The sequence below is a fragment of the Staphylococcus caeli genome (assembly GCF_900097965.1).
Lineage (GTDB): Bacteria > Bacillota > Bacilli > Staphylococcales > Staphylococcaceae > Staphylococcus > Staphylococcus caeli.
The window spans coordinates 1-57,671 of sequence record NZ_FMPG01000004.1; the positions used below are offsets into that span (position 1 = coordinate 1).

General features: G+C 34.2%; 57 protein-coding genes (1 of these 57 running past the window's edge). 39 read left to right on the forward strand and 18 right to left on the reverse strand.

From position 1 onward, the window contains the following. Window positions 1-68: 68 nt before the first annotated feature. Together BJS11_RS06100 and BJS11_RS06105 are read left to right on the forward strand one after the other, a co-directional pair. A complete protein-coding gene (locus BJS11_RS06100; RefSeq protein ID WP_245167083.1) occupies window positions 69-521 on the forward strand; it encodes a phosphate-starvation-inducible protein PsiE in 453 nt (150 codons plus the stop codon). Window positions 522-610: 89 nt separating this feature from the next. Then, window positions 611-1,138: a GNAT family N-acetyltransferase gene (locus tag BJS11_RS06105; protein ID WP_069994987.1), complete on the forward strand. Its 528-nt coding sequence runs from the start codon at window positions 611-613 to the stop codon at window positions 1,136-1,138. 341 nt (window positions 1,139-1,479) lie between these two features. On the opposite strand, the gene BJS11_RS06110 is transcribed toward BJS11_RS06105, so the two are convergent. Then, window positions 1,480-1,746 carry a zinc ribbon domain-containing protein gene (locus BJS11_RS06110; protein WP_042363035.1) on the reverse strand — a complete coding sequence of 89 codons (267 nt, stop codon included), beginning with the start codon at window positions 1,744-1,746 and terminating at the stop codon, window positions 1,480-1,482. Between the two features lie 194 nt (window positions 1,747-1,940). Between BJS11_RS06110 and BJS11_RS06115 the strand changes: the two genes are divergently transcribed. The 7 genes from BJS11_RS06115 (at window position 1,941) to BJS11_RS06145 (ending at window position 8,905) form a co-directional block, all read left to right on the forward strand. Next, window positions 1,941-2,966 (forward strand): hemolysin family protein, encoded by a 1,026-nt coding sequence (locus BJS11_RS06115; RefSeq protein ID WP_069994986.1) that lies wholly within the window; start codon window positions 1,941-1,943, stop codon window positions 2,964-2,966. Between the two features lie 39 nt (window positions 2,967-3,005). Beyond that, entirely contained in the window at window positions 3,006-4,073 is a 1,068-nt protein-coding gene (locus tag BJS11_RS06120; RefSeq protein ID WP_069994985.1) for an NAD(P)H-dependent flavin oxidoreductase, read from the forward strand. Between the two features lie 189 nt (window positions 4,074-4,262). Further along, the gene (locus BJS11_RS06125; protein WP_069994984.1) at window positions 4,263-5,111 is read left to right on the forward strand and encodes a DUF72 domain-containing protein; all 849 of its coding nucleotides are present in this window, start codon (window positions 4,263-4,265) and stop codon (window positions 5,109-5,111) included. 11 nt (window positions 5,112-5,122) lie between these two features. Further along, window positions 5,123-5,947, forward strand: a complete 825-nt coding sequence (locus BJS11_RS06130) for a sulfite exporter TauE/SafE family protein (RefSeq protein WP_069994983.1) — start codon at window positions 5,123-5,125, stop codon at window positions 5,945-5,947. Window positions 5,948-5,969: 22 nt separating this feature from the next. Next, window positions 5,970-7,289 carry a bifunctional metallophosphatase/5'-nucleotidase gene (locus BJS11_RS06135; protein ID WP_069994982.1) on the forward strand — a complete coding sequence of 440 codons (1,320 nt, stop codon included), beginning with the start codon at window positions 5,970-5,972 and terminating at the stop codon, window positions 7,287-7,289. 81 nt (window positions 7,290-7,370) lie between these two features. Continuing rightward, a complete protein-coding gene (lipA, locus tag BJS11_RS06140) occupies window positions 7,371-8,312 on the forward strand; it encodes a lipoyl synthase (RefSeq protein WP_069994981.1) in 942 nt (313 codons plus the stop codon). A 203-nt stretch (window positions 8,313-8,515) separates the two neighbouring features. After that, on the forward strand, window positions 8,516-8,905 hold the full coding sequence (locus BJS11_RS06145) for a YutD family protein (protein ID WP_069994980.1): 390 nt from the start codon (window positions 8,516-8,518) through the stop codon (window positions 8,903-8,905). Between the two features lie 112 nt (window positions 8,906-9,017). Here the strand turns inward: BJS11_RS06145 and BJS11_RS06150 are convergent, their stop codons facing one another. Then, a complete protein-coding gene (locus tag BJS11_RS06150; protein WP_069994979.1) occupies window positions 9,018-9,284 on the reverse strand; it encodes a DUF3055 domain-containing protein in 267 nt (88 codons plus the stop codon). Between the two features lie 149 nt (window positions 9,285-9,433). Between BJS11_RS06150 and BJS11_RS06155 the strand changes: the two genes are divergently transcribed. The 8 genes from BJS11_RS06155 to dltD all read left to right on the forward strand — a co-directional run bounded on the left by BJS11_RS06155 (window position 9,434) and on the right by dltD (window position 16,276). Then, window positions 9,434-9,865, forward strand: a complete 432-nt coding sequence (locus BJS11_RS06155) for a DUF86 domain-containing protein (RefSeq protein ID WP_069994978.1) — start codon at window positions 9,434-9,436, stop codon at window positions 9,863-9,865. A gap of 6 nt (window positions 9,866-9,871) precedes the next feature. Next, the gene (nucF, locus tag BJS11_RS06160) at window positions 9,872-10,651 is read left to right on the forward strand and encodes a 5' nucleotidase NucF (RefSeq protein ID WP_069994977.1); all 780 of its coding nucleotides are present in this window, start codon (window positions 9,872-9,874) and stop codon (window positions 10,649-10,651) included. A gap of 10 nt (window positions 10,652-10,661) precedes the next feature. Beyond that, on the forward strand, window positions 10,662-11,627 hold the full coding sequence (locus BJS11_RS06165; RefSeq protein WP_069994976.1) for a 2-hydroxyacid dehydrogenase: 966 nt from the start codon (window positions 10,662-10,664) through the stop codon (window positions 11,625-11,627). Window positions 11,628-12,037: 410 nt separating this feature from the next. Continuing rightward, a complete protein-coding gene (locus BJS11_RS06170; protein WP_069994975.1) occupies window positions 12,038-12,184 on the forward strand; it encodes a teichoic acid D-Ala incorporation-associated protein DltX in 147 nt (48 codons plus the stop codon). Between the two features lie 14 nt (window positions 12,185-12,198). Beyond that, on the forward strand, window positions 12,199-13,662 hold the full coding sequence (gene dltA, locus BJS11_RS06175; protein WP_069994974.1) for a D-alanine--poly(phosphoribitol) ligase subunit DltA: 1,464 nt from the start codon (window positions 12,199-12,201) through the stop codon (window positions 13,660-13,662). Continuing rightward, the gene (gene dltB, locus BJS11_RS06180; RefSeq protein WP_069994973.1) at window positions 13,659-14,873 is read left to right on the forward strand and encodes a D-alanyl-lipoteichoic acid biosynthesis protein DltB; all 1,215 of its coding nucleotides are present in this window, start codon (window positions 13,659-13,661) and stop codon (window positions 14,871-14,873) included. The genes dltA and dltB overlap by 4 nt, the downstream gene beginning before the upstream one ends. An 18-nt stretch (window positions 14,874-14,891) precedes the next feature. After that, window positions 14,892-15,128 carry a D-alanine--poly(phosphoribitol) ligase subunit 2 gene (gene dltC / locus BJS11_RS06185; protein WP_069994972.1) on the forward strand — a complete coding sequence of 79 codons (237 nt, stop codon included), beginning with the start codon at window positions 14,892-14,894 and terminating at the stop codon, window positions 15,126-15,128. Then, on the forward strand, window positions 15,125-16,276 hold the full coding sequence (dltD, locus tag BJS11_RS06190; RefSeq protein ID WP_069994971.1) for a D-alanyl-lipoteichoic acid biosynthesis protein DltD: 1,152 nt from the start codon (window positions 15,125-15,127) through the stop codon (window positions 16,274-16,276). The genes dltC and dltD overlap by 4 nt, the downstream gene beginning before the upstream one ends. A gap of 84 nt (window positions 16,277-16,360) precedes the next feature. Here dltD and BJS11_RS06195 read toward each other — a convergent pair whose 3' ends face one another. Then, window positions 16,361-16,603, reverse strand: a complete 243-nt coding sequence (locus BJS11_RS06195) for a NifU family protein (protein ID WP_002483816.1) — start codon at window positions 16,601-16,603, stop codon at window positions 16,361-16,363. A 108-nt stretch (window positions 16,604-16,711) separates the two neighbouring features. Here BJS11_RS06195 and BJS11_RS06200 point away from each other — a divergent pair, with 108 nt between their 5' ends. Then, window positions 16,712-17,023 (forward strand): YuzD family protein, encoded by a 312-nt coding sequence (locus BJS11_RS06200; RefSeq protein WP_069994970.1) that lies wholly within the window; start codon window positions 16,712-16,714, stop codon window positions 17,021-17,023. 81 nt (window positions 17,024-17,104) lie between these two features. Here the strand turns inward: BJS11_RS06200 and BJS11_RS06205 are convergent, their stop codons facing one another. Next, complete coding sequence (locus tag BJS11_RS06205) at window positions 17,105-18,169, reverse strand: NAD(P)/FAD-dependent oxidoreductase (protein WP_069994969.1); 1,065 nt, start codon at window positions 18,167-18,169, stop codon at window positions 17,105-17,107. Window positions 18,170-18,597: 428 nt separating this feature from the next. Here BJS11_RS06205 and BJS11_RS06210 point away from each other — a divergent pair, with 428 nt between their 5' ends. The 6 genes from BJS11_RS06210 to BJS11_RS06235 all read left to right on the forward strand — a co-directional run bounded on the left by BJS11_RS06210 (window position 18,598) and on the right by BJS11_RS06235 (window position 24,426). Next, window positions 18,598-18,834: a YuzB family protein gene (locus BJS11_RS06210; RefSeq protein ID WP_069994968.1), complete on the forward strand. Its 237-nt coding sequence runs from the start codon at window positions 18,598-18,600 to the stop codon at window positions 18,832-18,834. A 12-nt stretch (window positions 18,835-18,846) separates the two neighbouring features. Beyond that, window positions 18,847-19,206 (forward strand): HesB/IscA family protein, encoded by a 360-nt coding sequence (locus BJS11_RS06215; protein WP_069994967.1) that lies wholly within the window; start codon window positions 18,847-18,849, stop codon window positions 19,204-19,206. Between the two features lie 237 nt (window positions 19,207-19,443). Next, the gene (locus BJS11_RS06220; RefSeq protein WP_069994966.1) at window positions 19,444-20,652 is read left to right on the forward strand and encodes an NAD(P)/FAD-dependent oxidoreductase; all 1,209 of its coding nucleotides are present in this window, start codon (window positions 19,444-19,446) and stop codon (window positions 20,650-20,652) included. Between the two features lie 182 nt (window positions 20,653-20,834). Further along, window positions 20,835-22,316, forward strand: coding sequence for a M17 family metallopeptidase (locus tag BJS11_RS06225; RefSeq protein ID WP_069994991.1), 1,482 nt, complete (start codon window positions 20,835-20,837; stop codon window positions 22,314-22,316). Between the two features lie 387 nt (window positions 22,317-22,703). Continuing rightward, on the forward strand, window positions 22,704-24,020 hold the full coding sequence (locus tag BJS11_RS06230) for a Na+/H+ antiporter family protein (protein WP_069994965.1): 1,317 nt from the start codon (window positions 22,704-22,706) through the stop codon (window positions 24,018-24,020). Between the two features lie 28 nt (window positions 24,021-24,048). Continuing rightward, window positions 24,049-24,426 (forward strand): PaaI family thioesterase, encoded by a 378-nt coding sequence (locus tag BJS11_RS06235; protein WP_069994964.1) that lies wholly within the window; start codon window positions 24,049-24,051, stop codon window positions 24,424-24,426. Window positions 24,427-24,509: 83 nt separating this feature from the next. On the opposite strand, the gene BJS11_RS06240 is transcribed toward BJS11_RS06235, so the two are convergent. From BJS11_RS06240 to kapB, 9 genes are all read right to left on the reverse strand, one after another. Next, window positions 24,510-25,661: an NAD(P)-binding domain-containing protein gene (locus BJS11_RS06240; protein WP_069994963.1), complete on the reverse strand. Its 1,152-nt coding sequence runs from the start codon at window positions 25,659-25,661 to the stop codon at window positions 24,510-24,512. Window positions 25,662-25,863: 202 nt separating this feature from the next. Then, entirely contained in the window at window positions 25,864-26,220 is a 357-nt protein-coding gene (locus BJS11_RS06245; RefSeq protein ID WP_069994962.1) for a Na+/H+ antiporter subunit G1, read from the reverse strand. Next, entirely contained in the window at window positions 26,198-26,491 is a 294-nt protein-coding gene (locus BJS11_RS06250; RefSeq protein ID WP_069994961.1) for a Na(+)/H(+) antiporter subunit F1, read from the reverse strand. Before BJS11_RS06250 ends, BJS11_RS06245 begins: the two co-directional genes overlap by 23 nt. Then, window positions 26,491-26,970 (reverse strand): Na+/H+ antiporter Mnh1 subunit E, encoded by a 480-nt coding sequence (mnhE1, locus tag BJS11_RS06255; RefSeq protein WP_069994960.1) that lies wholly within the window; start codon window positions 26,968-26,970, stop codon window positions 26,491-26,493. The genes BJS11_RS06250 and mnhE1 overlap by 1 nt, the downstream gene beginning before the upstream one ends. A 1-nt stretch (window position 26,971) precedes the next feature. Then, complete coding sequence (locus tag BJS11_RS06260; RefSeq protein WP_069994959.1) at window positions 26,972-28,468, reverse strand: Na+/H+ antiporter subunit D; 1,497 nt, start codon at window positions 28,466-28,468, stop codon at window positions 26,972-26,974. Beyond that, complete coding sequence (gene mnhC1 / locus BJS11_RS06265; RefSeq protein WP_069994958.1) at window positions 28,455-28,802, reverse strand: Na+/H+ antiporter Mnh1 subunit C; 348 nt, start codon at window positions 28,800-28,802, stop codon at window positions 28,455-28,457. The genes BJS11_RS06260 and mnhC1 overlap by 14 nt, the downstream gene beginning before the upstream one ends. Beyond that, a complete protein-coding gene (gene mnhB1 / locus BJS11_RS06270) occupies window positions 28,802-29,230 on the reverse strand; it encodes a Na+/H+ antiporter Mnh1 subunit B (RefSeq protein WP_069994957.1) in 429 nt (142 codons plus the stop codon). The genes mnhC1 and mnhB1 overlap by 1 nt, the downstream gene beginning before the upstream one ends. Beyond that, window positions 29,211-31,628 carry a Na+/H+ antiporter subunit A gene (locus BJS11_RS06275; RefSeq protein ID WP_069994956.1) on the reverse strand — a complete coding sequence of 806 codons (2,418 nt, stop codon included), beginning with the start codon at window positions 31,626-31,628 and terminating at the stop codon, window positions 29,211-29,213. The genes mnhB1 and BJS11_RS06275 overlap by 20 nt, the downstream gene beginning before the upstream one ends. Window positions 31,629-31,756: 128 nt before the next feature. After that, window positions 31,757-32,137, reverse strand: coding sequence for a sporulation phosphorelay system protein KapB (gene kapB / locus BJS11_RS06280; protein WP_069994990.1), 381 nt, complete (start codon window positions 32,135-32,137; stop codon window positions 31,757-31,759). Between the two features lie 67 nt (window positions 32,138-32,204). On the opposite strand from kapB, the gene BJS11_RS06285 reads away from it, so the two are divergent. The 5 genes from BJS11_RS06285 to BJS11_RS06305 all read left to right on the forward strand — a co-directional run bounded on the left by BJS11_RS06285 (window position 32,205) and on the right by BJS11_RS06305 (window position 37,830). Then, window positions 32,205-32,798 carry a peptidylprolyl isomerase gene (locus BJS11_RS06285; RefSeq protein WP_069994955.1) on the forward strand — a complete coding sequence of 198 codons (594 nt, stop codon included), beginning with the start codon at window positions 32,205-32,207 and terminating at the stop codon, window positions 32,796-32,798. 374 nt (window positions 32,799-33,172) lie between these two features. Next, window positions 33,173-33,553 (forward strand): S1 domain-containing post-transcriptional regulator Ygs, encoded by a 381-nt coding sequence (gene ygs, locus BJS11_RS06290; RefSeq protein WP_017722342.1) that lies wholly within the window; start codon window positions 33,173-33,175, stop codon window positions 33,551-33,553. Window positions 33,554-33,780: 227 nt separating this feature from the next. After that, window positions 33,781-34,914: an NADH-dependent flavin oxidoreductase gene (locus tag BJS11_RS06295; RefSeq protein ID WP_069994989.1), complete on the forward strand. Its 1,134-nt coding sequence runs from the start codon at window positions 33,781-33,783 to the stop codon at window positions 34,912-34,914. Between the two features lie 370 nt (window positions 34,915-35,284). After that, entirely contained in the window at window positions 35,285-36,475 is a 1,191-nt protein-coding gene (locus BJS11_RS06300; protein ID WP_069994954.1) for an ornithine--oxo-acid transaminase, read from the forward strand. Window positions 36,476-36,585: 110 nt separating this feature from the next. Next, the gene (locus tag BJS11_RS06305) at window positions 36,586-37,830 is read left to right on the forward strand and encodes a Glu/Leu/Phe/Val family dehydrogenase (RefSeq protein ID WP_069994953.1); all 1,245 of its coding nucleotides are present in this window, start codon (window positions 36,586-36,588) and stop codon (window positions 37,828-37,830) included. A 119-nt stretch (window positions 37,831-37,949) separates the two neighbouring features. Here BJS11_RS06305 and BJS11_RS06310 read toward each other — a convergent pair whose 3' ends face one another. From BJS11_RS06310 to BJS11_RS06320, 3 genes are all read right to left on the reverse strand, one after another. Then, window positions 37,950-38,948, reverse strand: coding sequence for a glycerophosphodiester phosphodiesterase (locus BJS11_RS06310; RefSeq protein ID WP_069994952.1), 999 nt, complete (start codon window positions 38,946-38,948; stop codon window positions 37,950-37,952). 237 nt (window positions 38,949-39,185) lie between these two features. Next, on the reverse strand, window positions 39,186-40,562 hold the full coding sequence (gene argH / locus BJS11_RS06315) for an argininosuccinate lyase (protein ID WP_069994951.1): 1,377 nt from the start codon (window positions 40,560-40,562) through the stop codon (window positions 39,186-39,188). Next, the gene (locus BJS11_RS06320) at window positions 40,555-41,757 is read right to left on the reverse strand and encodes an argininosuccinate synthase (protein ID WP_069994950.1); all 1,203 of its coding nucleotides are present in this window, start codon (window positions 41,755-41,757) and stop codon (window positions 40,555-40,557) included. Before BJS11_RS06320 ends, argH begins: the two co-directional genes overlap by 8 nt. A gap of 341 nt (window positions 41,758-42,098) precedes the next feature. Between BJS11_RS06320 and BJS11_RS06325 the strand changes: the two genes are divergently transcribed. The 8 genes from BJS11_RS06325 (at window position 42,099) to BJS11_RS06360 (ending at window position 54,456) form a co-directional block, all read left to right on the forward strand. Next, window positions 42,099-43,430 carry a glucose-6-phosphate isomerase gene (locus tag BJS11_RS06325; protein WP_069994949.1) on the forward strand — a complete coding sequence of 444 codons (1,332 nt, stop codon included), beginning with the start codon at window positions 42,099-42,101 and terminating at the stop codon, window positions 43,428-43,430. A 247-nt stretch (window positions 43,431-43,677) separates the two neighbouring features. Further along, on the forward strand, window positions 43,678-44,253 hold the full coding sequence (locus tag BJS11_RS06330) for a TVP38/TMEM64 family protein (RefSeq protein ID WP_069994948.1): 576 nt from the start codon (window positions 43,678-43,680) through the stop codon (window positions 44,251-44,253). A 4-nt stretch (window positions 44,254-44,257) separates the two neighbouring features. Continuing rightward, window positions 44,258-44,776, forward strand: coding sequence for a signal peptidase I (lepB, locus tag BJS11_RS06335; RefSeq protein ID WP_069994947.1), 519 nt, complete (start codon window positions 44,258-44,260; stop codon window positions 44,774-44,776). 18 nt (window positions 44,777-44,794) lie between these two features. After that, window positions 44,795-45,370 (forward strand): signal peptidase I, encoded by a 576-nt coding sequence (gene lepB / locus BJS11_RS06340; protein ID WP_069994946.1) that lies wholly within the window; start codon window positions 44,795-44,797, stop codon window positions 45,368-45,370. A 148-nt stretch (window positions 45,371-45,518) separates the two neighbouring features. Continuing rightward, complete coding sequence (gene addB, locus BJS11_RS06345) at window positions 45,519-48,983, forward strand: helicase-exonuclease AddAB subunit AddB (protein ID WP_069994945.1); 3,465 nt, start codon at window positions 45,519-45,521, stop codon at window positions 48,981-48,983. Continuing rightward, complete coding sequence (addA, locus tag BJS11_RS06350; protein WP_180365209.1) at window positions 48,980-52,639, forward strand: helicase-exonuclease AddAB subunit AddA; 3,660 nt, start codon at window positions 48,980-48,982, stop codon at window positions 52,637-52,639. The genes addB and addA overlap by 4 nt, the downstream gene beginning before the upstream one ends. A 166-nt stretch (window positions 52,640-52,805) precedes the next feature. Next, window positions 52,806-53,708 (forward strand): fumarylacetoacetate hydrolase family protein, encoded by a 903-nt coding sequence (locus BJS11_RS06355; RefSeq protein WP_069994943.1) that lies wholly within the window; start codon window positions 52,806-52,808, stop codon window positions 53,706-53,708. A gap of 358 nt (window positions 53,709-54,066) precedes the next feature. Continuing rightward, the gene (locus tag BJS11_RS06360; RefSeq protein WP_069994942.1) at window positions 54,067-54,456 is read left to right on the forward strand and encodes a YisL family protein; all 390 of its coding nucleotides are present in this window, start codon (window positions 54,067-54,069) and stop codon (window positions 54,454-54,456) included. Between the two features lie 98 nt (window positions 54,457-54,554). Here the strand turns inward: BJS11_RS06360 and BJS11_RS06365 are convergent, their stop codons facing one another. Together BJS11_RS06365 and BJS11_RS06370 are read right to left on the reverse strand one after the other, a co-directional pair. Further along, window positions 54,555-55,877: a CoA-disulfide reductase gene (locus BJS11_RS06365; RefSeq protein ID WP_069994941.1), complete on the reverse strand. Its 1,323-nt coding sequence runs from the start codon at window positions 55,875-55,877 to the stop codon at window positions 54,555-54,557. 21 nt (window positions 55,878-55,898) lie between these two features. After that, complete coding sequence (locus tag BJS11_RS06370; protein WP_069994940.1) at window positions 55,899-56,741, reverse strand: Cof-type HAD-IIB family hydrolase; 843 nt, start codon at window positions 56,739-56,741, stop codon at window positions 55,899-55,901. A 113-nt stretch (window positions 56,742-56,854) separates the two neighbouring features. Here BJS11_RS06370 and BJS11_RS06375 point away from each other — a divergent pair, with 113 nt between their 5' ends. Continuing rightward, on the forward strand, window positions 56,855-57,163 hold the full coding sequence (locus BJS11_RS06375; RefSeq protein WP_069994939.1) for a metal-sulfur cluster assembly factor: 309 nt from the start codon (window positions 56,855-56,857) through the stop codon (window positions 57,161-57,163). 229 nt (window positions 57,164-57,392) lie between these two features. Then, on the forward strand, window positions 57,393-57,671 hold the 5' portion of the coding sequence (locus tag BJS11_RS06380; protein WP_069994938.1) for an acyltransferase family protein. The gene runs 1,551 nt beyond the window's last position; the window shows 279 of its 1,830 coding nt (coding positions 1-279); its start codon is at window positions 57,393-57,395; the stop codon falls past the right edge of the window.

Sequence of the window (57,671 nt, forward strand, 5' to 3'; positions counted from 1 at the left end):
CTTATAATTTCTAGATTATTTGTCTCTGAACATAAAAAACACATCAAGCAACATTCAAAAGTTGCTTGATGCATCAAATATATTCATTTTTTATAGACCAACCGTTATTGACAAAGAGCCATAATAAAAAGAATGCTGCAGAAATCTTTAGTATGTTTTTAATGTTAATATTAAATATGTTTATTGCAACAATAGCACTAATATTGGTTATCTTTCTATTTAAAGAATGTATTAGCATGATTAATGGAATATTTATAAGTAATAGTAATATTCAATATGATTATATGATTGAAAAACTTTTAATCTCATTCTTGTATATTGAGTTTATACTATTAATTGTTCAGTATTTTAAGAAAAATTATCACTTTTCAATGCAATATTTTATTTATGCCGCAATAACAGCAATTGTTAGATATATTATTGCAGATCATTATAGTGCGCCTACAACGATAGGTTTAGCTGTTGCTATTATAGTACTGGTATTTTCTCTTTATTTTTTAAAAAGGTTCTCATTAGATTAAATTATTTCTAACATTTAAGCATTTTTATTTTGAGAATAACAAAATGCAATGAATTAATATTTTCTATTTTTTGAGGGGAGTCATAAAACGTGGCAGAGCAAAGATTTGATGAGATAGAATTAATACGCGTTAAAAAGGATGAATTCGAAGCTTTCAAAAAACAATCTTCATTATCATTTTTGAAGGGTCTCCAAGCAACTTTCCCAGAACAAGAATATCCAGAAAATTTTGCACCGATCCCATCAGAACAAGATTATAATGAATCTTTTTATTCAGATAATCCTCATATTTATTATTTTTATTTAAATGGTAGGAATATTGGTGGTGCTATCTTTGAAATTGATAAAGAAAATAAAAGAAGTCATGTCGATACATTATATATTAATGATAATGCACATGGCCAAGGGATTGGGACTAAAGTTTGGAAAGCGATTGAAAATCATTTTCCAAAAACTAAAGTTTGGGAGTTACATACACCTTATTTTGAAAAGCGTAATATCCATTTCTACATAAATAAATGCAATTTTCATATCACAGGATTTTATAAAGAGATGTTTGATGTGAATGGCTTGCAAAAAGAATTTGAGTTCTTTAAATTTGAAAAAATTATGAGCTAAGTTATTTTAAATTGTAGAACATTATCTTTGCGTAAAAAGGGATTTTTTAGTAACACTACTATTATATTATTTAACTATAACAGCCTAAACAAAGGGAGTAATCGAATGAAATCAAGTTAACCGTTATGATTTCGTGCGTTCACTCTCTTTTTATATTCCAAATTATAAAAGAGAGTGTTTAAAATAAAACAGCCAACAGTTTGAGAATTTATAAAATAATATTTACTAAGACTGAACTGACTATGTGTTTGTTTATAGTTGTTTTTAACTTAAGAGCAATTTTGTGAAAGTGGCTTAAATAAGTCAATTTATTTGGTACTTTTGCATGCTATTCATGTGTGTTATTTCCAGCGATCTAACTTGGCCATGAATTTTTTAGTATACATTTTGTTTAAAAAGAATTTTTGTATTTTATTCATGTCTGATTCTTGAAATCTTTTTAGATTATACTCGTACATATCGTCAAATCCAAGGTTCAAAGTAAATGAACCATTTTGATAACAATGGTGACAATATTTTTCTGAGGCTGAACCATCACTTTCTGTTCCTGCAGGCGTTTTTTTATCTATAGGCATCCCACAACTTTGGCACTGCGTTACCTTAGCCATATGAACAACTCCATTTTTATAATATTTTTCTTATCATAACATATTTATTTGTATGTAATAGTTATTAAATATGACTTTTTTATTGAGCGGCAATGTATCATAACCCAAGAACAATGCGTTTATAAAGTTATTAAAGTGGGAAATAATATGAAAGTGAATTTATTAATAAAGCTTATTAAAGGAGTCATGAATTTATGGTTATTGGTATAATCATACTTTTGTTTGCTTCATTTTTCTTTTCGGGAAGTGAAACTGCATTAACTGCTGCAAACAGGATGAAAATACAAACAGATGCTCAAGAGGGAAATAAAAAAGCGGGGAAATTATCAAAATTATTAACAAAACCAAGTGAATTTATCACTGCAATACTGATAGGAAATAATATTGCTAATATTATTTTACCTACATTAGTTACAATCTTAGCAGTAGATATAGGTTTAAATGTTGGGATTGCAACAGCAGTAACAACAGTAGTAATCATTGTTATATCAGAAGTGATTCCTAAGTCAATTGCAGCTACATACCCAGATAGAATTTCACGCTTAGTGTATACACCTATATCGTTTTTCGTCTTAATATTTAAACCCATTACAATAATTCTAAATGGTATTACTGATACAATTAACCAATTTTTATCTAAGGGACAGGAAGAGCAACAACGATATTCCAAGGAAGAGATTAGACAGATGGTAACCATTGCTGGTAGTGAAGGCGCATTTAATGAAATGGAGCGCAATCGTATTCAAGGTGTTATGGATTTTGAAAGGTTGAAGATTACAGATATTGATACCACACCACGTATCAATGTGACGGCATTTCCTTCAGACATTTCTTATGAAGAAGCGTACGAGACGGTCGTTTCTAATCCGTATACGAGATATCCGGTTTATGGTGATGATATTGATGATATCATTGGTGTCTTCCATTCCAAATATTTACTTGCATGGAGTCGTGAGCCAAGTAACGATATTTTAAAATATACTTCTGCGCCATTATTTGTAAATGAGCATAATCGTGCAGAATGGGTATTAAGAAAGATGACAGTATCACGTAAACATTTGGCGATTGTCCTAGATGAATTTGGTGGTACTGATGCGATTGTTTCGCACGAAGACTTAATTGAAGAAATGCTAGGTATGGAAATTGAAGATGAGATGGATGAAGAGGAAAATGAAAAGTTAGCAGCACAACCAAAAGTTAACCAAAGAACAACGCGCTAACAATATGTTAAAAGCAATAATGAGAAAGGGGTCAATGCAATGAAATTAACTTCTAGATTAACAAAAATGTTGAACATACAGTGCCCAATTATTCAAGCAGGAATGGCTGGTTCAACTACACCAGAACTCGTTGCAGCAGTTAGTAACGCAGGTGGATTAGGTTCTATAGGTGCAGGTTATTTTAGTGCTGATAGGTTGGAACAAGAAATTGCAGCAGTTCAAGCATTGACGGATGCGCCTTATGCGGTCAATGTCTTTGTCCCAAGTGAAAAAACATATATACCTGAAAAAGTAGAACATATGAATGCATGGTTAAAACCGTATCGTCGCGCATTTCATTTAGAGGAACCGGTGGTCAATCTAGGTGAACAACAACAATTTGAAGATGCTATTCGCATAATAATTGAAAAAGATGTACCTATTGTTTCATTTACATTTGGTGTTCCTGATGCAAAGGTTGTTGAACGATTAAAAGCGCATCAAATTATGTTAATTGGTACGGCGACTAGCGTAGAAGAAGCTATTGCAAACGAACGAGCAGGTATGGATGTTGTCATTGCACAAGGTAGTGAAGCTGGTGGACATCGTGGTGCGTTTATTGAAACGGCAAATCAATATACGCCACTCATTGGTACGATGTCTTTAGTGCCGCAAATTGTTGATGCTGTGAGCATTCCAGTGGTAGCAGCAGGTGGTATCATGGACAGCAGAGGTCTAGTTGCGAGCATGGCGCTAGGTGCTGAAGCGATTCAGATGGGTACAGCCTTCTTAACAACAGCAGAAAGTGGTGCGAGTCAGTTATATAAAGATGTTATTATCCAAAGTAAAGAGACAGATAGTGTTGTTACAAATGTTTTTACTGGTAAACCTGCGAGAGGTATTAATAATACGTTTATTGAAACATTAAACCAATACGATGGTGAAATTCCAGACTATCCAATTCAAAATCAATTGACGACAACGCTAAGAAAAGCTGCAGCACAAGCCGGAGATTCTCAATGGACACATCTTTGGAGTGGTCAAAGTCCAAGGCTGGCACAACATGTAACAGCACAAAAACTAATAGAAGGTATCATTCAACAAGCAAGAACACTCATAGAAGCATAACAAACATAATTATGAATTCGACAAGTAAGGTCAGGATGAGAGGTAAAGCATATCTCATTGTCGCCTTACTTTTTTATTTGTTTATCGAAATATAATATGGAAAAGTGGTAATAATTTCAGTTATAAAATAGTGAATTTAATCAAGTGAATCTCACAATTCATCTGTGGTATGATTAAATCGGTGATACTATGATTAATATTGGATTAACAGGTTGGGGTGATCATGATTCGTTATATCAAGACCTACAACGAAAGTCAGATAAACTTGTCACTTATGCAAGTCACTTTCCCATCGTAGAGCTTGATGCTTCTTATTATGCAATTCAGCCTGAAAGAAACATAAAAAAATGGTTAAGAGAAACACCAGAACGATTTCAATTTATCGTCAAGATACATCAAGCACTTACACTACATGCTAATTATAAAGATTTTGCAGATACAAGACAGGTATTATTTGACCAATTTAAAGCAATGATACAACCTTTAAAGGCGGAAGGAAAACTCGCGATGGTTTTAGTGCAGTTTCCCCCGTGGTTTGATTGTAATACACAAAATGTAAAATACATTCTATATGTACGGGAACAATTAAAAGATTATCCGGTGTGTATTGAATTTAGAAATCAATCGTGGTTTCAAACTGAGCGCAAAGAAGATACGCTAGCCTTTTTAACACAACAACAACTTATTCATGCAGTATGTGATGAGCCCCAAGCAGGTCAAGGATCGATACCACTGATTAACCGCATTACACATGAAACGGCGTTTGTGCGTTATCATGGTAGGAATATCCATGGTTGGACGAAAAAAGATATGACAGACGAGGCATGGCGAGATGTCAGATATTTATATGACTATAGCGAACATGAATTAAAAGACTTATCACAGAAAGTAACATTACTAGATCAAAAAGCTAAAAACATATATGTCGTATTTAACAATAACTCTGGTGGTCATGCAGCGCAAAATGCGAAGACATATCAGCGATTGTTGGATATTGATTATGAAGGATTGGCGCCACAGCAATTGAAATTATTTTAGGAGCGATAAACATGTTAACAATTATATTACTGGTTTTAATTGGTGGTCTGTCGGCGATTATAGGCTCATTAGTTGGTATAGGTGGCGGCATTATTATCGTTCCAATATTGGTATTTCTTGGTGTAGAAAATGATTTACTACATGGCATTACACCACAAATTGCAATTGGTACGTCGTCGGTTATTTTAATCGTAACAGGTTTATCATCAACGATGGGCTATTTAAAAACAAAGCAAGTTGATGTCAAAAATGGCTCTATCTTTTTATTTGGATTGTTGCCAGGTTCCTTAATAGGTTCCATATTGAGTCGCTATTTAACGTTAGAATCCTTTAATTTATATTTTGGTATATTCTTAATTATTGTTGCGATAATACTTATGATTCGTAATAAGATTAAACCGTTGAAAATATTTGAAAAGCCAAAATATGAAAGAACATATGTAGATGGTCATGGGAAAACGCATCATTATCATGTACCACCAGTCGTCGCATTCATTGCAACATTGTTCATTGGCGTATTAACCGGCTTATTTGGTATCGGTGGTGGTGCGTTAATGACGCCATTAATGCTGATAGTATTTAGATTTCCACCACATGTTGCAGTTGGTACGAGTATGATGATGATTTTCTTTTCAAGTTTGATGAGTTCTGCAGGGCATATTGTACAAGGACATGTGGCTTGGTTATATGCCATCATTTTAATAATTGCAAGCTATATTGGAGCCAAAATAGGCGTAAAGGTCAATCAATCAGTCAAATCAGATACTGTCGTAACGCTACTTAGAACAGTCATGTTAGCTATGGGTGTATATTTAATTATTAAATCATTTTTATAACATAAAGGGTGGGGAAACATAAATGAAATTAACAATCTATCATACAAATGATATACACAGTCATCTCCATGAATATGCACGTATCACAAAGTATCTTGCACAAGAGAGGCCAAAGTTACAGCATCCCTCCCTCTATTTAGATATCGGTGACCATGTAGACCTATCGGCACCAGTGACAGAAGCGACAATGGGCCTGAAGAATGTTGAGTTACTGAATGAAAGTCACTGTGACATAGCAACAATAGGCAATAATGAGGGTATGACAATTTCACATGACGCATTAAATACGTTGTATGATCAAGCGACGTTTGATGTGACATGTGCCAATGTATTTGATGAACAAGGTCGATTGCCAAGAAATATTGTGCCTTCCGTCATTAAAGTTATTGAAGACACACGCATATTATTTGTAGCGGCTACTGCACCGTTTACACCTTTTTATAGAGCTTTGGATTGGGTTGTAACAGATCCCCTAGAAGCAATAAAAGATGAAATATATACCCATTCAGGTGAATATGATGTATTGGTTGTGATGAGCCATGTAGGTGTATTCTTTGATGAAAAGCTGTGCCAAGAAATCCCTGAAATTGATTTAATACTTGGAAGCCACACACACCATTATTTTGAAAATGGAGAAGTGCAAAATGGCGTATTAATGGCAGCAGCTGGCAAATATGGCAACTATCTAGGTGAAGTGACACTAGACATTGAAAATCATAAAGTTATCGGTAAATCAGCAACAATATATCCAGTTGACACATTGCCAGAAGTCGAGACCAACTATGAAGCGGAAGGTAAGACATTATTGAGCGATGCAGTTATCGATCATCCTGTTCGTTTACCGAGAAGGACAAATATGATTTCAGAAACGGCGTATATGTTGGCGGAAAGTGTATTTGAATTTACGAACGCAGATTGTTCGATTATTAATGCAGGATTAATTGTCAAAGGCATCGACGCAGACTGTGTTACAGAATATGATATACATCAAATGCTACCGCATCCGATTAATATGGTGCGTATACGCTTGAGTGGACAAGCATTGAAACAAGTCATTATCAAAAGTCAAAAGCAAGAATATATTCACGAACATGCACAGGGCTTAGGCTTTAGAGGTGACATTTTTGGAGGTTATATTCTCTATAATCTTGGTTTCATTGAATCAGAATCCCGTTATTTTATTAATGGTGAAGAGATTGAAAATGATCAAACTTATATACTGGGTACAGTTGATATGTACACGTTCGGCCGATATTTCCCAACGTTAAAAGAACATGCTATCGACTATCTTATGCCTGAATTTTTAAGAGATATTTTTAAGGAAAAACTACTAGAATATTAAAATATAGTATTAATACGTTTAAATTTAGGTGAAATTTCGTTATAATGGATAGAGATTTCAAATCAGGAGGATTGTGCGGTTATGGCTACTAAAAATGAAGAAATTTTACGTAAACCAGATTGGTTGAAAATAAAGCTGAACACTAACGAAAACTACACTGGTCTTAAGAAAATGATGCGCGAAAAGAACTTACACACAGTTTGCGAAGAAGCAAAGTGTCCAAATATACATGAATGTTGGGGAGAGCGTCGTACGGCGACGTTTATGATTCTAGGTGCGGTATGTACACGTGCTTGTAGATTCTGTGCTGTTAAAACAGGCTTACCTAACGAATTAGATTTAGATGAACCAGAACGCGTGGCGGAATCTGTAGAATTAATGAACCTTAAACACGTTGTAATTACAGCTGTTGCTCGTGATGATTTAAGAGATGCAGGATCAAATGTTTATGCTGAAACAGTGCGAAAAGTACGTGAGCGTAATCCATTTACATCTATTGAAATTTTACCTTCCGATATGGGTGGAGACTATGATGCATTAGAAACGTTAATGGCTTCTAAACCAGATATTTTAAACCATAACATCGAAACAGTCCGCCGTTTGACACCGAGAGTTCGTGCTAGAGCGACTTATGATCGTACATTAGAATTCTTAAGACGTTCAAAAGAATTGCAACCTGATATCCCTACAAAATCAAGTTTAATGGTTGGTTTAGGTGAAACACATGAAGAAATTTATGAGACTATGGATGATCTTCGTGCCAATGATGTTGACATATTAACAATTGGTCAATATTTACAACCATCACGTAAACACTTAAAAGTTGAAAAATACTATACACCATTAGAATTTGGTAAATTAAGAAAAGTAGCAATGGATAAAGGATTTAAGCATTGCCAAGCAGGACCACTTGTAAGAAGTTCTTACCATGCAGATGAACAAGTTAATGAAGCAGCGAAAGAAAGACATCGTATTGGTGAAGAAAAACTTGGAACTGAAATTGGTACCGATTTAAATAAATAGAGTAAATGTAGAAGACTTAGTTCAGTTATAGCGATTGCGATTGTGATGCAACGTAGCATATGACTTTTGGACTAAGTCTTTATTACAATTAGATAGAAATAAGTGTTAAAAGTCATTAGCGTTACGATTTCGTAAATGAATATTAGAGTCAAAAATGAATTATGAAATAGTAGTTTAATGACAACATGAGATTAGGTGGAAAAATGATAAAAGTAAACGAACATTATTTTGAAATAATAGAAGAACACAGAGAATGTTTTGATGAAGAAATATTTGCCAATCGCTATTCAGACATCTTGGATAAATATGATTTTATCGTTGGAGACTTTGGATATGATCAGTTGAGATTAAAAGGTTTTTATAAAGATAGTAATAAAAAGGCGGAATTAAGCAAACGATTCTCAACGATTCAAGATTACTTATTAGAATACTGTAATTTTGGTTGTCCATATTTTATTCTAAGACGATTAAGCGACAATGAAATTAAGTCGCAGGTGGATATACAAGTCGACGAAGACATTGAAGTTAATTTTGAAGAAAATAAATTACAGGATGTTAAAATTCAGCCTAGCATACAACAAACTGAAAAGTAATAGGTTAGTCCAATTACGGGCATAACACACTTTAAACAAAATAAACCAAAAGCAAGGTAGGATATAATCAATTCGTTATATCGAACTTGCTTTTGGTTTTTTATATGATCAATTATTGAATGACTTCATTAAGATATTCCCAAATTTCGTTGCCTTCCTCTTCATTAACACCAAGAATATGTGCAACGTATCCTTCTTCTTCCAAATCATCGGGACCAATAATACCAAATTTGTTAGTTTGCATATTTAGAACAATAGTTTTCCCAAAATGACGATCTGTTTGAACAAGCATTAAATCATAACGGCTATGTTCACCTACAAACCCCACAAATTGTACTTGTGCAGATTCATCGTCGTCATATAGATACATATCAATCATTTTCAAAACACTCCTGACTTGTGAGATTGTAATAAAGATGTTTAATTAAGCTATATTGAAGTAGCCTAAAAAGTCTTAATTTATAGTATAACCATAAATGAATTTGACTGCAAAGGTATGGTATGATGAAAATGATAGGAGTGACGCAAATGTATTTTGTTAACAAAACACAATTGAATACAAAATTAAATTATTTACAACAATTAATCCATGAATATCCTCAAGCAAAAAATAATCATTATGCATTCGAACGTATTGCACATATGTTGATAGAATCTTCGGTAGATATTGGTAACATGATTATCGATGCGTTCATTTTGAGAGATCCAGGCAATTATAAAGATGTAATTGATATCATGGCTTTAGAAAAAGTGATCTCCAAAGAGACGCAAGATCACATTAATCAAACGGTTGATGTAAGAAAGCAGTTTGTTCATTATTATGATGAATTGGATACTCAAGCATTGCATCCTGTGTTTGATGAGGCATTACCTTATTATCAATCATATATTGAGGAAGTTATACAATTTTTGGAAAATGAAAATGTTCCAATTACAGCTTTTGGTAAAAAAGGAGAATAAGTAACTATGAAAAATTATAAAGCTTATCTGATAGATTTAGATGGCACTATGTATAAAGGCACTGAAGAAATTGATGGTGCCGCACAATTTATCGAATATTTAAATCAGCATCAAATCCCTCATTTATATGTAACAAATAATTCTACTAAAGAACCTGAAGAAGTCGTAGTGAAGTTAAAGGAAATGGGTATTTCTGCACAGCCTAATGAAGTGGTGACATCAGCTATGGCAACAGCCGAATTTATTTCAGAAGCATCGCCGGGTGCAAGTGTATATATGCTTGGTGGTAGTGGCTTGAAAAATGCACTGACTTCACATGGTTTAGAACTAAAAAACGATGAATTCGTTGACTATGTTGTTATTGGATTGGATGAAGCGGTTACCTATGAAAAATTAGCCATCGCTACGTTAGGTGTAAGACAAGGTGCGAAGTTTATTTCAACGAACCAAGATGTGTCGATACCTAAAGAACGTGGGTTTTTACCAGGAAATGGGGCGATTACGAGTGTGGTTACAGTCTCTACAGGTGTACAACCTGTGTTTATTGGGAAACCCGAGCCCATCATCATGAATAAAGCGTTAGATATTTTGGGACTAGACCGTACAGAAGTAGCGATGGTAGGCGATTTATATGATACGGATATCATGTCAGGAATCAATGTTGATGTTGATACAATACATGTTCAAACGGGTGTAACGACGAAAGAAGAGATAGAACAGAAGTCAGTCCCACCTACGCATACATTTAAGGACTTAAACGAAGTAATTAAAGAACTCGAAAAATAGGAGTGATTGTATGGAAAAGGTTGTCATTACTAGAAAAATACCACAGCAATTTGTAGCGCAATTAGAATCAGTGGCGCAAGTTGAAATGTGGGATGAATCACTTGTGCCTATGCCTAGGGATCAATTTTTAGAGGCAATCCAAGATGCAACTGCTTGCTTTATAACGTTAAGTGAAACAATAGATGAAGAAGTCATAACTGCAGCACCACATCTTAAAATAATCGCAAATATGGCGGTAGGTTATGACAATATAGATATAAACCTAGTGAACCAGAATGGTATCATTGCTACAAATACACCAGGTGTATTAACAGAAACTACGGCAGAACTCGGCTTTACACTCATGTTGACAGTTGCACGCCGTATAGTAGAAGCAGAAAAATATGTACAAAACGGCGAATGGCAAAGTTGGGGTCCGTATTTATTTGCTGGTAAGGATTTGAACAACGCCAATGTCGGCATTTATGGTATGGGTGAAATCGGCAAAGCATTTGCCCGCCGTCTAAAAGGATTTAATACGAATATTATGTATCATAATCGCACAAGACATAAAGATGACGAAGAAGCACTCGGTGCACTTTATGTTCCGTTTGATACATTATTACAGCAAAGTGATTTTGTTATCTGTACAGCACCTCTAACTGATGATACAAAGGACAAGTTTAATGCACAAGCATTTGAAAAAATGAAAAAAGATGCAATCTTTATTAATATAGGGCGAGGTGCAGTCGTTGACGAACAAGCACTTGTTCATGCTTTACAAAATGAGCAAATTGCAGCATGTGGGTTAGATGTCTTACGTGAAGAACCGATTGATATGTCACATCCATTGTTGGCGTTGCCAAATGCGGTCATCGTTCCACATATTGGAAGTGCTTCGGTAATGACTAGAAACCGTATGATTCAACTTTGTGTTGATAATATTTCACGTGTGTTCAATCAAGAGCAACCAAAAACGCCAATTATGTCTAATTAATGAATTACAATCATTCAACTTTACAAAAACTTTACAAAAAATTTATAAGAGCATATGATAGATTTCTAGATTAAAATCGAAAAGCAACAGTCGAAAGCATATTTCACTGTTGTTTTTTATGTTTTAAAAGTGTGTGTGTTTAACACTAAATGAGGATGAACCACTGATAAAGCGTGTATCAGGTGTTAGTCCTATATTGTAAAAAATTGGGTTTTGAAATCTTTAATTTTTAAAACTAACTAACATTTTTGTTATATATAAAATACTTTATTCGATTGTCACATCAAGCTAAAAAATGTATAATAAGTTGGTAAATTGTTAAATTAGTGTAAATAGCACTGCAACCAAAAATATAATTATGCATTAATAATATAATAGTATAATAAATAAATTAAATGTAGAGGTGGAAGATGCGTAAAGCAATGGAACAAAAAACAACACACCAAAAAATCAAACCATGGTTATTAACTTTATTGTATCTTGCAATTTTTATAGCACTGTATTTAATATACGGTTCTGGAGACACACATAATAACTTTATTTATAATGAATTTTGATTGAGGAGAAAATTATGACAGATATTTTATATTCATTAAATGAACATGAACGCAACTGCCCTGAACAAATTGCGATTAAACATAATGAAGACACCATCACATATCGACAATTAAATCAATATGCAAATACACTTGCAGAGGTAATTAAAGATGCACAAAGCCCACTTATTGTGTACGGACATATGTCGCCATTTATGATAGTAGGCATGATTGCAAGTATTAAAGCTGGTTGTGGTTATGTTCCTATAGATACTTCAATTCCAGAGGAACGCATTCATTCAATTATAGGTAAAATACAACCGAGTTTTATATTGAATACAACTGAAGCGCAAATGGAATTTAATAATTGTGAAGTGTTGGATACGTCAGTATTTAATCGAGATTCGCTAATTACTGAATTCGAGTCACAAATGAAGGGTGACGATATTGCATATACGATTTTCACTTCTGGTTCAACAGGAGAACCTAAGGGTGTACAAATTCGTTATGAAAGCTTGAATGAGTTTACAGAATGGATGGTATCATTGAATCAACTTGGAGATCACCAACAATGGTTAAACCAAGCACCATTCTCATTCGATTTATCTGTAATGTCAATATACCCATGTTTAGCAACAGCAGGGACGTTACATTTAGTAGATAAGACGATGATTAATAAACCAAAACTATTAAATCAAATGCTAGAAGAAGCTAAAATTAATGTCTGGGTATCAACACCTTCATTTATGGAAATGTGTTTAATGTTACCTAACTTAGCAGAAGCAAGCTATGGCAATTTAAAAGAATTTTTCTTCTGTGGTGAAATATTAGCACATAGAACGGCTAAGATGCTACTTCAACGTTTTCCGTCGGCTTACATTTATAACACATACGGCCCAACTGAAGCTACAGTCGCAGTGACAAGCATTCAAATAACAGAAGATGTGTTGGCACAGTATAATCCATTACCTATTGGGTTACCAAGACCTGGAACGACATTGTCATTAGCTGATAAAGACGAGTTAGTTATTGCTGGAAAATGTGTAAGCGAAGGTTATGTTAAAGACGAAGTAAGGTCTCAAGCTGTGTTTAAAACTGACAAGCAGCAAAAGCATTATTATACAGGTGATAAAGCGGTATTTGAAAATGATCAATGGTTTATTACGGGGAGAATCGATTTTCAAGTTAAATTAAATGGTTATCGCATGGAATTAGAAGAAATTGAATTCCAAATGCGCCAAGTAGATATCGTTAAAGAAGCAATTGTTGTGCCAGTCTATAAAGACAACAAAGTAACACAGTTGCAAGGTGTGGTTGTTTTAAATAATCCTTTAGATATTGATGATGAGCAGTCAGTTATACATGATATTAAGCAAGCATTGAAACAAGTAATGCCTGAATATATGATACCTAGAAAAATTATTTTTAAATCACAATTTCCTTTAACAGCTAATGGTAAATTAGACCGCAAACAGATTGCTGAGGACGTATTAGCATGATTCCATATGGTACATTTACGTTTTTCCTCATAGCATTCATCGTCTTAATCCCAGTAATTATACTTGGGTTAGCAGGCAAGCGCAGTCGTATTTACAATGGTATCAGTACAGCAATTATGATTGTACTGATATTTTCTTCAGATAAACATGATTTGTTTGGTCAACCCTACTTGAGCGTACAATTCATAAACTTTGTGCTGTATCTGTTATGGCAAGTCGCAATTATTATGTTTTATTGGAAATCACGTGCGAAGAATAATTCATTTAGTAAGTTTGCAACCGTGATTGTCTTGTCAATCTTACCATTAGTTGTAGTTAAAGTGATGCAAAGTTCCTGGTTTGGAGCTGCACAATTAAAGCTTCATGAAAATAAAGTTATTGAATTTATAGGGTTTTTAGGTATTTCATATGTTACATTCAAGAGTGTGCAACTCTTGATGGAAATTAGAGATGGTTCAATTAAAGAAGTTAAAGTAGGAAAAGTATTCCAATTTATTTCATTCTTTCCTACTATTTCATCTGGACCAATTGATCGTTATAAACGATTTGTTAAAGATGAAAGTAAAATACCGACAAGCGACAATTATCAAGTTTTATTACACAAAGCAATACATTATATTATGTTAGGTTTCTTGTATAAATATATTATTGCGTATTTGATTCAAGTATATGCAATCAATCCATTATTGTTAGATTTCACAGGTTTTACAACTAAATGGTTGTACATGTATGCATATAGCTTATATTTATTCTTTGATTTTGCAGGTTATTCATTATTTGCAATGGCATTTAGTTATTTATATGGAATTCAAACACCACAGAACTTTAAACAACCCTTTAAAGCTAAAAATATTAAAGATTTCTGGAATAGATGGCACATGTCGCTATCATTCTGGTTTAGAGATTGTATCTACATGAGATCACTATTCTTCATGTCAAAAAAACGTCTGTTAAAAAATCAATTTACAATGTCTAACATTGCCTTTTCATTAAACTTTTTAATTATGGGTATTTGGCACGGCATTGAGATTTATTATATTTTGTATGGTTTATATCATGCAGTCTTATTTATCGGTTATGGCTATTATGAAAAATGGCGTAAAAGCCATCCACCTAAATGGGCGAATCAATTTACAACTGCATTAAGTATTATCGTTACATTCCATTTTGTGACGTTCGGTTTTCTTATATTTTCAGGAAAACTGTTTTAAAAATGAGGAGGAATTTTTATGGAATTTAGAGATGAAGTATTAGATTTATTAGCTGAAGTTGCTGAAAATAATGTCGTTAAAGAGAACCCGGATGTAGAGCTTTTCGAAGAAGGTATTATTGATTCATTCCAAACGGTAGGTCTTTTACTAGAAATTCAAAATAAACTAGATATCGAAGTTTCAATTATGGATTTTGACAGAGATGAATGGGCGACACCTAATAAGATCGTTGCGGTATTAGAAGAATTACGATGAAATTGAAACCGTTTATACCCATAATTGTAAGTCTGTTATTATTTGGTGTTTTTCTAGTAATCCCGGCAAGTTGGTTTACAGGTCTAGTTAATTCTAAGACTGTAGCTACGCAACGCATTGCATTGACAGACCAAGTACTAAAAGGGACTTTGATACAAGATAAAATGTATCAGTCTAATGCCTATTATCCAATATATGGGTCTAGTGAACTTGAAAAAGATGACCCATTTAACCCAGCCTTATTACTAGATGGTCGTAAAGGTGTTAGTAAACAACCATTTTTAATAGGTACGGGCGGTTCAACGGATTTAGTTAATGCCGTGGAACTTGGTTCGCAATATGGAAATTTAAAAGGCAAGAAGATGGCCTTTATCGTTTCACCACAGTGGTTTACAAAACATGGATTGACACACGATAATTTTAAAGCACGCATTTCAAAGGCACAATTGAATCAACTTTTTAATCAAAAACAATTAAGCCCAGAGTTGAAACAACGTTACGCAAAACGATTATTACAGTTTAAAGACGTTGAAAACAGACCTTATTTGGAAAAAGTTGCAGCAGGTCACATACAAAAAGATCAGCAGTATCTTTCTCATTTCCAGGATAGTCAATTGAAGAAAATTGAAGCGATTAAATCAGTATATCCGTTAAGAACTTCACCTGTATCGCATATCGATCCAGTGACACAAAAAAATGATTCATGGCAAAACATGATGTCACAAGCTGAATCATATGGTGAAGCACATACTAAGACAAACCAATTTGGTATTCGAGATGAATATTGGAATTTAATCAAGCAGAAGAAACGTAAAATTAATCGAAACTATGAATTTAGACAAAATTCACCTGAATTTGATGACTTGAAATTACTTGTAGACACGTTACGTGAAGGCGGCGCAGATGTGGAATATATTATCTTACCTTCTAATGGAAAATGGTATGACCACATTGGTATTCATAAAGAGAGACGTCAAAAAATTTACAATAAAATTGATAAAACAATTGTAGATAATGGTGGGCACACATACAATATGACAGATAAAGATTATGAACCATATGTTGTAAGTGATGCTGTGCATATTGGTTGGAAAGGCTGGGTGTATATCACCGAGCGTATCGACAAACATATGAACGAAAAAAAATAACTACAAAAAAATTCCTTTCTTTCATAACACATGCAATGTGTTGAGAAGAAAGGAATTTTTTAATTTATATATTTAACCATTGGCTTAGAATACTTGTTCTACTTCAATAACGCCGGGTACTTCTTCATGCAATGCACGTTCGATACCTGCTTTTAAAGTGATTGTAGAGCTTGGGCATGTTCCACATGCACCATGTAATTGTAATTTAACAATGCCATCTTCTACATCTACAAGCGAACAGTCACCACCGTCGCGTAATAAGAAAGGACGTAATTTTTCAATAACTTCCGCTACTTGATCAAACATTGTTACGTTTTCAGTTGGCATGAAAATGCCTCCTTTCAAGTAAATTATTTCATTTTCTACTTATCTTTTTATTATAATAGAAATGTAGCGAAAAATCTATAAATCAAGACAGAAGGGGACAAGATATATATGGAGAAAGTCAGTGTCGTTGTTTATGGGGCAGATGTTGTTTGTGCAAGTTGTGTGAATGCACCGACATCACGCAATACTTATGATTGGTTACAGCCTTTATTAAAAAGAAAATATCCAGAAAAGCAATTCGAGTTCACGTATATTGATATTGAAAAAGACATGGAGAACTTATCAGATCATGATCAACAATATATTGAACGTATTCAAGAAGATGAATTATTTTATCCATTAATCACGATGAACGACGAATATGTTTCAGATGGATATATACAATTAAAAGATATAACGAAATTTATGGATACACATTAAATCAAAAATGAGATTGATACCACAAGCGTATCAATCTCCTTTAATATTTATTACGATTATTTCATTTGAAGTTGAAGCAAGTTAACCATTATGATATTTATACATCCAAAGGACACCCGATTTTAGAATCGAAGCTAAACGACCCGTAACGGTGCGATCCATAATGTATGCAAATCCTTTTTTGTCACCTAAAGAACCAAGGAACCCTTGGATTTTAATTTCTGGCATTTTTTCAGGTAGTGGTTTATTTTGCCATTGTAACTTCATGACATCTGCAATTTGATCGCCTTGTGCTTCTGCTAATTGAGCACTTGGTGCATGTGGAAGCTCAGCACAATCACCTACCACATAAACATTTTTATACGTAGGAACTTGGTGGTATTGATTTAGAATCACACGACCACCTTTGCTGATATCGATAGGAAGGTTTCTAACTATTTCGACTGGTTGAATACCAGCTGTCCAGACTATCAAATCAAGTTCTTCTGGTACATCGTTGTTATAAATGCGACCAGGTTCAACACGGTTAATATCAGAATTTGGTACAACAGTTACATCATGTTTTTTAAACCATTTCTCGATATATTGACTTAGTTTTTCTGGGAAGCGACATAAGATTCTTTCGCCTCTATCATAAAGGTAAATTTGTAAGTCACTTCTACTTTCGCGTAGTTCACTTGCTAATTCGATGCCACTTAATCCTGCACCTACAATACCAACTTTAGCGCCGTTAGGTAACTCGCTAATATGGTGGAAAGTCTCGCGTGATTTGGAAAGTGTTTGAATACTATGTGTGTATTCTTCTGCACCAGGTACGTTATGATATTTGTCTTCACAACCAAGTCCAATGACGAGTTCGTCATAATCCACTTTTGAATTACCAACAGAGATGATTTGGTCATCTAAATTAATATCAGTAATCTCACCAAATACATTGTTGATTCGATCTGAATCAGGGAACCCCATTCGAACATCCTTATCAGATTTTGTCCCCGCCGCCAATTCATAAAATTCTGGCTTTAACCCGTGATAAGGCATTCGGTCAATCAATGTAATTGAATAATTTTCAGGTAATGCAGATGGTAAAATATGTGACATAATACGCATATTTCCATATCCGCCGCCTAATAATACTAAGTTTTTCATTATATAATACCCCTCTAGTAAAAATTGTTTGATGTTTTTAAATTACAATTATATATTCGAATTAATCGTAATTATTATAAACCCGTCAATGTAAGATATTTCCTGTAAAAGGATAATTTTATCTTTTGCCCCACATCGATATGACAATTTTTTATAATCAGTTGCTTATCTATATTATATGCCTTTTTGTTTACTACTACAAATAAAGTTGACGTATTCTAATTTGAAAATACAAATACTTAATATAAGTAAATATTATTATTAGGGATAATTTAAAATAACGCTCTGCTGGATATCAACGCTATGCTTGTCGCAATAATGAAACAATTTTGGGATGCTAAAAAGATTATAATATAAGCTGGTATGTAGATATACGTGTGTTATGTTTGTTATAATCATTAGACTAATAATTTTTGAGAGGGTGTATTATGAATCCAATAGTTGAGTTCTGCGTTTCGAATTTAGCGAGAGGTGGAGACTATGTCTATAATCAACTTGAAAATGACCCTGGTATTGATGTGCTAGAATATGGTTGTTTACAAAATTGTGGCATATGTTCCAGCGGGTTGTATGCGTTGGTGAATGGTGATATCGTTGAAGGTGAATCGCCCGATGACTTATTACAAAAAATATACGCACATATAGAAGAAACATGGATTTTTTAGGAGGTAATGAGAATGGCAGTTATTGATATGACAGAGTCAGCAGCTTATGAAGTTAAAGATATGTTACAACAAAATGGAATGCCTGATGGATATTTAAAAGTTAAAGTAAATGGTGGCGGTTGTACGGGGTTAACTTATGGAATGTCAGCCGAAGAAACACCAGGTGAAAATGATGAAATTATTGAATTTTATGGTTTGAAAGTGTTAGTAGATAAATATGATAAACCTGTATTAAATGGGACAACAATTGATTTCAAACAATCCTTAATGGGTGGGGGTTTCCAAATCGATAATCCAAATGCGATAGCTTCATGTGGATGCGGAAGTTCGTTTAGAACTGCAAAAGAAGCCGGTACACCAGAAGATTGTTAAATTAGATTAATTTACTTTGAAGACTATAATGTACACAAATATAAGTGTAAATTGTAGTCTTTTAAAGGTTTATGTGAAATAATAAACAATATACTTGTTAGCGCTTGAAAAACAACAGTAAAAACTATAAAATTAGTACTGGATGAAAAATGTCTTTTTTGTGAATTACTAAAGCGTAAATTGGGTAAAGAAAAAGACTATCGCAACAAAAAAATTATGAAAGCTTAGGTGAATGAAATGGCTCAAGATCGTAAAAAAGTATTAGTTTTAGGCGCTGGTTACGCTGGATTACAAACTATTACAAAATTACAAAAGCAAATTTCAGCAGATGAAGCTGAGATTACGTTAATTAATAAAAATGATTACCACTATGAAGCAACTTGGTTACATGAAGCTTCAGCAGGTACGATTAGCTATGAAGATTTACTATATCCAGTAGAAAGTGTTGTTAATAAAGATAAAGTTAACTTTGTAAAAGCAGAAGTTACTAAAATCGATCGCAACGCGAAAAAAGTTGAAACAGATGCTGGTATTTTTGACTTTGATATCTTAGTTGTTTCATTAGGTTTTGAAAGTGAAACATTTGGTATTAAAGGTATGAAAGAACATGCTTTCCAAATTGAAAACGTATTAACTGCTCGTAAATTATCTCGTCATATTGAAGATAAATTTGCTAATTACGCTTCATCTAAACAAAAAGATGACAAAGATTTAGCAATTATCGTTGGTGGCGCTGGATTTACAGGTGTTGAATTCTTAGGTGAATTAACTGATCGTATTCCAGAATTATGTAATAAATATGGTGTAGAACAAAGCAAAGTGAAAATCACTTGTGTAGAAGCAGCACCAAAAATGTTACCAATGTTCTCAGACGAGTTAGTAAATCATGCTGTGAGTTATTTAGAAGATAAAGGTGTAGAGTTCAAAATTGGTACACCAATCGTTGCAGCAAACGAAAAAGGTTTTGTAGTAAAAGTTAATGACGAAGAACAACAATTAGAAGCTAATACAGTTGTATGGGCTGCTGGTGTTCGTGGTAGTCAATTAATGGAATCATCATTTGAAGGCGTTAAACGTGGACGTATTGTTACTAAACAAGATTTAACTATCGAAGGATACGACGATATTTTTGTAATAGGTGACTGTTCTGCATTTATTCCAGCTGGAGAAGAACGTCCATTACCAACGACTGCACAAATTGCTATGCAACAAGGTGAGCATACAGCTAAAAACATCAAAAATATTTTAGAAGGTCAACCAACTTCAGAATTTGAATATGTTGACCGTGGTACTGTATGTTCATTAGGTGCACACGATGGTGTTGGTGTCGTTTATGGTAAAGACATTCAAGGTAAAAAAGCTGCATTCATGAAAAAAGTTATCGATACACGTGCTGTATTCAAACTTGGCGGTATCGGCTTAGCATTTAAAAAAGGTAAATTCTAAAAAGTTATAAATTAACTATATCGTAATGCAATTACAATATAGGCAATCTATAGAGGCTAGGACAATCACATTGTCCTAGCCTCTATATTTATAGAAATAAATATAGGTGTTGGATGTTCAATGGTATAATTAAAACATATTAATTTAACATCCATAAATGAATAGAGGAAGTGAAAAAAATGATGAAAACAAATATTAAACATACAAATGAATTAGCACATGACGTCGTAATCATTGGTATTCCAGAACACTTAAACCAACTCGGTGAGGTATCATTGGATAATGAAATAATTAATGAGAAATTAAAAACGCTTAAACAACTTCAAATCATTAATAGTAACGTTGGTACGATTAGCAGCACAATGTTCAATGGTGAACATAAATTATTTAAATTAATTACAGTTGGGTTAGGAAATATCAAATTAGCAACATATGATAATATGCTTAAAGTCTTTGGTCAACTTTTCCAATATTTAAAAAATGAACGTGTGAGTCAAGCATCTATGCTTTTCGACACTTTTCAAACACCGGAGATTTCAAAGCAAACAGTAGCTGAAATATTGGGACAACAAAGTGAACAGTCCGTGTATCAATTTGATAGTTATAAAACAGACAAGTTAGCCCCTTATCAAATCAATTTAGACATTCATCTAATAGAAGCACAGGAGATTCAAGTTTCAATAGAACAAGGGCAGGCAATTGGTAGTGCTATCAATTTAGCTAGAGATTATAGCAATATGCCACCAAACATTTTAACGCCACAATATTATGCAGAATTGATTCAAAATCATTTCAATGGTACTCAAGTTGAGGTAGACATCAAAGACAGTGATACGCTTCAAGAAGAAGGATTTGGTTTAATACATGCAGTCGGAAAAGGATCTTCAAATGGACCTAGAGTCATTACGTTAACTTATAATGGCGCTGACGCTGAAGCGGCACCAATTGCACTCGTAGGTAAAGGTATAACGTATGATTCAGGCGGTTATTCCATCAAACCTAAAGTAGGCATGCAAACAATGAAATATGATATGTGTGGTTCTGCAAATGTTATAGCAATGATCGAAGCAGCACATAGATTAGAACTTAAAATTAATATAGTAGGTGTGATTGCCGCAGCAGAAAATATGGTCAACGAAGCTGCAATGAAACCAGATGATGTCTTTACGGCATTAAGCGGTGAATCAGTTGAAGTGTTAAATACAGATGCTGAAGGGCGTTTGGTACTTGGAGATGCAGTGTTTTACGCAAATCAATTTCAACCGAAAGTCATATTGGACTTTGCAACTTTAACTGGTGCAGCAGTCGCGGCATTAGGAGAAGATAAAGCAGCAGTATTTAATCATCAAGCGCAACAATATTTAAGTGCTATTCTAAAAATAGCTAATGCGCAGAATGAATTTGTCTTTGAATTACCTATGACATCTACAGAAAGAGCACTCATTCGTAAGAGTGATGTTGCTGATCTTGTCAACCATACAAATGGACATGGTAAAGCTTTGTTTGCTGCAACTTTTATTAATCACTTTGCTGGTGAAACGCCGCATTTACACTTTGATATAGCTGGTCCAGCAACGACAAATAAAACTTCCTATAAAGGACCAAAAGGACCAACTGGTTATTTAATTCCAACAATTGTGCAATGGTTACGTACTCAAAAATAGCAGACCAATATACGCAGCGAACTGATTTAAAGGAGTTTGACTTTAACTATATGACTTATTTCAAATTAGGTAGTAGATGACTGAATTGAAAATGTAAAGTCTTGCTGATTAATTCATTAAGTTGGTGAGACTTATGCATTAGCTTCAACTTAGGTAAACTTTTCAACCTTATTGAATTTTTTCGGGGTGGGACTATGAAATCTTTATTAGAAAATTTGATTTCTGTCTCACTCATTTTGTTAGATGTTAAAAAAAATAACTGACAATAAAATAATTATTGAAAACGGGCAAGTAATCATAGAAATTAGATTGACAAGTACTTCAGTTATTGATAACATAAATCCCAAGATACTTTAGTTCGATAACGTGATAAAGGGGTTATGTTGAGTGATAAATGCAGTTGTAATAGCAGTTGTGCTGATGATTGTACTATGTTTATGTAGATTAAACGTAGTTATTAGTTTATTTATTAGTGCGCTCGTAGGTGGATTGATTGCGGGTATGAGTGTCTCAGAAATTGTATCCGTATTTGGTAAAAATATTGTAGATGGTGCAGAGGTTGCCTTAAGTTATGCATTACTTGGTGGCTTCGCTGCATTAATTTCTTATAGTGGTATTACAGACTACTTAGTAAATAAAATTATTGATGGCATTCATGCTGAAAATAGTAAAATGTCACGCGTAAAAGTGAAAATTATTATTATTGTTGCATTACTTGCAATGAGTATTATGAGTCAAAACTTAATACCTGTACATATTGCATTTATCCCAATTGTCATCCCACCACTCATTAGTTTGTTTAACGAACTTAATGTTGATAGAAGACAAATTGCGATTATCATTGGCTTTGGTTTATGTTGGCCATATGTTTTATTACCGTTCGGCTTTGGACAAATTTTCCATCAAATTATCCAAAATGGTTTTACGAAGGCACATCACCCAATAGAAATGGATATGATATGGAAAGCGATGTTAATTCCATCATTAGGTTATGTGTTTGGTTTGATTCTAGGTATATTTTACTATAGAAAACCAAGAACATATTCTCAACATGAGACCATTGAAGATAATACGCAAATTGAAATTAAACCGTATGTGTTGATCGTGACGATTATATCTATTGTTGCTACATTTTTAGTACAATTACTTACGGATTCTATGATATTTGGTGCATTAGCAGGTGTACTGGTATTCTTTATTTCTCGTGCGTATAAATGGACAGAATTGGATAAACAATTTGTTGAAGGTATTAAAATCATGTCATTTATTGGGGTAGTTATTCTATCAGCAAATGGTTTTGCAGGTGTTATGAATGAGACAGGTGACATTGGTAAATTAGTGAATAGCTTAAGTGATGTTGTCGGTGATAATAAATTGTTAAGTATTATTGTCATGTATATTATTGGCTTAGTTGTTACTTTAGGTATAGGATCTTCATTTGCAACGATTCCTATTATTGCAACGTTATTCGTGCCATTAGGTGAGTCGCTTGGACTAAGCACTATGGCACTAATTGCATTAATTGGTACGGCAAGTGCCTTAGGTGATTCTGGTTCACCAGCAAGTGATTCAACACTAGGACCAACTGCAGGATTGGATATAGATGGTCAACATGATCATATTAGAGACACATGTATTCCAAATTTTATTTTTTATAATATTCCATTAATTATTTTTGGTACGATTGCAGCAATGATATTATAATAATAGAAAGCAGATGAGGTGTTAAATAATGGGGAACATGCTAGATGCATTACAAATGAAAGTTGAGCAGCAAGAACGCGGTTTGATGGTCATGTCGATGCCAGTTACTGATGATGTGAAACAACCATTTGGCTATTTGCATGGTGGTGCGAGCTTAGCACTTGGAGAGACTGCTTGTTCAATGGGTGCGGCTTATCTTATTGATACTGAAAAGTTTGTGCCTCTAGGTTTAGAAATGAATGGAAATCATATTGGTTCAACTACACATGGAACGATATATGCGACAGCAACAATCATTCATGAAGGGAAAACAACCCAAGTTTGGAATATTGACATTAAAGATGATACAGATCGATTAATTTGTGTCATGCGTGGAACAGTTGCAATTAAACCACGTAAAAATTAAGCAAGGTCTAAAAACGCTAGGTGAAGCATATGCCACCTAGCGTTTTTTATATTTGTATATAAAGCAAAGTCAATTCATTATTATTAAATGGCTTTCGATGGCATGACTTTACCATGTAGTGCATCAGCAATACGTAATGCAGCTTCACGGCCACCCATAATATTTCTTGCAAATGGTCCTAATTCTAAATCAGCTAACCCTCCAGTTACATATAAATTCGGTAACCATTCTAATGTTGTAGATATTGAAGGCAAACCACATGTAGAAACAGGTGCCTGATAATGATTCACTAATTGCTTGATAATGGGTTGTTGCATGATATTATCTTCAAAGCCAGTTGCGAGTAGAATATGGTCATAACGTATGCAAGATTGCTCGGTTACAATATGGTGGTGTTTTACATCAACCATCTTATTGATGTGAATTTTTAAACGCGCTTGTTTGATATGCTTTTTCAGTCTAAGTTCAAGTTCTTTTGGCATAGATCCTTTATGGCGTTCTTCTTTTAATATGTCATACCGTTTCTGAGATGACTGTATAGCATTAAAATGTTTCATATTTTTAGGACCTAACCAACCTGTATCCGCATCAAAATCGTGAACCTCAATGGGTTTATTTGTCCATAAATGTACCTGTGCATTCGATTGTTTATTTAATAATTTTAATGCTAAATGTGCTGCTGAAATGCCACTGCCTACAACATGCGAAGCATTTGTGTGCTGCATCTCATTGAAAATATGTGATACATTAGGTTGATTATTAAACATTGGAGGGATATACGGTTGATGGTTACAGCCAAATGCAATTATGACGTTACTTGATTCGATCCAGTGAACATCATCATATTGTACATACCACTTAGAGTTTACATGTTTAATTTGAGTTGCCTTACCTTGAATATGGCTTGAATTCAAATCATATTGGTGGATTAACTCATGTGTATGCGCCATAAACATATCGCGATTAGGTCGCTTATATGGACCATAAGATGCGTGTAAATACTGTTGTTTTTTTGCATATTGGTTTAAATGAAAAGGATTCGGATGTACATGATGTACACATGGTGATCTTAAATAGGGCATCTCTATTCTATGGGTATAATCATTAAATTGAGCACATAAATTTGGATGAGGATCTATAATCGATAATTGTGAGTTGTCTAAACCTAAAGATTTTAATTTAATAGCAATCGTTACTGCGTGAATTCCACCACCAATAATAGTCCATGTTTGCATAAAAGCACACTCCTTAAAACGTAATTGTTACGATTTAATATATCATGAAATAGTGTACTTGGCAATTGACGCACTTGAATTTAAATCAGTCAATATTGATAGGGTATTTAAAGAAGTTAATGAATAGGCGAAAGAACATAGAAGTGATTTTGATTAAAAAAATGACTAAACCCATTAATTAGGATTTAGTCATTTTAAATATTTATAACTTAGTATTTTTCATATCATCTTTGATTTCATCATGTTTTGTTCTCTTTGAAGCAGGTGTATTTAAATTGTAAGCTGATTTGATGATAAGGTGACTAGCTAAAGGACCAGTAATTAGGATAAATAATATTCCAATGATGAGCTGCATATTTACATAGCCTTCACGTCCGATAAAATAAAGGAAAACGCCACTGATTAATAGCATAGAGCCTAAGGTTGCAGCTTTACCAGCAGCATGTGAACGTGCATAAACATCATCTAAACGCAACAAGCCAATGGCTGCAAGTGCACTGATCAATGAACCGAGTATCACCAAGATAAGTGCGATACTAATGATGATCGTCGTTATCATGTTCAATCACCTTACCTTTGTCCATATATTTTGCAAATACCGCAGTTCCTAAGAATGCTAATATTCCAATTAAGAGTATTGCTACCATCATATACTTCGTTCCCAAGAATATACTAAATAGAGCAACGATGGCCATTAATTGTATTCCCATGGCATCAAGTGCGACTACCCTGTCAGCAAGAGAAGGGCCAATAATTACACGAACTAACATGCCTAGCATTGATAACGCAACGATGACTAATGCAATGATTAAAATAATATTATAGTTCATTAATGTTCTCCTACCTCTCTAACCACTTTTTCAAGGGAAGATTTGATGCTCTCAACTTCTTCTTCTTTTGTACTAAAATCGATGCTATGAATATAAATCTTTGTACGATCATCACTCACGCCTAAAACGATTGTACCAGGTGTCAAAGTGATGAGGTTTGATAATAAAGCAATCTGCCAATCTTTTTTTAAATCTGTATGGTACGTAAAGAATGCTGGCTCATTATTAATTGTTGGTTTAATAACGATACGAATTACATCGATATTGGCTTTGACTAATTCTATTAAAAAAACAAGGAATAGTTTGATGATCTTATAGACTGTTATGACATAAAATCTGCCAGGTAAAACGCCACGCATAACATAAACTAAAAGAAGGGCGAATAAATATCCTAGTATAAAGTTATTAAAGGTATAGCTGCCTGTAACAAATAACCAAAATACAGCTAAAGCTAGATTGACTAATATTTGAACGGCCATATTATTTCCCTCCCAATACACTGTCAGTATAGACACTAGGATTATAGAATGTCTCAGCAGCATCTTTAATAATTGGTTGTAACCAATCAGCAGAAAGTCCAAAAGCAACAGAAATTCCGACAGCAATTATTGCAACAGACAAGATACCTTTATATGGTAATTTTGGATTGACTTGGTAACCTTCTGATTTTCCGAAAAATCCTTTTAAGAAGATACGAATAACAGAATAGAGTACGACTAGACTAGATAGTAATACAACAATACCACTTAAATAGAAACCTTTTTCAAAAGTAGCTTGAACGATATAGTATTTACCATAAAAGCCACTGAGTGGAGGTATACCAGCCAAACTAAGTGCAGCGATAAAGAAAGTCCATCCTAAGACAGGATAATCTTTAATCAGACCACCATATTGTCGTAAATCGTGAGTTTTCGTAATTTTATACATGACACCAATAAGGAAAAATAATGCTGCCTTAATTAACATGTCATGAAGCGTATAATAGATTGCACCCATCATACCTGTTTGATTCATCATTGCAACACCGACAAGTATGACACCAACGGCAATCATAATGTTGTAAAGAATAATTTTTTTCGTATCATAATAACTTACTGCACCTACACAACCGAATATGATTGTAAGTAAGGCTAAAAACAGTATCGTATAGAATGAAAAGTTAGATGTATCTCTAAAGAACAGGCTAGCAGTTCTAGCGATAGCATAGACACCTACTTTTGTTAATAAAGCACCGAAAAAGGCAATAATGGCAATTGGTGGTGCATAATACGCGCCTGGTAACCAAATATACATCGGGAAGGCGCCTGCTTTAGTAGCAAATACAAAAATAAACATTACGAATATAATTGTGACAATTCCACTATCTTGTGCCGGTAATTGGCTCAACTTTTCACTGATGTCAGCCAAATTCAATGAGCCAACAACGGAATAAAGCATTGCAACCGCAATTACGAAGAATGCGGAGGATGTTACATTGACGAGTACATATTTAATTGTTTCGCTTAATTGTACTTTGGTACCACCAATGACCAATAGAATATATGAAGCCATTAAGAATACTTCAAAGAATACAAATAAGTTAAATATATCGCCAGTAATAAAAGAACCTATAACACCAGTAAGCATAAACATTACAGCAAAGTAGTAATAATATGTCTCACGCTCGATACCTACAGATTGATATGAATACATGATGATTAACATTGTAACAATCAAGCTTGTGATAATTAATAATGCACTAAATATATCAAGTACAAAAACGATACCATAAGGGGCTTGCCAAGAACCCAATTCTAACGTAATTGGGCCATCTTTCAGCACATTATTTAAGTTTATAAATGCGAATACTAATGTAAGTGCCGTACCGGATAAGCTCACATAACGTTTGATGATAGGGCGCTTACCGATGAAAATAAGTGCAATGATAGTTAACAAAGGTATTACGAGAAGCGATATGATAAGATTACTCTCGATCATTTTCTAGCACTCCCTTCATACTTTCTACGTTGTCTGTTCCTAATTCTTTATAACTTCTAAAAGCGAGCACTAAGAAAAATGCTGTAACTGAAAATGAAATTACAATCGCAGTAAGAATTAATGCTTGTGGAATAGGATCGACATAAGATGTTATCCCTTTTTCATAGATAGGGACATCACCTTTCTTTAAACCGCCCATAGTGATTAAAAATAAATTAGCGGTATGTGTTTGTAAAGTAGTACCGATAATGATGCGTATCAAACTTTTAGAAAGAATGAGATAGACGCTCATTGTCGTGAGAATACCACATACGAAAATCATTAAAATTTCCATTACTCATTCTCTCCAATCGATAAGATTATAGTCATTACAGTGCCTACAACTGCACACATAACGCCAAGGTCAAAGAAAGTTGCTGTATGCATTTCCATTGGCGATAATACACCTAAGGGAATTTCAAATGGTGTATGTGTAAAGAAATTTTTACTATAGAACCAACTTGCTAATGGTGTAAGCAAACAAAAAAGTAAGCCAATACCAATTAATATTTTAAAATCCCAAGGAAAAATCTTACGCATTGTTTTTATATCAAAAGCAACCGTAATGATGACCAGTGCACTTGCAAGTAGTAAACCACCAACGAAACCGCCACCTGGTGTATAGTGACCAGCTAGAAATAGCGATAAGCCAAACATGACAATGAGAAAGAAGATAACAACTGCTGAATATTGAAAGATAAGATTATTTTTCTGTCTGTTCAACGTTTTTACCTCCTTTATCCTGCTTAGTCGTATTCGTGCGTAATTTAATCATCGTATAAACACCGAGTCCTGCGATACCGAGTACTGCTGATTCAAATAATGTATCCGTACCACGGAAGTCAACGAGTATAACATTTACCATATTCGTACCATGTGCGAGATCGTAAACATGTTCTTTGTAAAATGCCGCAATCGAAGCGTAGTGTCTATTACCATAGGCAATTAAGCCTAATATCGTAACGATGATCCCTGTGCTCACAGCGATGATTACATTAACTACCTTAAATTCTCGTGTTTCTTTATGTCTATTTAAATTAGGTAAGTGATAGAAACATAATAAAAATAACGCAGTTGAAATTGACTCAACGACAAATTGTGTTAATGCTAAGTCGGGTGCACCGAAAAATATGAAGAAAATAGCAACAGCATAACCAACTGCGCTCGCCATAATAATGCTGAACAATCTAGATTTTGCAAAGATAATCATCGAAGCAGCTGTAATGATAAGTACAACGATAATTAACTCGAACGGACGAATGGCACTAACGTCTTTGAGATCAATACTAAAAGGTGTAACTATGAGTGTTACTATTGAAATTACAACAAGCGATGCAAAAATAATAACGAGGTTATTACGTGTAAACCCAGTCACATATGCATCTGTAAACTTGCCAGAATAGCCTGGTGTAACTGCACCGAATTTATCGTACCAATAGTTTATCGTCAGTTTTGTAGGATGTTGCTGTAACAGCTTCACCCAATATGCAAACGTCACGATAAGCACAATACCGACAATGTAAATGCCAAGCGTCGATAAAAATGCTGGCGTAAAGCCATGGAACATATGAATTTCCGCAGTTGTACCTGACGAGTGACTAATCGCATCTACAGCAGGTTCAATAAGTGATCCTGTTAATAATGATGGGAAGAATCCGAAAACAATCACTAGAATAGCAAGGATTGCAGGTGATACAAGCATCAATAATGATGCTTCGTGTGCCTTTTTAGGCAAAGCATCTACTTTGTGACTACCTAAGAATATTTGACCAATGAATCTAACGGAGTAAACAAAAGTAAATATACTACCCACAATTGCAATAATTGGAATTAACAATCCAAGTGTATCCAAGCTAAAAATATTAGCCTGTGTAACATCAATCATGCTTTCTAAGAATTTCTCTTTAGATAAAAAGCCATTAAAAGGAGGTACGCCTGCCATACTTAACGAAGTAATGATCGTAATTGTAAATGAAATAGGCATAATAGTTAGCAAACCACCTAATTTTTTCACATCACGTGTACCAGTGGTATGATCAATCGCACCTGTAATCATAAACAGTGCACCTTTAAATGTTGCATGATTAATCAAATGAAATACTGCAGCTGTAAAGGCCGCGATATAAATTTGACTTTCTGAGCCTTCAAAGTGATAGCTTACAGCACCTATGCCTAACATTGACATAATCATTCCTAATTGCGATACAGTAGAAAAGGCCAAGATGCCTTTTAAATCTTGTTGTTTTGTCGCATTCAATGATGCCCAGAATAATGTGATTAATCCGACTGCCGTTACGGTCCATATCCATCCTTGAGATACAGCGTAAATCGGCGTCATGCGTGCGACTAAATATAGTCCAGCTTTTACCATTGTAGCCGAGTGTAGATAAGCACTGACTGGTGTCGGTGCTTCCATAGCATCAGGTAACCAGACATAGAATGGGAACTGAGCTGACTTTGTCATAGCACCAATTAAGACAAAAACCATTGATAGAATGAAAAATGGGCTTGTCTGAATGTCTGAAACATTCTGGATTAATGTTTGAATGCTCGTAGAACCCCCTGCGATGGAGAGCAAGATGAGACCACCTAAAAGTGACAAGCCACCGAACACGGTAACAAGCATCGACTTTTGTGCGCCATAGATAGACGCCTGTTTGGATCTCCAAAATGAAATGAGAAGGAAACTAGAAAAAGAAGTTAACTCCCAGAATAAGTATAAGATGATGATATTATCTGATAATACAACACCTAACATTGCGCCCATAAAGAGCAATAGATAAACATAGAAATTGCCTAATTGTTCTTGTCGACTTAAATAACTTATAGAATAAAGTACAACTAAACTCCCAATACCAGTTATGAGTAAACTGAATAATAGTCCTAAACCATCAACGTATAAATTAAAATTCATACCGAAGTGAGGCATCCAGTTTGCCTTTTGCATAACTGTATTCCCAGACATGGTTGTCGAAATATAAGATAAGAAATATATAAATAAGACGACGGGGATAGGTAACACAAACCATCCTAGATGTATTCGTTTATAGAACCGATATACAAATGGAATAATGAGTGCAAATATTAACGGTAGTAATACCGCTATATGTAACACGCTCATTATCTTATCCTCCTTTAAAAATGTAGTATAAAATCATTATACATGAATTGAACGGTTCTGAAAAACGTCGTAAGCCCTTGAAGTACTTGCGATACATATGTTATTAAATATGAAGAAACACGGTATTTTTATTCAAAATTTTGTTTATATTGAATGCCGTAATCTTGTTTTAAACGTTGTAAATTTTCAAGAGACATAGACGCATGCAATGAATCTTGTGATTTTAATTTTGCCTCTAAATTTGAAATTGCTTGCTGTAATGAATCACAATAAGACATCGGTTCAACATCGAATTGTTTCAATTGTGATTTTTGAGCGTATCTTTTTTCAAATTGACTGAGCGCTTTACGTTCATGGAAAAATACATTTTCTGTTTCTTTAGGGTTGTGTAAATCACCTTGTTTTGGGTGTTTAATCACTTGTTCCACTTGAACAAGTACTTGATCACCATTTTCTTCTTTAATAGTGACACCGTAACTGCCAGTTTTATGTGCAAAACGATATAACATCATTCATACATCCCTTCTTTTTATGTTAGAATACATATATCATATTAACATGAAATGGAGAATGAACATGACGAACTATCCTCAGTTAAACAAAGAAATTAATGGTAATGAGATTAAACTTGTAATGCACACAAACAAAGGTGATATGACTTTTAAACTTATGCCGGATATTGCACCGAAAACTGTTGAAAATTTTGTGACACATGCAAAAAATGGTTATTACAATGGCGTAACATTCCATCGTGTCATCAATGACTTTATGGTACAAGGTGGAGACCCAACGGCAACAGGCATGGGTGGCGAAAGCATATACGGAGAGCCTTTTGAAGATGAATTTTCAAGAGAAGCTTTTAATATTTATGGTGCGCTATCAATGGCAAATGCAGGTCCACATACTAATGGATCACAATTCTTCATCGTGCAAATGAATGAAGTTCCTGAATCGATGTTAAGTCAATTGGCAGATGGTGGTTGGCCAGAACCGATAGTAGAAGCATATAGCAACACAGGTGGGACACCATGGTTAGATCAAAAACATACAGTATTTGGTCAGTTAATCGAAGGAAAAGATACGCTTGAAGATATTGCGAATACTAAAGTGGGTCCACAAGATAAACCATTACATGATATTACAATTGATTCAATTGATTTTGTAGAGTAAAAAATACGAGAAGCATTGCATCCATAACCAATCCGTTTTGAATGTGATGTTTAATTACAAAAGTCTAACGCGTCATTGCTGCATGGTAATGTGCCTGTTAGACTTTTGGTTTGTCGTCGTGTTTATTTTAATTTCATCGGCTTGATTATGATTGCCCGCTGCTACATTGAATATTAGTATGATTATATTTTGTCATTGGAATTATCTATATCTTGTTTGTAAATGGAAAGCGAATGGAATCATGAGCATCAATAATGCGCGGAATCATTTCGAAATGGACAAAATATTGAATTTTTCTACTATAATATTAGTGTGATGCTACAATGTATGCTATTATAATAGTGTTAAGTAATACGAAATAAGGGGTTATCACGTTGAATAATCACTATAAGGTAGGTCAACATATCAAAGTTCGTGTGACTGGTATTCAACCGTATGGCGCTTTTGTAGAAACCCCTGACAATGCTGAAGGTTTGATTCATATTTCTGAAATTATGGATGATTATGTCCATAATTTGAAAAAGTTTTTATCAGAAGGGCAAATTGTAAGAGCGAAAGTGATTTCAATTGATGATGAAGGAAAACTAAATCTTTCTTTAAAAGATAATGACTATTTTAAAAATTATGAACGTAAGAAAGAAAAACAATCAGTATTAGATGAAATTAAGGAAACCGAAAGATACGGGTTTCAAACAATTAAAGAACGCTTGCCGGTTTGGATTAAACAGTCTAAAAACGCGATTAAAGATGAATAAAGCATCTTTAAAGTACTGACATTTCAATTTTGAAGTGTCAGTTTTTTTATGGGGAAAAGTATTTTATGACAACTTTGTGATGGTAAGTTTTAAATTCATCAATAGGGATATAATTAAAAATATATGCATGAGCATATTTATTTGAAAGTAAGTTCGACCTAGATACAATGAATGAGTAAATGATATTGATTAAATTTTCAAGGTTAATTGTAGGAGGAAACGTAATGATGAATAAAAAATTTCAACCGCTTTTTGAAAAAGTTAAACTACCGAATAAAGTTGTTTTAGATAATCGTTTTGTATTGGCACCATTGACACATGTGTCATCTCATGATGACGGTTCGATTTCAAATGAGGAAGTTGTTTATATGGAGCAACGTTCAAAAGATGTAGGCTTAGCAATTTCAGCTGCAAGTAATGTAACTGATTTGGGAAAAGCATTTCCAGGTCAACCATCTGTTGCACATGATTCTAATTTAGAAGGCTTGAAACGTTTAGCACAAGCTATGAAGAAAAATGGTGCTAAGGCTATTGTTCAAATTCACCATGGTGGTGTACAAGCTTTGCCAAATTTAACGCCGGACGGTGATGTTGCTGGACCAAGTCCAATATCTATGAAAAGTTTTGGTGAACAAGAGGAGCATCATGCACGTGAAATGACAGAAGTTGAAATTCAAGAAACAATTAAGGCATTTGGTGAAGCGACACGCAGAGTTATTGAAGCTGGTTTTGACGGTGTGGAAATACATGGGGCAAATCATTACTTGATTCATCAATTTGTATCACCATATTATAATCGTCGTGATGATGCGTGGGGCAAAGACCGATTGAAATTTGTATCTGAAGTTGTTGATGAAGTTACAGCAACAGTAAAAGAATATGGTAGTAAAGACTTTATTGTTGGCTATAGATTTTCACCAGAAGAGGCAGAAACGCCAGGTATAAGCATGGAAATTACACAATCATTAGTTAAACATTTAATCGAAAAACCATTAGACTACTTACATGTATCATTAATGGACATACATTCGAAAACGCGTGAAGGTCAATATAAAGGACAGGAACGTGTGAAATTGTTGCTAGAATGGATTGAAGGGCGTATGCCACTGATTGGTATTGGTTCAATATTTACGGCAGAGCAAGCAATTGAAGCGGTAGAATCTACTCATGTTGATCTTATTGCCTTAGGTAGAGAAATATTATTAGATCATAATTTTATTAGTAAAATTAAAGATGGTAAAGAAGATGAAATAATTTCTGAATTTGATCCAGAAAGAAAAGACAGACATCATTTACCACCAAACTTATGGAAACAATTTAATAAAGGTTTTTATCCGTTACCAAGAACTGACAAAAAGTAAGTAATTGAAACGCATATATTCACATGGTTTTGATTGTGTGTTTTTATGCGTTTTTTTAGTATTATCGCGTATGAATATACGGTTATATGCAAAGTTAATTAAAACTAATTTTACTTTTGAAAATGAAAGAAAATAAGCTTGTAATCAAACCCTGGAGTGTGTCATTATGTATGTAAGGGCTTACATAAAAATAGCCGCAATTAATACTATTAATTAAGATACTTATTTTTTAGTAGTTTAACGTCATTTTAAACTTATCTGTGCAGCTATTTTAGAAAATAGTTTCAGTTCAACTATAAATACGTTATGCTATGGGTAAGTATTGCTTAAGAGTCATTTTGCTCTTAAATAATTACAAAGGGGAGATATCATGTCAAGATCAGAAGAAATCATTGAATTAACAAATCATTACGGAGCACAAAACTATGTACCACTTCCAATTGTCATTTCAGAAGCTGAAGGTGTTTGGGTTAAAGATCCGGAAGGCAACAAATACATGGATATGTTATCAGCATATTCTGCAGTAAACCAAGGGCATAGACATCCGAAAATAATTCAAGCTTTGAAAGATCAAGCCGATAAAGTGACTTTAGTTTCTCGAGCTTTTCACAGTGACAACTTAGGTGAATGGTATGAAAAAATCTGCAAACTTTCTGGAAAATCAAAAGCATTACCAATGAACACAGGTGCAGAAGCAGTAGAAACTGCATTAAAAGCTGCGCGTCGTTGGGCATATGATGTTAAAAACATAGCTCCAGATCAAGCAGAAATTATTGCTTTCAATGGTAACTTCCATGGTCGTACAATGGCACCTGTATCGTTATCATCTGAACCAGAATATCAACGTGGATATGGTCCATTATTAGATGGATTCCGTAAAGTAGATTTTGGTGATATTGACGCTGTTAAAGAAGCAATTAACGAAAATACTGCTGCAATTTTAATCGAACCAATCCAAGGTGAAGCTGGTATTAATGTGCCACCAGAAGGCTACTTAAAAGAAATTAGAGCACTTTGTGATGAGCATAATGTATTATTTATTGCTGACGAAATTCAAGCAGGATTAGGACGTTCAGGTAAGTTATTTGCAACGGATTGGGATGACGTTCAACCAGATGTATATATTTTAGGGAAAGCATTAGGCGGTGGTGTACTACCAATTTCTGTAGTACTTGCAGATGAAGAAGTCCTAGGTGTATTTACACCAGGTTCTCATGGTTCTACATTTGGGGGGAACCCATTAGCATGTGCTGTATCAAATGCAGCATTAGATGTTATTGTGGATGAAGATTTACCAGGTCGTTCATTAGAATTGGGGAATTATTTTAAAGAAGAATTACAAAAGATTGACCATCCTTCAATTAAAGAAGTAAGAGGTCGTGGATTGTTTATCGGTATTGAATTAAATGAGAATGCAAGACCTTATTGTGAAGCTTTAAAAGAGCAAGGTTTATTATGTAAAGAAACACATGATACTGTTATCCGATTTGCGCCACCGCTTATTATTTCTAAAGAAGAATTAGACTTTGCATTAGATAAAGTAAGAAGTGTTTTTAAATAAATTCACACTTCTGTAACATATGTTTTGAAAACTCTTTAAAAAGGTGAATCTTATGTTACAATTAGCATGAAAGCGAAATCATTAGTAACGAAAAAGAGGCGAAATGAATCATGACTGAGAATAATAATTTAGTTACTTCTACGCAACAAATTATTAAAGAAGCATTGCATAAACTGGGGTTTGACGATGGGATGTACGATTTAGTAAAGGAGCCATTGCGTTTCCTACAAGTAAGAATACCAGTACGTATGGATGATGGTACTGTTCAAACATTTACAGGTTATCGTGCACAGCATAACGATGCAGTTGGACCAACAAAAGGTGGCGTACGTTTCCATCCAGATGTTGACGAAGAAGAAGTAAAAGCATTATCAATGTGGATGACATTGAAGTGCGGTATCGTTGATTTACCATATGGTGGTGGTAAAGGTGGTATCGTTTGTGATCCTCGTCAAATGAGTATTCATGAAGTAGAACGTTTATCTCGTGGATATGTGCGCTCAATTTCTCAATTCGTAGGACCTACAAAAGATATTCCGGCACCAGACGTGTTTACTAACTCTCAAATCATGGCATGGATGATGGATGAGTATAGTTCTTTAGATAAATTTAATTCTCCTGGATTTATCACTGGTAAACCAATCGTACTCGGTGGTTCACAAGGACGCGATCGTGCTACAGCATTAGGTGTGGTAATTGCGATTGAACAAGCAGCACAAAGAAGAGGTTTAAATCTTAAAGGTTCACGTATTGTGATTCAAGGATTTGGTAATGCTGGTAGTTTCTTAGCAAAATTCTTGTATGACATGGGTGCAACAATTGTTGGTATTTCAGATGCTTATGGTGCTTTACACGATCCAGAAGGTTTAGACATTGACTATCTATTAGATAGAAGAGATAGTTTCGGTACTGTAACGAATTTATTTGATGAAACAATTTCAAATAAAGAATTGTTTGAAATCGACTGTGATATTTTAGTACCTGCAGCAATTGCAAATCAAATTACTGAAGATAATGCACATGATATTAAAGCAGGTATCGTTGTTGAGGCAGCAAATGGTCCAACGACACCAGCTGCAACACGTATTTTAACTGAACGTGATATTTTACTTGTACCAGACGTACTAGCAAGTGCTGGTGGTGTAACAGTGTCATACTTCGAATGGGTACAAAATAATCAAGGTTATTATTGGACAGAAGAAGAAGTTAACACGAAAATGCGTGAAAAATTAACGACTGCATTTGATACTATTTATGAATTAGCTCAAAACAGAAAAATTGATATGCGTTTAGCGGCATATATTGTTGGTATTAAACGTACTGCAGAAGCAGCGCGTTACCGTGGTTGGGCATAATTTAAAATAAACGAATTCAGCAATTTAAAAAGACCTTCATTCTTATGAAAATAGGAATGAAGGTCTTTTTGTATAATTTGTGGACGTTTATAATAGCCTCTCTAAATTAACATGCGCTTTTATTTATGCTTATGTTGTTGCTCATTTTCACTAATAATTTGTTTGTATACATCAGGATAATTTGTAAACACACCATCAACACCATATTCATTTAATCGTTTCATATCTGTTGGCTCATTGACAGTAAATGGATGCACGAGTAAATCAGCTTTTTTTAGATTTTTAACATTTTGTTTAGTCAAATCTGTATATTCAGGGCCGACACCTATAGCATATTGTCTGATTTGATTAAAGTTCAGTTGTGTCATACTTGTTAATTCACCTTTATCCAATAGGCGAATGAGTGGCACTGCTGGATTTAGTTTTTGCATTTTGAGTAAACTTTCCTCTGAAAATGATTGAACGAGTACATGTCCATTTTTTAACGAATTATTATTTAATAATTGGTGTTTATCCAAAGTATTTAATAATTTTTCTTCCATGCCTGGATAAACATCTGGTGATTTCGTTTCGATATAATAATTAGCATCTGTACCATAACGATTTAGAATTTCATCTAATGTTGGTACTTTAGCGCCTTTATAATTTGAATTGGCATATTGTGGGTTTTGCGAATTGAATTTACTGCCAGCATCAAGTTTTTTCAATTCTTTAAGTGTGTATTGATCGACTCTTCCTGTACCATTCGTTGTTCTATCAACAGTTTCATCATGCATAGCAACGAGATGTCCATCTTTAGTCATTTGTAAATCGATTTCGATATAAGATGCGCCGATAGCATTATGGCTTTTATCATATGAGAAAAATGTATGTTCAGGTGCGTAACCGCTCGCACCTCTATGCGCAATCGTTGCAAATTTTTCACCAGTTAAATTATGTATTTTTTTTTGGTTTCCATGAGCTTGACTAGAGTTACCATTTTGTTGGTTTGAAGTATTAACATTGTGTTGGGCATTGTTGTTACCATGACCACTCGCCTCAATTGCAGTAGTAGTACAAAGACCAGTTAATGTAATCGTTGCTAATGTTGTGGCGATGACTTTATTTGCATGATTCATAATGATGTCACTCCTTAATCTGAAATATAACTTTACCTTACATAAAAAGGGATATGTTGAAAATAGAATTTACATTATTATAATTCAAACTAAATAAAATTAATTTTCGAATTACATTTTTTTCGCCTCATTAACAAAACATCTGTTAAAAAATTGGAGCTATTTGAACTAAAACAAAATAAAGACACTGAATAAGGTAAGTTTAGATATACCTATCCAGTGCCGAATTGCATTGTGTTATGCTAAATTTTCTTTGATTATTGCTAATTGTTGTCTGACTGCTACTTGTCCCGTAGAACCATAACTGACGCGACGATTAATACAATTTTGTGGTGTTAAATAGTCATAGATGTCTGATTCTATGAATTGAGATGCTTTTTGGTATTGTGATAATGGTACATCTAATAAATATACATTGTGTTGTATTGCCCAAAGCACAAGTTTACCAACAATCTCATGTGCAGATCTGAATGGCACTCCTTTGTTGACCAAATAATCCGCGAGTTCAGTAGCATTGGAAAAGTCATTATGGACTGTTTGTTCCAAATGGTCTACATTAATCGTCATCGTATCTATCATGCCTTCAAAGATACGGAGTGATCCTTTTAAAGTGTGAATTGCATCAAATAAGCCTTCTTTGTCCTCTTGCATGTCTTTATTGTAAGCCAAAGGTAACCCCTTTAATGTCATGAGCATACTCATTAAATGACCAGATGTACGGCCAACTTTACCTCTAATCAATTCTGCCATATCAGGATTCTTTTTCTGTGGCATAATAGATGACCCCGTAGAAAATGTATCCGATAGTGTAATAAAATTTGCTTCAGTAGATGACCAAAATATAATTTCTTCTGCAAATCTTGATAAGTGAACCATCGTCAAAGAGATATTGTGTAACGTTTCTACGATATAATCTCTATCACTTACAGCATCTATACTGTTTTTATAAATTGCGCTAAAGTCTAATAACTTTTGTGTTTCATGACGGTCAATAGGATATGTTGTACCACTCAAGGCAGCAGCGCCAAGTGGAGATATATCTATACGTTTTAAACTATCCTGAAAACGTGATTTGTCACGTTCGAGCATCCAATAGTAAGTGAGTATATGATGCGCAAATGAAATAGGTTGTGCTCTTTGCAAATGCGTATAACCAGGCATAATTGTATCAATATGTGCTTCCGCAATATTAACAATTGCTTTTTGAAATGAAGTGATTAATGCAATTAAAGTATTCACTTCTGATTTTGTATATAAATGCATGTCTGTCGCAACTTGATCATTTCTGCTTCGTCCTGTGTGTAGTCTTCCTCCAGCATCCCCAATACGTTTGATAAGTTCGTGTTCGATATTTAAATGTATATCTTCAAGTGATTCGTCTAAAGCTAGATTGCCATGTTGATAATCAACTAGTATTGCGTTTAAACCATCAATAATCTGTTTACAATCTTCTTCTGAAATGATGTCTTGATTTGCTAGCATAGTAGCGTGTGCGATACTACCTTGTACATCATATTCAATCAGTGTTTTATCGAAGTTTATTGATGCATTAAATGCATCGACCCATGCTTCTGGTTGTGCACTAAATCTGCCACCCCATGCTTTACTACTCATGATTATAACCACCGTGCAACATCGCATTTACCTTAGTCGGTAAACCAAAGATATCTATGAATCCAACGGCTGATGCTTGATTAAATGCATCTTCTTTTGTATATGTTGCTAATTGCTCATTATAAAGTGTATAAGGGGACTGTCTACCGTTGACTGTAGCGTTACCTTTGTAAAGTTTGAGTCGTACGTCACCAGAAACGTGTTCCTGTGTACTATCCACGAATAATTTTAAGCTGTCTGTTAATGGAGAGAACCAAAGCCCGTTATAAATTTGTTCGGAAAATTGTTTCTCGATTACAGGTTTAAAATGTGCCACATCTTTCGTTAATGTAATCGTTTCAAGTGCTTTATGTGCCTTAATAATAACTTCAGCAGCAGGGGTTTCATATACTTCTCTAGATTTAATGCCAACCAATCTGTTTTCTACATGATCAATTCTACCAATACCATGTTTACCTGCTTGCTTATTCAGCATTAATATTAATTCACTTAACTGATATGATGTACCATTTAAAGCAGTTGGTATACCTTTTTCAAACGAAAGTACAATTTCTTCGGCTTCATCTGGTGCGTCTTCCAATTCACGTGTTAAATCAAAGGCATCTTTAGGGGGGGCAGCATAAGGATCCTCGAGTATGCCGCATTCATTGCTTCTTCCCCATAAATTTTGGTCAATTGAATAAGGAGAATCATGTTGAATTGGTACAGGAATATTATGTTTTATTGCATAATCTATTTCTTCTTCACGACTCCAAGCCCATTCTCTTACAGGTGCAAATACTTTTAAATCTGGATCGAGTGCTTTAATGGCTACTTCAAAACGTACTTGGTCATTACCTTTACCAGTACAACCATGTGCAATACCTATTGCATTTGTTTTTGCTGCGATTTCTACTAATTTTTTAGAAATCAATGGTCTTGATAATGCAGAAACTAAGGGATACATACCTTCATACATCAAATTACCTTTAATCGCATACGCCACGAAATCTTGGCTGAATTCTTCTGTTGCATCGATGATATGGCATTCAATTGCGCCCATATCTAATGCTTTTTGATGTACTAATTCCAAATCTTTGCCTTCACCGACATCTAAACAACAAGCGACGATATCGTAGCCTTTATCAATTAACCATTTAACTGCAACACTTGTGTCTAAACCGCCAGAATATGCTAATACAATTTTATCTTTCATAGTTCCACCTCAATTGATAGTTTTTAAAATTTGTTTTATGGATTTGTTAAAAATGATTATAGCAGATTAAAAATGAAAATAAAACCATTTTAATACATAAATATGCAAAAATGTGTGTAACGTGAATGTGTAATGTTGATATTTTTTGTTCTGTAACAAAGGTGTTTATGTAATATTGGGATGATTTGATTTTGTATAAAAAGTTGAATATAAAAAGTGTGGGATGTGGTGAGTACGATAAGTAGATATGATTATTTTTAATAATAACTAGGCTAGTTGTTTGAATACTCAAAATAAACTTAGTAAAATAATATTAAATAAAAAAATGGAGGCAATTCAAAATGACTCATATTCAATTAGATTATGGCAAAACTTTAGAATTTTTCGGCGAACATGAATTACAACAACAAAAAGATATCGTTAAATCAATTCATAAAACGATTCATGAAGGCACAGGTGCCGGCAGTGACTTCTTAGGTTGGATTGATCTTCCTGTTGATTATGATAAAGAAGAGTTTTCACGTATATTAGAAGCTTCGAAACGTGTTAAAGAAAATTCAGATGTATTCGTAGTAATCGGTATTGGCGGTTCATATTTAGGTGCACGTGCAGCAATAGAAATGTTAACGTCATCATTTAGAAATAGCGATGAATACCCTGAAATTGTCTTTGTAGGTAATCACTTATCATCAAGCTATACACAAGAATTAGTACAGTACTTAGATGGCAAAGATTTCTCAGTCAATGTTATTTCAAAATCTGGTACTACTACAGAACCTGCAGTTGCGTTCAGATTATTTAAGCAACTTTTAGAAAATAAATATGGTAAAGAAGAAGCAAAAGCGCGTATTTTCGCAACAACTGATAAAGAAAAAGGTGCCTTGAAACAATTAGCAACAAATGAGGGCTATGAAACATTTGTAGTACCAGATGATATCGGTGGCCGTTATTCTGTATTAACAGCTGTTGGTTTATTACCAATTGCGGTAGCAGGCATTGACATTCAAGCAATGATGTCAGGTGCAGCGAAAGCACGTGAAGAATTGTCATCAGAGAACTTAGAAGATAACATTGCTTATCAATATGCAACAATCCGTAATGTGTTATATGCAAAAGGCTATGACACTGAAATGTTGATTAACTATGAACCTTCGATGCAATATTTCAATGAATGGTGGAAACAATTATTCGGTGAATCTGAAGGTAAAGATTATAAAGGTATTTATCCTTCTAGTGCTAATTACACTACTGACTTACATTCACTTGGACAATATGTGCAAGAAGGTCGTCGTTTCTTATTCGAAACAGTAATTAAAGTCAATAATCCAAAACATGACATTACGATTGAAGAAGACAGCGATAACTTAGACGGTTTAAACTACCTTGCTGGTAAAACAATCGATGAAGTTAACACGAAAGCATTCGAAGGTACATTATTAGCACATACTGATGGTGGCGTTCCTAATATCGTTCTAAACATCCCACGTCTTGATGAAGAAACATTCGGTTATGTCGTTTATTTCTTTGAATTAGCGTGTGCAATGAGCGGATATCAATTAGGTGTGAATCCATTCAACCAACCAGGTGTAGAAGCATATAAACAAAATATGTTTGCATTATTAGGTAAAGCTGGTTTTGAAGATAAAAAAGAAGCACTAGAAAAACGTTTATAATCCAAATGAATATATCATTTTAATATAAGAATAATATGACCCGGGACATGTGGATGTCTCGGGTTATATGTATTATATTGCTGAATCGAATCTGCACATAGTAATTAATTATGTTATAGGTAGTGCTATATAGATTGAGAAAGTTCATTCTTAAGACTGATTTATATTGTGCTGAATAGTTTATAGTTTTAAAATAGCAACTTTACACTTATAATTAAGTTGAATAGACAGTGTGAGGATTGGTACGATGACAGAAACACAAGTGCAGCAATGGGTCGAAATGTTTGGCAGTTTAGGTTACATAGTTGCTTTTTTATTACCTTTTATTGAAGCTTTTCTTCCAGTTTTACCAATCATTGTATTTGTTATTGTGAATGTCAATGCGTATGGTTGGTTCATTGGTACATTGTTAGCGTGGCTAGGCACGGTCGCAGGAAGTTTTATTGTATTTTTATGTTTTAGAAGATTTACGCATACAAAATATATGAAAAAGATACAGCGTCGAAAAGCAGTTCAACGGTTAATTCATTTTATAGATCGTAAGGGTGTTATTCCTATATTTATATTGATGTGTTTTCCGTTTACACCGAGCGCGTTGGTAAATATCGTTGCAAGTTTGTCGCATATTAAAGCGCGAGCATATTTAATTGTCTTACTTGTGTCCAAATTTATAATGATTGGACTTGTTGGTTGGTTAGGCAAAGATATTACGTCGCTATTTTCTAGTCCGTTGCGATTGGCGACTGTTGCCAGTGTGATTATTGTCGTTTGGATTATTGGTAGAAAACTCGAGCAACATTTTATGCATGCGTCAAAGGAGTGACAACTTGCGAAAAATATTAAAACATTTGATTTCGATAATACTAGCGATTATTATTGTACTGTTGATTCAGGCTTTTATAATAACTGGGTCAGTCGTTAAAGATCACAATATGAGTCCTAATTTAAAGCAAGGTGATCGTATTATTATCAATAAAATTAAAACAACATTTGATTTGTTAGATAATAATGATATGATTATGTATCGTAACGGAAATAAAATTTATTTTAGTAGAATTATTGGCAAACCTGGTCAATCAATAGCATTTAAAAATGGTGTGTTATATAGAGATGACAAACAGGTGAAAGAAACATATGCTAATAAAGGTGTCGATGATTTATCACTGAGAGATATCAAACACTCTGAAGGTGATATTATTCCACCTAATGCTTATTTTGTATTGAATGATCAACGTAGTCACAAGCAAGATTCAAGGACATTTGGTTTTGTACAAAAAGCAGATATTATTGGAGATGTCAGTTTGAGATATTATCCGTTTAAAGCATTTACAGTGAATTTTAATTAAATAGATGAGGTGTAAAAATTGAGAAAAGAAATAGTCGAATGGATTATATCCATTGCTGTTGCAGTCGCTTTGGTCGCGCTGATTGTCAACTTTGTAGCAAAACCGTATACAGTTAAAGGTGATTCCATGGATCCTACATTAAAAGATGGCGAACGCGTAATCGTAAATTTATTTAGCCAAAAATTTAAAGGACTGGAAAAAGGTAACGTAATCGTCTTCCATGCTACAAAAGAGAATGATTATGTAAAACGTATCATCGGTACAGAAGGCGATAATATTGAATATAAAGATGACCAATTATATGTTAACGGTAAAAAAGTTAAAGAACCATATTTAGATTATAATGAAAAACATAAGCAAGTTAATTACATTACAGGAAGTTTTGAAACGAAAGATCATAATCAAGTTGATGGGAAAAATAAAATTCCAAAAGGTAAATTACTTGTATTAGGTGATAACCGTGAAGTCAGCAAAGATAGTCGTTCATTTGGTTTGATTGACGAAGATCAAGTTGTTGGTAAAGTATCATTTAGTTTCTGGCCACTTAATGAAATGAAATTTGGCTTTAATCCAGATACAAATTATGAAAAATAAAATATAATCTATGCGAGACGAAATGCTTATTGAAAAAAGTGTTTCGTCTTTTTTGGTTGCATAAAGAGGCATGAAGAAGTACTTCATGAAATGACATAACATGACATGTTATGTGTTAAAATGTGAGTCAAAGGAGTTGGCGTATATTATGGAATTAAATGCTTATATTGGCAGAGCAGGAACTGGTAAATCTACAACCATTATTGAAGAAATTAAACAGAAGATGCGTGACAATCCCTTAGGTGATCCGATTATTTTAATTGCGCCTACACAGAATACGTTTCAATTAGAGCAAGCATTTGTAAATGATGCAACTTTAAATGGTAGTTTGAGAACTGAGGTGTTACACTTTGAACGCTTAAGTCACCGTATTTTCCAAGAAGTTGGCGGTTTAATGGAGCAATCATTGTCTAAATCAGGTACAGAGATGATGATATATGACATCATACAACAGCACCAATCAGAGCTGAAACTTTATCGTTCTCAAGTGAAGTATTATGGCTTTAGTGAAAAACTGTATGAACAAATACAAGATTTTAAAAAATATGCAGTCTCACCTGAACAATTAGAAACATATATTGCAGAAAATGAATTACAAACTAGAACGAAACACAAATTACAAGATATCGCACTCGTTTATAAACATTTAGAAGATCGTATTAAAGGGGAGTATGTTTCTACAGAGGATAGTTTGCAACGCTTCATATCAATGATGAATCAATCTGAATGGCTCAAACGTGCTGAAATTTACATTGATGGCTTCCATAACTTTTCAACATTGGAATATCAAATCATTCAACATCTCGTTCAATATGCTAAGAAAGTTACAGTCGTGTTAACTACTGATGGCGATAAAGATTTATTCAGCTTATTTAGAAAACCATCTGAATCATTGTCGCATATTGAAAGCATTGCGCATGAATTGAAATTAGAATTAAATATTCAACGTTTTGATAAAGTACAAAGATTTGAAAATGCAGACTTAAAACATTTAGAAAAGCATTTTAATGCATTGCAATTCGAACCTGTTGCGGCACATGGTGATATCAAAGTACTTGAAGCATCTGGAATGCGAGAAGAAATCAATGAAGTTGCGCGTCGTATTTTGCGAGAAAATCGTGAGTTAGGACGACGTTTTCAGGATATTGCAATTTTATATCGCGATGAGTCCTATGCTTATTTAATGGAATCGATATTACCGCAATATGACATTCCATATCATATTGATGTGAAGGCTTCGATGACACATCATCCAGTTATGGAAACTATTCGTTCACTCATTGAAGTGATTCAAACGGGCTGGAACTTTGACCCGTTAATGCGTTTATTTAAAACGAACGTGTTATCTAAAAAATTTAAAGATAGTAATTATCTCATAGATATTTTAGAAAACTTTGTGTTAGAACGTGGCATTTATGGAAAACGTTGGTTAGACCATCAATATTTTGAAATAGAGCAATTTAGAAAAATGGGACTCAAGCGTCAGCCACTCACGGATGAGGAACGAGAAACATTTGAACGTGTTATTCAATTGAAAACAGATGTCATAGATAAAATTATGTTGTTTGAATCCCGAATGAATGATGCTACAACGGCCATCGAATTTGCGACTGCATTTTATGAAGCAATGGAATCTTTTGATTTACCAAGCCAATTAATGACTGAACGCGACACCTTAGATGTGAATGGTCAGCACAAAGAAGCAGAAGAAATTGATCAAATATGGAATGGTTTTATTCAGACATTGGACGATGTAGTTACTGTATTTGGAGAACAAGCTATGTCTAAGGGACGTTTTTTAGAATTATTTGATATTGGGCTTGAGCAATTAGAATTTGTCATGATACCACAAACATTAGACCAAGTGAGTATAGGAACAATGGACTTGGCGAAGGTAGATAACAAACAACATGTTTATTTAGTAGGCATGAATGACGGTGTATTACCACAAACTGTGACGGCATCTAGTTTGATTACTGATGAAGAGAAAAAATACTTTGAAACACATGCATCAATAGAATTAAGCCCGACTGCAGATATTTTACAAATGGATGAAGCGTTTGTATGTTATATCGCGATGACGCGTAGTAGAGCCAATATCACGTTTTCTTATGCATTAATGGGAACGAGTGGAGATGTGAAGGAACCAAGTCCATTCTTAGAGCAAATTCAAGCACTATTTACGAATTTAGAAGTTCAAAATATACAACATCTACATCAAGCGGAGCCCTTACAATTAATGGAACATCCACATCAAACGAAAATAGCATTGTTTGAATCATTAAAGGCGTGGCTTGATGATGAAATCGTGGCTGATACATGGCTAGACACCTACCAGGTGATGCGTGATGATACGCGCTTAAATGAAGGTCTCAACTATTTATTGTCAGCACTCACATATGATAACCAGACTGTCCAATTAAGTGAGTCATTGGCGCAAGATTTGTATGGTAAGACGATTAATGCAAGTGTCTCGAGATTTGAAGGTTATCAGGCTTGTCCTTTTAAACATTTTGCATCGCATGGTTTAAGGCTAAATGAACGTACCAAATACAAATTGGAAAACTTTGATTTAGGAGATATTTTCCATCGCGTATTAAAATTGATTTCTGAGAAAGTTAATGGTGATTTTAAAAATTTAAATCCAAAACAAATACGAAAATTAACCGCAGAAGCTTTAAGTGAGATATTACCAGAAGTTCAGTTCAATTTATTAGATTCAACGGCATATTATCGCTATTTATCACAACGGATAGGTGCAATCGTAGAAACGACATTAACCGCACTGAAATATCAAGGCACGCATTCTAAGTTTACACCACAACGTTTTGAGGCTGCTTTCAGAAGAAAGCCGCGTGATCATAACGAGTTGCTTGCAGCACCATTACAAACGACACAAGGTGTACCTATTAATATTCGTGGACAAATCGATCGTATTGACACATATCAGCATGGTGATGAAAGTTTTGTAAATATCATTGACTATAAATCGTCTAGACATAGTGGAACGTTAGATTTAACCAAAGTGTATTATGGTATGCAGATGCAAATGATGACTTATATGGATATTGTACTTCAAAATAAAGCGCGCTTAGGCTTAACGGATATGACGAAGCCAGGTGGCCTGCTGTATTTTCATGTACATGAACCACGAATAAAATTGGCGTGGAACCAATTGACCGAAGAAAATAGAGATTCAGAGTTTATACAGTCATTTAAACTGAGTGGTTTATTGAACAGTGATGCCACGGTATTAGATGCATTTGATACAAGATTGGAACCAAGTTATAATTCTGACATTGTGCCATTAGGACTAAAAAAAGATGGTGAAATTAAAAGTAATAGTAAAGTCGCAGATGAGGCAACTATTCATAAACTTATACAACATAATAAACAAAATTTTATTGAAACAGCTTCTAATATTATGGATGGTCATACAGAAGTTGCACCTATGAAATATAATCAGACGCTACCTTGTGATTTTTGTAATTATAAATCAGTCTGTCATGTGGATGGAATGGTAGATAGCAAAAGATATCGTACAGTGGATGAATCGATTGATCCACTTACAGCAATTCAAGATGTTACGTTAGAAAGTGAGGATGAGTCATAATGAGTGAAATCCCAGTTAAACCACTTGATACACGCTGGACGGATAATCAATGGAGAAGTATTTACGCAAAAGGACAGGACGTACTTGTTGCTGCAGCGGCAGGTTCAGGTAAAACAGCAGTATTGGTGGAGCGTATCATTCAACGTATTATTAAAGATGAAATAGATGTAGATAAATTATTAGTGGTTACATTTACGAATGCAAGTGCACGAGAAATGAAACATCGTGTTGATCAACGTATTCAAGAAGCCTCTATTGACCATCCTGATAATGCTCATTTGAAGAACCAACGTGTGAAAATACATCAAGCGCAAATTTCGACGCTACATAGTTTTTGCTTGAAGTTAATACAACAGCATTACGATGTGTTGGATATTGACCCTAATTTTAAAACGAGTAGTGAAGCGGAGAATATCTTATTGCTAGAACAAACAATTGATGAGGTATTAGAGCAACATTATGATATATTGGATCCTCATTTTGTAGATTTAACGGAACAACTTTCATCAGATCGAAATGATGACTTGTTAAGAAGTACAATTAAACAAATGTATTTTTTCAGTGTCGCTAATCCTGATCCTTTACATTGGTTGCAACATTTAGCGAAACCCTATGAGGATGAAACACAACAAGCATCGCTTTTACAACTATTGAATGATTTAGCCATGATATTTATGAATTCAGCACTTGAGGCCTTAAATAAAAGTTATGATTTATTCATGATGCTAGAAGAAGTGGATAAGCAAGTAGCAGTATTAGATAAAGAGCGCCGGTTTATCGCACAAGCACTTGAAGATGGCGTACTCAATACGCAAATTATTGCTGATCATCAATTTGAAGCACGTTTTCCAGCTAAAAATAAAAAAATCAAAGAAGCTAATGAAATGATGCTGGATGCATATGATGATGGGAAAAAATATTATGATCAATATAAGGCACTGGTTGAAAAGGTGCAAGAAGATTACTTCTCCCGTAGTGCAGAAGATTTAAAACTAGATATGCAACGACTTGCACCTAGAGTCGCATATCTTGCACGAATAACGTCAGATGTGATTGAGCAGTTTAATCAGAAAAAACGTAGTCGTAATATCTTAGATTTCTCAGATTACGAACACTTTGCATTACGTGTGTTAATGGATGCGGAGGGACAACCTTCGGAAATTGCAGACATGTATCGCAATCAGTTTGAAGAAATATTGGTGGATGAATATCAAGATACGAACCGTGTTCAAGAAAAAATCATCTCATGTATCAAGAGAGGCAATGAGTCTGACGGTAATTTATTTATGGTTGGTGACGTGAAACAATCAATTTATAAATTTAGACAGGCGGATCCAAGCTTATTTATTGGAAAATACCAGCGTTTTACGTTAGATGGCTCAGAAAATGGCATGCGTATTGATTTGTCTCAGAATTTTAGATCTAGAGAAGAAGTCTTAACGACCACCAATTATCTATTCAAACATATGATGGATGAGGCAGTAGGTGAGATTGTCTATGATGATGCGGCACAGTTATACTATGGTGCGCCTTTTGATGATCGACCACACGACGTACAAATGAATATGCTCATTGAAGATGCAGGTTCCGACTTAAATGGTTCCGAACAAGAAGCGGAATATATTGTTCAACAAGTAGAGAAAATTATGAGTGAACATGAAATTTATGATGTGAAAACTGAGCAATATCGTAAACCGAATTATAAGGATATTGTGATTTTAGAGCGGTCTTATGGACAAGCTAGAAAAATTCAACAGGCGTTTAAGGATCACAATATTCCATTTCATGTTAACAGTAAGGAAGGGTATTTCGAACAAACAGAAGTACAATTGATTTTGTCGTTTTTAAGAACAGTAGATAATCCATTACAAGATATTTATTTAGTTGGCTTAATGCGGTCAGTGATATATCAATTTACGGAAGATGAATTATCTAAAATCCGTGTTTGTAGCCCTAATGACGATTATTTTTACCAATCTGTAAAACATTATATGGTAGATGACACAGCGGAGCAGGCTTTGGTTGAAAAGCTAGCAGCCTTTCTAAAAGATATCGCACACTACCAAGCTTATAGTCAGAATCATCCCGTATATCAATTGATTGATAAATTCTATAATGATCACTATGTGATTCAGTATTTTAGTGGCATTATCGGTGGCAAAGGACGTCGTGCCAATTTATACGGTTTGTTTAATAAAGCTGTAGAATTTGAAAATTCTAGTTTCCGTGGTTTGTATCAGTTTATTCGATTTATAGATGAATTGATAGAGCGCGGTAAAGATTTTGGAGAAGAAAATATTGTCGGGCCGAATGACGATGTTGTGAGAATGATGACCATTCATAGTAGTAAGGGATTAGAGTTCCCATTTGTTATTTATTCGGGGTTATCACGCAAATTTAGACGTGATGACTTACGTCAACCTGTGATTTTAAATCAAAGCTATGGTCTAGGGATGACTTATTATGATATTGAACGTCAACTATCTTATCCCTCATTATCATCAGTAACCTATAAGGCAATCGCAGAAAAAGAAATGATTTCTGAAGAAATGAGATTGATATATGTTGCATTAACCCGTGCGAAAGAGCAGTTATTCTTGATTGGTCGTGTAAAAGATGAAAAAGAAATTACACAACTAGAACAAGTTTCTGTATCGGACACACATCTGCCAGTGAGCTATCGACTTACAGCACAACGCCCAATAGACATGATTTATCCTATTTTAGCCAAATATCAATCATCATCATTACCGAATACATTGCGGTTTGAGTCATCAATTGACGACATTCCTCGAGCAATGAAGCCTTATGTTCAATTGAATACAGAATTTTATGAAGATATCGCTTCAGAAATTGTCGTTTCGTCAGATGAACAACGTTCTATTGAAGACATTCAGACGATTCATACCGGAAATGATGTTTTGAAAGCACAAATCCATGAACAATTAAGCTATGAATATCCATTTCAGGATGCGATTGAAAAGCCTTCGAAACAATCAGTGTCGGAATTAAAACGTCAACTTGAAACGGAACAATCGGATACTAATTATGATAGAGTGAGGCAGTATCGTATAGGCACGACTTCGTATGAACGACCAGCATTTTTAAGTCATAGTAAAAAAAGAAAAGCCAATGAAGTCGGAACACTCATGCATACAGTAATGCAACATTTACCTTTTAAAATAGAAGGGCTGTCACAAAAGGATATTGTAGCACATGTAGATCAACTCATAGAAAAACATATTATTCCTGAAGATGCGAAGACAGACATTCAATTTGAAGATATTTATCAATTTATTGACAGCGATTTGTATCAAATGATTGCAAATAGTGACGCAACTTATCGTGAATTACCGTTTGTTGTAAATCAAGCGAAAGTTGATCGCAAAGAAGAAGACTTAGATGATACATCTATTATCCAAGGGATGATTGACTTAATTTTTGTGAAAGATGGACAGTACTATTTTGTGGACTACAAGACAGATGCATTCAACAGAAGACGTAGCATGAGTGATGATGAGATCGGTGCACAACTAAGGTCTCGCTATAAAGTTCAAATGGAGTATTATCGTAATACCTTGGAGACGATATTAAAAACAGATGTTAAAGGTTATTTATATTTCTTCAAATTTGGACAACTGTCTATCGAAGGCTAATGACAAGTGGTCTCATTAATTAGACGATACTTTTAGTTGGATTTTTAAAACTGTTGTTCAGTATGAAATGGCCAGAATTTTTTGTATATACTAGTTATTTATTTGTTATTTAGTAGTAAATATAGTTATAATATGAAATAAGATATAGATGAGGAGCTGATATTGAATGAAATTTCTATCATTCAGACATGAAGGACAGACATCTTATGGTGTGAAAGTTAAACGTGAAGAAGCTGCATGGGACTTGAAAAAAGTATTTGCAGATTTTGCTGAAGGTGCATTCCACCCTAAAACGTTATTAAATGGACTTCAAGAAAATCAAACAGTTGATTTTCAGGAACAAGTTCGTAAAGCAGTTGTAGCTGCGGAAGATAGCGGTAGAGGCGATGAATATAAAGTTCAATTTAGCGATATTGAATTTTTACCACCTGTAACACCGACGAATAACGTGATAGCTTTTGGTCGCAATTATCAAGCACATGCCAATGAGTTAAATCACGAAGTACAACGCTTATACGTATTTACAAAAGCGGCTTCGTCATTAACGGGTGATAATAGTACAATTCCTAATCATACAGATATTACAGATCAATTAGACTATGAAGGTGAGCTGGGTATTGTAATCGGAAAATCCGGTGAGAAGATACCTAAAGCACTTGCCCTAGATTATGTATATGGCTATACAATTATTAATGATATTACGGATCGCAAAGCGCAAAACGCACAAGATCAAGCCTTCCTTTCTAAGAGCTTAACAGGCGGTTGCCCAGTTGGTCCTTATATCGTAACGAAAGATGAGTTGCCAACACCTGAAGATGTGAATATTGTTACGAAAGTAAACAATGAAATTCGTCAAGACGGGAATACAAGTCAAATGATTTTAAAAATTGATGAATTAATTGAAGAAATTTCAAAATTCGTAGCGTTACACCCAGGAGATATCATTGCGACAGGTACCCCTGCAGGTGTAGGTGCCGGCATGAACCCACCAAAATTCTTACAACCTGGTGATGAAGTTAAAGTTACAATCGATAATATTGGTACATTAACAAACTTTATTGCTGAATAATTAATATTAAGAAACGTCCGAGTCACTAAAATATGTCTCGGGCGTTTTATTTCGTCAAAAGTAGGAAAATATGTATATAATTTTAAATGTTATAATAATTTGACAGTTATTCTTTTTGAAATGTATGAAGATTTTAAGTATGATTAGGGGAGGCTGAGATAAAATAGTTGTCTCAGATTCTTTATTATTTAGGTAGCAGGTGACTGAATTGAACATGTGCTTATACTAAGCTTTTCAATTTTAGTTATCCATACCGGGGTGTGACTACAAAATCATTTTTAGAAAAATTGATGATTGTGCCATTCCCAATAATTTCTGTTTTATATAGTAGAAAAAATAGTGTGGGGGGTTATATACGATGTTACATATGCATATTGCAAGTTGGGTATTATTGATTATCCTTTTCTTTGCAGCTTATTTTAATTTTTCTGAAAAACAAGGTGCTTCACCTTATTTTAAACCGATTCAAATGTTATTAAGATTATTTATGCTTTTAGTCTTAATTTCTGGTTTTTGGGTTTGGATTCAAGCCTTTTCATCAGGTGATGCTGGTGGACATATGTTATTGACGTTAAAAATGATTTGCGGCGTTGCTGTGATTGCGTTGATGGAAGTGTCCATTACAAAACGTAAAAAAGGGCAACCAAGTCATGGCTTAATGTGGACGACAATAGCTGTTATTATTTTGACAATGATTATAGGCACTATCTTGCCGATGGGGCCTATAACACAAATGTTTGGTTTATAAAAGAACATAATACAGGCATAAAAAGGGCAGAAACATGAGTTTTTTCATGTTTCTGCCTTTTATTTTTTCAGATAACTAATTTGAATGATTGTGTATATTTATTTATTACGTGCCTTGTAACCAATCATATTAATGATATCTTTCGGACTGCTATAAGGTGGCGCATAGGCAACTTCAAATTCAACAAGCTCATCTATAGTTAGTTTATTCATCATTGCCATTGAGAGTACATCAATACGTTTGTCTACACCTTTTTTACCTACTGCAGCAGCACGGATGATACGTCTGTTTGACTTATCAAAATACACGCGGAGATGTAGCTTAGTATTTCCTGGGTAATAACCTGCATGTGTACTTTGTATAGATTCTACCATTTCATAATCAAAATTTGACAGTTCTTGAGGTGAAATGCCGACACTGGCGAACGTATAGTCAAAGAATTTTACGATATTAGCACCTAAGAAACCCTTGAAATGAATGTCTTTATTTCCAGCTAATTGCTCAGCGATAATACTTGCACCACGGTGTGCACCCCATGCTAAGGGTACATGCGCAGGTAAATCTACGTGACGATAGTGCGAAGTAATGATGTCACCCAGTGCGTAAATATTTGAGATATTAGTTTGGAATTGTGCATTTACCGGCACGTATCCTTTATCATCTAAATGAATATTTGATGATTTAATAAATTCGGAGTTTGGTTTAACACCGACACCTTCAATGATTAAGTCATATCTTTCTACTTTACCAGATTCAAAATGAACTTCATTACCATTCACTTTAGTAACCTGTTCATTGAAACGATAGGAAATATTGCGTTGATCCATTTCATCTATAATAGCTTGATTCATATCTTGATCCATCAATTTATTAATATGTTCTGAGCGATGAATAAGTGTTGGAGCAATACCTCTCTCATATAAATTATCAAGAATTTCGAGACCAATATAACCTGTGCCTATGACAAGTGCTGTTTTAACCTGATTTTTTTCAATAAAAGTCTCAATCGCATCGGTATCTTCCATGTTTCTTAAAGTGAAAGCAATAGAGTTATCTAGGTTTAATGTGTTTGCGCGACAACCTGGACTTAATATCAACGTATCATAAGTTTCTTCAAACGTTGTATCATGCACACGATCATATACTTTCACTGTATTTGTCATATCGTCGATAGAGATGACTTCGTGATAGGGTTTAACATTAATCTGTTTTGCATCGTAGAAAGATTCAGGGGTAGCTTCTATTACTTTGTCACGAGCATCTACAACATTACCTAAGTAGTATGGTAATGCGCAATTTGCAAAACTCATATCACGGTCTTTTTCGAAAACGACAATTTCACTTTCTTGATCTAGTCTTCTAATTTGGCTGGCAACTGTTGCACCACCTGCAACTGCACCAACAACTACGATTTTATTCATAAGATACCTCCTAGTATAGTATTAAATGCTAGAATGCGTTGAAGTCTCATATGGCATATTTAATTGGAAATAGTCGTTCAAATAACGTCCAATACCATCTTCATTGTTAGAGTACGTGATACGATTAGCGACATGTTTTAGTTCATCTAAGCCATTGGCCATTGCGATGCCATGCTTCGCATATTTAATCATTTCTAAATCATTATCCTCATCACCAAATGCAATAATATGATTTCTATCGATATTCAAATGTGATTTCACATAATCTATACCACGTGCTTTGCTAATACCTTGTTTTACAATTTCAATGACTGGAAATGGTGAGCCCCATCTACGGTGTTCTATATTTTCTGCATAAAATCGAGTCAGCATTTGTTTGATTCGAGGAATCATGATATCTTCGGCCTCGACTAAGATAGATGTTGGTGATTCTGTCAGTGAACTTAACAAGTCACCGGTTTCGACTTTCGGATTACCCATTGAAAAGCCGTCGAATAATTTTTGGTCAAAATTATTAATAAAGACATAATCCTTTACTTCAGCTATGATATTAGATACACCGTAATCATTGAGCGATTGAATAATGTTTCTAGATAAATCTAAATCTAAAACTTCATGTTTTGATTCGAAATGTTCATCTTTAGGATGATGTACAAAGGCCCCGTTAAAGTTAACGACTGGTGTATCCATATTTAATTCATGATAATATATTTGACTGGCTCTATAAGGTCTACCAGTAGCAATCATAAGTTTATGACCTTGCTGTTGTAATTGTGTTAATACTTGTTTTGTATATGGTGTTATGACTTTATCATCGTTTAATAGCGTGCCGTCTAAATCTAGACAAATTAAATAGGGTTCCATTTAAATCTCCTTAATGTTTGATAATCGGTGTATGAATATCATAGCATTTTATTGGCGTTTTGTAAGATATTTGATATATTGTTAGTATCATTAAATTCGAAGAGGTGAGTTGAATGGATGAAGGATTAAAAGATAGTATATTAAATGCATTAGAAATGGTTATTGATCCTGAGTTAGGCATAGATATTGTCAACTTAGGTTTAGTATATAATGTAGATGTTAATGATGAAGGTCTATGTACGGTGGAAATGACTTTAACATCAATGGGTTGTCCTATGGGACCTCAAATCGTTAACCAAGTTAAAATGGTACTTGCGGAAATTCCAGAGATATCGGATACAGAAGTGAATATCGTTTGGAGCCCACCATGGAGTAAAGATATGATGTCTCGTTATGCGAAAATTGCGCTAGGCATCGGTTAATTCAATACTCATAAAAATAATAAAACTAGTCTAATTTCTTCATTAAAGATATTAGATTAGTTTTTTTTTGAATAAAATGAAGTTTTTAAAACAGGATATTAATATAATAAAAATATTTATGGTGCAAATCATTAAAATAATTGCAGTTTTGTTACAAAAGCATTACAATAGCTTGGTACATAAAATAATAGCGCGAGCAATTTAATTGGGGATGAAAGTATGATGAGCAATGAAAAGTAAATTAAATAGGACAAATCAGTTAAAGCATCAAACACGTTACATGCCTGGTTTAGATGGACTGAGAGCCATTGCCGTCATTGGTATCATTATTTACCATTTAAACAAACAGTGGTTATCTGGAGGTTTTCTTGGTGTGGATACTTTCTTTGTGATTTCTGGTTATTTAATCACAAGTTTATTACTGTACGAATTTGAATCCAATGGTGCCATCGATTTGAAAGCATTTTGGTTACGTCGATTTAAACGCTTGATACCAGCAGTGTTTGTA

Excerpts from the sequence above, each read along its gene's own strand:
- BJS11_RS06295 (WP_069994989.1), top strand. The coding sequence starts at position 33,781 with ATGAATAAAAAATTTCAACCGCTTTTTGAAAAAGTTAAACTACCGAAT.
- BJS11_RS06200 (WP_069994970.1), top strand. The coding sequence starts at position 16,712 with ATGGAGAAAGTCAGTGTCGTTGTTTATGGGGCAGATGTTGTTTGTGCA.
- BJS11_RS06360 (WP_069994942.1), top strand. The coding sequence starts at position 54,067 with ATGTTACATATGCATATTGCAAGTTGGGTATTATTGATTATCCTTTTC.
- BJS11_RS06250 (WP_069994961.1), bottom strand. The coding sequence starts at position 26,491 with ATGAACTATAATATTATTTTAATCATTGCATTAGTCATCGTTGCGTTA.
- BJS11_RS06215 (WP_069994967.1), top strand. The coding sequence starts at position 18,847 with ATGGCAGTTATTGATATGACAGAGTCAGCAGCTTATGAAGTTAAAGAT.
- BJS11_RS06275 (WP_069994956.1), bottom strand. The coding sequence starts at position 31,628 with ATGAGCGTGTTACATATAGCGGTATTACTACCGTTAATATTTGCACTC.
- lipA (WP_069994981.1), top strand. The coding sequence starts at position 7,371 with ATGGCTACTAAAAATGAAGAAATTTTACGTAAACCAGATTGGTTGAAA.
- BJS11_RS06125 (WP_069994984.1), top strand. The coding sequence starts at position 4,263 with ATGATTAATATTGGATTAACAGGTTGGGGTGATCATGATTCGTTATAT.
- BJS11_RS06135 (WP_069994982.1), top strand. The coding sequence starts at position 5,970 with ATGAAATTAACAATCTATCATACAAATGATATACACAGTCATCTCCAT.
- BJS11_RS06355 (WP_069994943.1), top strand. The coding sequence starts at position 52,806 with ATGAAATTTCTATCATTCAGACATGAAGGACAGACATCTTATGGTGTG.
- dltB (WP_069994973.1), top strand. The coding sequence starts at position 13,659 with ATGATTCCATATGGTACATTTACGTTTTTCCTCATAGCATTCATCGTC.
- BJS11_RS06100 (WP_245167083.1), top strand. The coding sequence starts at position 69 with ATGCATCAAATATATTCATTTTTTATAGACCAACCGTTATTGACAAAG.
- BJS11_RS06305 (WP_069994953.1), top strand. The coding sequence starts at position 36,586 with ATGACTGAGAATAATAATTTAGTTACTTCTACGCAACAAATTATTAAA.
- BJS11_RS06110 (WP_042363035.1), bottom strand. The coding sequence starts at position 1,746 with ATGGCTAAGGTAACGCAGTGCCAAAGTTGTGGGATGCCTATAGATAAA.
- BJS11_RS06260 (WP_069994959.1), bottom strand. The coding sequence starts at position 28,468 with ATGATCGAGAGTAATCTTATCATATCGCTTCTCGTAATACCTTTGTTA.
- nucF (WP_069994977.1), top strand. The coding sequence starts at position 9,872 with ATGAAAAATTATAAAGCTTATCTGATAGATTTAGATGGCACTATGTAT.
- BJS11_RS06195 (WP_002483816.1), bottom strand. The coding sequence starts at position 16,603 with ATGCCAACTGAAAACGTAACAATGTTTGATCAAGTAGCGGAAGTTATT.
- BJS11_RS06240 (WP_069994963.1), bottom strand. The coding sequence starts at position 25,661 with ATGCAAACATGGACTATTATTGGTGGTGGAATTCACGCAGTAACGATT.
- BJS11_RS06220 (WP_069994966.1), top strand. The coding sequence starts at position 19,444 with ATGGCTCAAGATCGTAAAAAAGTATTAGTTTTAGGCGCTGGTTACGCT.
- BJS11_RS06210 (WP_069994968.1), top strand. The coding sequence starts at position 18,598 with ATGAATCCAATAGTTGAGTTCTGCGTTTCGAATTTAGCGAGAGGTGGA.
- addB (WP_069994945.1), top strand. The coding sequence starts at position 45,519 with ATGGAATTAAATGCTTATATTGGCAGAGCAGGAACTGGTAAATCTACA.
- BJS11_RS06170 (WP_069994975.1), top strand. The coding sequence starts at position 12,038 with ATGCGTAAAGCAATGGAACAAAAAACAACACACCAAAAAATCAAACCA.
- BJS11_RS06165 (WP_069994976.1), top strand. The coding sequence starts at position 10,662 with ATGGAAAAGGTTGTCATTACTAGAAAAATACCACAGCAATTTGTAGCG.
- BJS11_RS06370 (WP_069994940.1), bottom strand. The coding sequence starts at position 56,741 with ATGGAACCCTATTTAATTTGTCTAGATTTAGACGGCACGCTATTAAAC.
- dltD (WP_069994971.1), top strand. The coding sequence starts at position 15,125 with ATGAAATTGAAACCGTTTATACCCATAATTGTAAGTCTGTTATTATTT.
- argH (WP_069994951.1), bottom strand. The coding sequence starts at position 40,562 with ATGAGTAGTAAAGCATGGGGTGGCAGATTTAGTGCACAACCAGAAGCA.
- mnhE1 (WP_069994960.1), bottom strand. The coding sequence starts at position 26,970 with ATGGCCGTTCAAATATTAGTCAATCTAGCTTTAGCTGTATTTTGGTTA.
- BJS11_RS06235 (WP_069994964.1), top strand. The coding sequence starts at position 24,049 with ATGGGGAACATGCTAGATGCATTACAAATGAAAGTTGAGCAGCAAGAA.
- BJS11_RS06320 (WP_069994950.1), bottom strand. The coding sequence starts at position 41,757 with ATGAAAGATAAAATTGTATTAGCATATTCTGGCGGTTTAGACACAAGT.
- BJS11_RS06130 (WP_069994983.1), top strand. The coding sequence starts at position 5,123 with ATGTTAACAATTATATTACTGGTTTTAATTGGTGGTCTGTCGGCGATT.
- BJS11_RS06225 (WP_069994991.1), top strand. The coding sequence starts at position 20,835 with ATGAAAACAAATATTAAACATACAAATGAATTAGCACATGACGTCGTA.
- BJS11_RS06155 (WP_069994978.1), top strand. The coding sequence starts at position 9,434 with ATGTATTTTGTTAACAAAACACAATTGAATACAAAATTAAATTATTTA.
- dltC (WP_069994972.1), top strand. The coding sequence starts at position 14,892 with ATGGAATTTAGAGATGAAGTATTAGATTTATTAGCTGAAGTTGCTGAA.
- BJS11_RS06145 (WP_069994980.1), top strand. The coding sequence starts at position 8,516 with ATGATAAAAGTAAACGAACATTATTTTGAAATAATAGAAGAACACAGA.
- BJS11_RS06330 (WP_069994948.1), top strand. The coding sequence starts at position 43,678 with ATGACAGAAACACAAGTGCAGCAATGGGTCGAAATGTTTGGCAGTTTA.
- BJS11_RS06325 (WP_069994949.1), top strand. The coding sequence starts at position 42,099 with ATGACTCATATTCAATTAGATTATGGCAAAACTTTAGAATTTTTCGGC.
- BJS11_RS06120 (WP_069994985.1), top strand. The coding sequence starts at position 3,006 with ATGAAATTAACTTCTAGATTAACAAAAATGTTGAACATACAGTGCCCA.
- BJS11_RS06365 (WP_069994941.1), bottom strand. The coding sequence starts at position 55,877 with ATGAATAAAATCGTAGTTGTTGGTGCAGTTGCAGGTGGTGCAACAGTT.
- BJS11_RS06150 (WP_069994979.1), bottom strand. The coding sequence starts at position 9,284 with ATGATTGATATGTATCTATATGACGACGATGAATCTGCACAAGTACAA.
- BJS11_RS06300 (WP_069994954.1), top strand. The coding sequence starts at position 35,285 with ATGTCAAGATCAGAAGAAATCATTGAATTAACAAATCATTACGGAGCA.
- BJS11_RS06205 (WP_069994969.1), bottom strand. The coding sequence starts at position 18,169 with ATGAAAAACTTAGTATTATTAGGCGGCGGATATGGAAATATGCGTATT.
- BJS11_RS06245 (WP_069994962.1), bottom strand. The coding sequence starts at position 26,220 with ATGATAACGACGATCATCATTAGTATCGCACTTATCTTGGTGATACTC.
- BJS11_RS06285 (WP_069994955.1), top strand. The coding sequence starts at position 32,205 with ATGACGAACTATCCTCAGTTAAACAAAGAAATTAATGGTAATGAGATT.
- mnhC1 (WP_069994958.1), bottom strand. The coding sequence starts at position 28,802 with ATGGAAATTTTAATGATTTTCGTATGTGGTATTCTCACGACAATGAGC.
- kapB (WP_069994990.1), bottom strand. The coding sequence starts at position 32,137 with ATGTTATATCGTTTTGCACATAAAACTGGCAGTTACGGTGTCACTATT.
- dltA (WP_069994974.1), top strand. The coding sequence starts at position 12,199 with ATGACAGATATTTTATATTCATTAAATGAACATGAACGCAACTGCCCT.
- BJS11_RS06310 (WP_069994952.1), bottom strand. The coding sequence starts at position 38,948 with ATGAATCATGCAAATAAAGTCATCGCCACAACATTAGCAACGATTACA.
- BJS11_RS06375 (WP_069994939.1), top strand. The coding sequence starts at position 56,855 with ATGGATGAAGGATTAAAAGATAGTATATTAAATGCATTAGAAATGGTT.
- BJS11_RS06115 (WP_069994986.1), top strand. The coding sequence starts at position 1,941 with ATGGTTATTGGTATAATCATACTTTTGTTTGCTTCATTTTTCTTTTCG.